48 protein-coding genes, 1 other RNA gene and 1 pseudogene (1 of these 50 running past the window's edge) are annotated in these 57,671 nt (G+C 58.9%); 13 read left to right on the forward strand and 37 right to left on the reverse strand.

The annotated features are described in order from the left end of the window. The first annotated feature begins 987 nt into the window (after positions 1 to 987). From PSUM_RS29575 to PSUM_RS29585, 3 genes are all read left to right on the forward strand, one after another. Complete coding sequence (locus tag PSUM_RS29575; protein ID WP_042955887.1) at positions 988 to 1,209, forward strand: hypothetical protein; 222 nt, start codon at positions 988 to 990, stop codon at positions 1,207 to 1,209. 250 nt (positions 1,210 to 1,459) lie between these two features. Continuing rightward, on the forward strand, positions 1,460 to 2,728 hold the full coding sequence (locus PSUM_RS29580) for an OprD family porin (protein ID WP_093935845.1): 1,269 nt from the start codon (positions 1,460 to 1,462) through the stop codon (positions 2,726 to 2,728). A 147-nt stretch (positions 2,729 to 2,875) separates the two neighbouring features. After that, entirely contained in the window at positions 2,876 to 4,369 is a 1,494-nt protein-coding gene (locus PSUM_RS29585; RefSeq protein ID WP_083349734.1) for a sensor domain-containing diguanylate cyclase, read from the forward strand. A gap of 77 nt (positions 4,370 to 4,446) precedes the next feature. Here PSUM_RS29585 and lpxC read toward each other — a convergent pair whose 3' ends face one another. From lpxC to rsmI, 18 genes are all read right to left on the reverse strand, one after another. Then, entirely contained in the window at positions 4,447 to 5,358 is a 912-nt protein-coding gene (gene lpxC / locus PSUM_RS29590) for a UDP-3-O-acyl-N-acetylglucosamine deacetylase (RefSeq protein ID WP_008060300.1), read from the reverse strand. 112 nt (positions 5,359 to 5,470) lie between these two features. Beyond that, positions 5,471 to 6,664 carry a cell division protein FtsZ gene (gene ftsZ, locus PSUM_RS29595; protein ID WP_020800853.1) on the reverse strand — a complete coding sequence of 398 codons (1,194 nt, stop codon included), beginning with the start codon at positions 6,662 to 6,664 and terminating at the stop codon, positions 5,471 to 5,473. A 78-nt stretch (positions 6,665 to 6,742) separates the two neighbouring features. Continuing rightward, entirely contained in the window at positions 6,743 to 8,002 is a 1,260-nt protein-coding gene (gene ftsA, locus PSUM_RS29600) for a cell division protein FtsA (RefSeq protein WP_033040311.1), read from the reverse strand. A 15-nt stretch (positions 8,003 to 8,017) separates the two neighbouring features. Continuing rightward, a complete protein-coding gene (locus tag PSUM_RS29605) occupies positions 8,018 to 8,884 on the reverse strand; it encodes a cell division protein FtsQ/DivIB (protein ID WP_033040309.1) in 867 nt (288 codons plus the stop codon). Positions 8,885 to 8,888: 4 nt separating this feature from the next. Beyond that, positions 8,889 to 9,854: a D-alanine--D-alanine ligase gene (locus tag PSUM_RS29610; protein ID WP_083349735.1), complete on the reverse strand. Its 966-nt coding sequence runs from the start codon at positions 9,852 to 9,854 to the stop codon at positions 8,889 to 8,891. Continuing rightward, positions 9,851 to 11,311 carry a UDP-N-acetylmuramate--L-alanine ligase gene (murC, locus tag PSUM_RS29615; protein ID WP_020800850.1) on the reverse strand — a complete coding sequence of 487 codons (1,461 nt, stop codon included), beginning with the start codon at positions 11,309 to 11,311 and terminating at the stop codon, positions 9,851 to 9,853. Before murC ends, PSUM_RS29610 begins: the two co-directional genes overlap by 4 nt. After that, a complete protein-coding gene (murG, locus tag PSUM_RS29620; RefSeq protein WP_020800849.1) occupies positions 11,304 to 12,374 on the reverse strand; it encodes an undecaprenyldiphospho-muramoylpentapeptide beta-N-acetylglucosaminyltransferase in 1,071 nt (356 codons plus the stop codon). Before murG ends, murC begins: the two co-directional genes overlap by 8 nt. Then, a complete protein-coding gene (gene ftsW, locus PSUM_RS29625) occupies positions 12,364 to 13,581 on the reverse strand; it encodes a putative lipid II flippase FtsW (RefSeq protein WP_020800848.1) in 1,218 nt (405 codons plus the stop codon). Before ftsW ends, murG begins: the two co-directional genes overlap by 11 nt. Beyond that, positions 13,578 to 14,924 (reverse strand): UDP-N-acetylmuramoyl-L-alanine--D-glutamate ligase, encoded by a 1,347-nt coding sequence (murD, locus tag PSUM_RS29630; RefSeq protein WP_083349736.1) that lies wholly within the window; start codon positions 14,922 to 14,924, stop codon positions 13,578 to 13,580. Before murD ends, ftsW begins: the two co-directional genes overlap by 4 nt. A 6-nt stretch (positions 14,925 to 14,930) precedes the next feature. After that, the gene (gene mraY, locus PSUM_RS29635; RefSeq protein WP_008016698.1) at positions 14,931 to 16,013 is read right to left on the reverse strand and encodes a phospho-N-acetylmuramoyl-pentapeptide-transferase; all 1,083 of its coding nucleotides are present in this window, start codon (positions 16,011 to 16,013) and stop codon (positions 14,931 to 14,933) included. Further along, positions 16,013 to 17,380, reverse strand: a complete 1,368-nt coding sequence (locus PSUM_RS29640) for a UDP-N-acetylmuramoyl-tripeptide--D-alanyl-D-alanine ligase (RefSeq protein WP_083349737.1) — start codon at positions 17,378 to 17,380, stop codon at positions 16,013 to 16,015. Before PSUM_RS29640 ends, mraY begins: the two co-directional genes overlap by 1 nt. After that, positions 17,373 to 18,836, reverse strand: coding sequence for a UDP-N-acetylmuramoyl-L-alanyl-D-glutamate--2,6-diaminopimelate ligase (locus PSUM_RS29645; RefSeq protein ID WP_020800845.1), 1,464 nt, complete (start codon positions 18,834 to 18,836; stop codon positions 17,373 to 17,375). Before PSUM_RS29645 ends, PSUM_RS29640 begins: the two co-directional genes overlap by 8 nt. Continuing rightward, complete coding sequence (locus tag PSUM_RS29650; RefSeq protein ID WP_173667183.1) at positions 18,836 to 20,575, reverse strand: peptidoglycan D,D-transpeptidase FtsI family protein; 1,740 nt, start codon at positions 20,573 to 20,575, stop codon at positions 18,836 to 18,838. Before PSUM_RS29650 ends, PSUM_RS29645 begins: the two co-directional genes overlap by 1 nt. Continuing rightward, positions 20,575 to 20,868 (reverse strand): cell division protein FtsL, encoded by a 294-nt coding sequence (ftsL, locus tag PSUM_RS29655; RefSeq protein WP_020800843.1) that lies wholly within the window; start codon positions 20,866 to 20,868, stop codon positions 20,575 to 20,577. Before ftsL ends, PSUM_RS29650 begins: the two co-directional genes overlap by 1 nt. Next, complete coding sequence (rsmH, locus tag PSUM_RS29660; RefSeq protein WP_008060265.1) at positions 20,865 to 21,812, reverse strand: 16S rRNA (cytosine(1402)-N(4))-methyltransferase RsmH; 948 nt, start codon at positions 21,810 to 21,812, stop codon at positions 20,865 to 20,867. Before rsmH ends, ftsL begins: the two co-directional genes overlap by 4 nt. Continuing rightward, the gene (gene mraZ, locus PSUM_RS29665; RefSeq protein WP_033040298.1) at positions 21,809 to 22,264 is read right to left on the reverse strand and encodes a division/cell wall cluster transcriptional repressor MraZ; all 456 of its coding nucleotides are present in this window, start codon (positions 22,262 to 22,264) and stop codon (positions 21,809 to 21,811) included. Before mraZ ends, rsmH begins: the two co-directional genes overlap by 4 nt. Before the next feature lie 356 nt (positions 22,265 to 22,620). Then, an RNA gene (rnpB, locus tag PSUM_RS29670) (RNase P RNA component class A) lies at positions 22,621 to 22,974 on the reverse strand. A gap of 74 nt (positions 22,975 to 23,048) precedes the next feature. Then, positions 23,049 to 23,921 carry a 16S rRNA (cytidine(1402)-2'-O)-methyltransferase gene (rsmI, locus tag PSUM_RS29675; protein ID WP_042955884.1) on the reverse strand — a complete coding sequence of 291 codons (873 nt, stop codon included), beginning with the start codon at positions 23,919 to 23,921 and terminating at the stop codon, positions 23,049 to 23,051. Between the two features lie 208 nt (positions 23,922 to 24,129). Here rsmI and PSUM_RS29680 point away from each other — a divergent pair, with 208 nt between their 5' ends. The 4 genes from PSUM_RS29680 to PSUM_RS29695 all read left to right on the forward strand — a co-directional run bounded on the left by PSUM_RS29680 (position 24,130) and on the right by PSUM_RS29695 (position 27,576). Further along, positions 24,130 to 25,941, forward strand: a complete 1,812-nt coding sequence (locus tag PSUM_RS29680; RefSeq protein WP_020800839.1) for a penicillin-binding protein activator — start codon at positions 24,130 to 24,132, stop codon at positions 25,939 to 25,941. Next, entirely contained in the window at positions 25,941 to 26,303 is a 363-nt protein-coding gene (locus PSUM_RS29685) for a YraN family protein (protein WP_020800838.1), read from the forward strand. Before PSUM_RS29680 ends, PSUM_RS29685 begins: the two co-directional genes overlap by 1 nt. 104 nt (positions 26,304 to 26,407) lie before the next feature. Continuing rightward, on the forward strand, positions 26,408 to 27,001 hold the full coding sequence (locus PSUM_RS29690) for a phosphoheptose isomerase (protein ID WP_007972584.1): 594 nt from the start codon (positions 26,408 to 26,410) through the stop codon (positions 26,999 to 27,001). Then, positions 26,998 to 27,576, forward strand: coding sequence for a BON domain-containing protein (locus tag PSUM_RS29695; protein ID WP_008147477.1), 579 nt, complete (start codon positions 26,998 to 27,000; stop codon positions 27,574 to 27,576). Before PSUM_RS29690 ends, PSUM_RS29695 begins: the two co-directional genes overlap by 4 nt. 149 nt (positions 27,577 to 27,725) lie before the next feature. On the opposite strand, the gene PSUM_RS29700 is transcribed toward PSUM_RS29695, so the two are convergent. The 7 genes from PSUM_RS29700 to rplM form a co-directional block, all read right to left on the reverse strand. Beyond that, the gene (locus PSUM_RS29700; RefSeq protein WP_007943725.1) at positions 27,726 to 28,139 is read right to left on the reverse strand and encodes a ClpXP protease specificity-enhancing factor; all 414 of its coding nucleotides are present in this window, start codon (positions 28,137 to 28,139) and stop codon (positions 27,726 to 27,728) included. 16 nt (positions 28,140 to 28,155) lie between these two features. Further along, on the reverse strand, positions 28,156 to 28,773 hold the full coding sequence (locus tag PSUM_RS29705) for a glutathione S-transferase N-terminal domain-containing protein (RefSeq protein ID WP_007972581.1): 618 nt from the start codon (positions 28,771 to 28,773) through the stop codon (positions 28,156 to 28,158). Positions 28,774 to 28,928: 155 nt separating this feature from the next. Next, the gene (locus tag PSUM_RS29710) at positions 28,929 to 29,711 is read right to left on the reverse strand and encodes a cytochrome c1 (RefSeq protein WP_020800905.1); all 783 of its coding nucleotides are present in this window, start codon (positions 29,709 to 29,711) and stop codon (positions 28,929 to 28,931) included. Next, positions 29,711 to 30,922 (reverse strand): cytochrome b, encoded by a 1,212-nt coding sequence (locus PSUM_RS29715; protein WP_007943720.1) that lies wholly within the window; start codon positions 30,920 to 30,922, stop codon positions 29,711 to 29,713. The genes PSUM_RS29710 and PSUM_RS29715 overlap by 1 nt, the downstream gene beginning before the upstream one ends. Then, the gene (gene petA, locus PSUM_RS29720; RefSeq protein ID WP_008060255.1) at positions 30,922 to 31,515 is read right to left on the reverse strand and encodes a ubiquinol-cytochrome c reductase iron-sulfur subunit; all 594 of its coding nucleotides are present in this window, start codon (positions 31,513 to 31,515) and stop codon (positions 30,922 to 30,924) included. Before petA ends, PSUM_RS29715 begins: the two co-directional genes overlap by 1 nt. 269 nt (positions 31,516 to 31,784) lie before the next feature. Next, on the reverse strand, positions 31,785 to 32,177 hold the full coding sequence (rpsI, locus tag PSUM_RS29725; protein ID WP_003228056.1) for a 30S ribosomal protein S9: 393 nt from the start codon (positions 32,175 to 32,177) through the stop codon (positions 31,785 to 31,787). A gap of 14 nt (positions 32,178 to 32,191) precedes the next feature. After that, positions 32,192 to 32,620, reverse strand: a complete 429-nt coding sequence (gene rplM, locus PSUM_RS29730) for a 50S ribosomal protein L13 (protein WP_003228062.1) — start codon at positions 32,618 to 32,620, stop codon at positions 32,192 to 32,194. Positions 32,621 to 32,866: 246 nt separating this feature from the next. Here rplM and PSUM_RS29735 point away from each other — a divergent pair, with 246 nt between their 5' ends. Beyond that, positions 32,867 to 33,907, forward strand: coding sequence for an NADP(H)-dependent aldo-keto reductase (locus tag PSUM_RS29735; RefSeq protein WP_083349739.1), 1,041 nt, complete (start codon positions 32,867 to 32,869; stop codon positions 33,905 to 33,907). Between the two features lie 130 nt (positions 33,908 to 34,037). On the opposite strand, the gene PSUM_RS29740 is transcribed toward PSUM_RS29735, so the two are convergent. After that, positions 34,038 to 35,174 carry an acyl-CoA dehydrogenase family protein gene (locus PSUM_RS29740; protein WP_033043287.1) on the reverse strand — a complete coding sequence of 379 codons (1,137 nt, stop codon included), beginning with the start codon at positions 35,172 to 35,174 and terminating at the stop codon, positions 34,038 to 34,040. A gap of 220 nt (positions 35,175 to 35,394) precedes the next feature. Here PSUM_RS29740 and PSUM_RS29745 point away from each other — a divergent pair, with 220 nt between their 5' ends. Next, positions 35,395 to 36,315, forward strand: a complete 921-nt coding sequence (locus PSUM_RS29745; RefSeq protein ID WP_173667184.1) for a GlxA family transcriptional regulator — start codon at positions 35,395 to 35,397, stop codon at positions 36,313 to 36,315. Between the two features lie 155 nt (positions 36,316 to 36,470). On the opposite strand, the gene zapE is transcribed toward PSUM_RS29745, so the two are convergent. The 3 genes from zapE to PSUM_RS29760 form a co-directional block, all read right to left on the reverse strand. Then, positions 36,471 to 37,565 carry a cell division protein ZapE gene (gene zapE / locus PSUM_RS29750; protein ID WP_020799783.1) on the reverse strand — a complete coding sequence of 365 codons (1,095 nt, stop codon included), beginning with the start codon at positions 37,563 to 37,565 and terminating at the stop codon, positions 36,471 to 36,473. Between the two features lie 90 nt (positions 37,566 to 37,655). Further along, positions 37,656 to 39,011: a tryptophan--tRNA ligase gene (locus PSUM_RS29755; protein WP_020799782.1), complete on the reverse strand. Its 1,356-nt coding sequence runs from the start codon at positions 39,009 to 39,011 to the stop codon at positions 37,656 to 37,658. Positions 39,012 to 39,035: 24 nt separating this feature from the next. Further along, entirely contained in the window at positions 39,036 to 39,665 is a 630-nt protein-coding gene (locus PSUM_RS29760; RefSeq protein WP_033045646.1) for an alpha/beta hydrolase, read from the reverse strand. 144 nt (positions 39,666 to 39,809) lie between these two features. On the opposite strand from PSUM_RS29760, the gene PSUM_RS29765 reads away from it, so the two are divergent. Beyond that, a complete protein-coding gene (locus tag PSUM_RS29765; protein WP_033045648.1) occupies positions 39,810 to 40,244 on the forward strand; it encodes a Z-ring associated ZapG family protein in 435 nt (144 codons plus the stop codon). Between the two features lie 241 nt (positions 40,245 to 40,485). Here PSUM_RS29765 and PSUM_RS29770 read toward each other — a convergent pair whose 3' ends face one another. Together PSUM_RS29770 and PSUM_RS29775 are read right to left on the reverse strand one after the other, a co-directional pair. After that, positions 40,486 to 41,190 carry a YiaD family glycine zipper/OmpA-like lipoprotein gene (locus PSUM_RS29770; RefSeq protein ID WP_033045649.1) on the reverse strand — a complete coding sequence of 235 codons (705 nt, stop codon included), beginning with the start codon at positions 41,188 to 41,190 and terminating at the stop codon, positions 40,486 to 40,488. A 104-nt stretch (positions 41,191 to 41,294) separates the two neighbouring features. Next, positions 41,295 to 41,939 (reverse strand): MBL fold metallo-hydrolase, encoded by a 645-nt coding sequence (locus PSUM_RS29775; RefSeq protein ID WP_020799778.1) that lies wholly within the window; start codon positions 41,937 to 41,939, stop codon positions 41,295 to 41,297. A gap of 386 nt (positions 41,940 to 42,325) precedes the next feature. On the opposite strand from PSUM_RS29775, the pseudogene PSUM_RS29780 reads away from it, so the two are divergent. Continuing rightward, a pseudogene (locus PSUM_RS29780) lies at positions 42,326 to 43,544 on the forward strand (IS3 family transposase). Between the two features lie 591 nt (positions 43,545 to 44,135). After that, entirely contained in the window at positions 44,136 to 47,279 is a 3,144-nt protein-coding gene (locus PSUM_RS29785) for a GNAT family N-acetyltransferase (protein ID WP_083349741.1), read from the forward strand. A 123-nt stretch (positions 47,280 to 47,402) separates the two neighbouring features. Here the strand turns inward: PSUM_RS29785 and PSUM_RS32405 are convergent, their stop codons facing one another. The 6 genes from PSUM_RS32405 to PSUM_RS29810 form a co-directional block, all read right to left on the reverse strand. Next, positions 47,403 to 47,528 (reverse strand): hypothetical protein, encoded by a 126-nt coding sequence (locus tag PSUM_RS32405; RefSeq protein WP_263863804.1) that lies wholly within the window; start codon positions 47,526 to 47,528, stop codon positions 47,403 to 47,405. A 231-nt stretch (positions 47,529 to 47,759) separates the two neighbouring features. Continuing rightward, positions 47,760 to 50,498 carry a winged helix-turn-helix domain-containing protein gene (locus tag PSUM_RS29790; protein ID WP_033045651.1) on the reverse strand — a complete coding sequence of 913 codons (2,739 nt, stop codon included), beginning with the start codon at positions 50,496 to 50,498 and terminating at the stop codon, positions 47,760 to 47,762. A gap of 304 nt (positions 50,499 to 50,802) precedes the next feature. Beyond that, positions 50,803 to 52,167, reverse strand: a complete 1,365-nt coding sequence (locus PSUM_RS29795) for a DUF1329 domain-containing protein (RefSeq protein ID WP_020799776.1) — start codon at positions 52,165 to 52,167, stop codon at positions 50,803 to 50,805. 26 nt (positions 52,168 to 52,193) lie between these two features. After that, on the reverse strand, positions 52,194 to 54,131 hold the full coding sequence (locus tag PSUM_RS29800) for a DUF1302 domain-containing protein (RefSeq protein WP_020799775.1): 1,938 nt from the start codon (positions 54,129 to 54,131) through the stop codon (positions 52,194 to 52,196). A 337-nt stretch (positions 54,132 to 54,468) separates the two neighbouring features. Then, positions 54,469 to 56,151, reverse strand: coding sequence for a fatty acid--CoA ligase (locus PSUM_RS29805; RefSeq protein WP_083349742.1), 1,683 nt, complete (start codon positions 56,149 to 56,151; stop codon positions 54,469 to 54,471). A gap of 152 nt (positions 56,152 to 56,303) precedes the next feature. Beyond that, complete coding sequence (locus tag PSUM_RS29810) at positions 56,304 to 56,933, reverse strand: LysE family translocator (RefSeq protein WP_020799773.1); 630 nt, start codon at positions 56,931 to 56,933, stop codon at positions 56,304 to 56,306. A 91-nt stretch (positions 56,934 to 57,024) separates the two neighbouring features. Between PSUM_RS29810 and PSUM_RS29815 the strand changes: the two genes are divergently transcribed. Then, a protein-coding gene (locus PSUM_RS29815; protein ID WP_020799772.1) for a 2-hydroxyacid dehydrogenase crosses the window boundary here: on the forward strand, positions 57,025 to 57,671 show its 5' portion. It continues 319 nt past the right edge of the window; 647 of the gene's 966 nt are visible here — the first part of the coding sequence; it begins with the start codon at positions 57,025 to 57,027; its stop codon lies beyond the right edge, outside the window.

Consider the following 57,671-nt stretch of genomic DNA (forward strand, 5'->3'; position numbering starts at 1 on the left):
TACTGGGACGGGTTGATGAACGAGACGCTAAGGATGGTTATCTGACGCTCAAAGTAATCAAAAATAAGTGATCAGGTGTTACCCATGTGCCTGAACTTTACTGTTACCTATGTGGTTGTTCCATTCTGCCCCACCACTCGGTGCCTCGCTAGGGCTCGGCATGCCCTCACTCCGGCATTGCTCCGTGGGTCGCCGCGATGGGCCATCCCTGGCCCAGCGCGGCTAAACCTGCGTCCTGCCGGTTTACCCACTGCGCAATGCCTGCGTTCGGCCATCGTGGTTTAACGGGGCGCCCACGATCAAAAACAAAAGCGAGGCGGCCTTAAAGCCGACCTGACTTCAAGTGAGCACGTACCCCTGTAGGAGCGATGCTTGCTCGCGATGGACGTCAACGATAACGCGCCCTGTCTGAAGGATCGCGTTGTCTGGACGCTCATCGCCAGCAGGCTGGCTCACACAGGGGATCGCGGACAAGCCTGCAATTAGGTCGGCTGTCAGGCCGCCTCGCTTTGGTTTTTAATTTGGTTTTTGATTTTCTTGCCCCATCGAGAGGCTTCGTTCCGGTTCTGCGCAGTGGGTAAACCGGCATGGATGCCGGTTTAGCCGCGCTGGGCCAAGGATGGCCCAGCGCGGCGACCCACGGAGCAGGACCGGAGCGAGGCACCGAACGCCAGGGGCAAGAGCCCTTGGTTACTTAGGGCCGGGCGGCGTTCCGTTTTTCCAAGTGACTCGCCGCAAGGGCGAAACCATAGGTGGCCGTTACCGCAGAATTGGATATGTACACCTGAAAGATTAGCTCCAGCTGTCAGGACGCCTTCGCCGGCAAACCTGGCTCCTACAAAAAATCTTTCCCGCGCGTTGTGTCGGAAGCTCGATCTTTGCTCTTTAGGTAACAGTCCTTTCATGAATCCGCTCTTTTTCCTTTCCCTCAAGCCCCTTATCTTTGCCCGCACCAAACAGCACTTGCCAAGCAAGAAGGTTTAAAAGATGTCCAACAGTATGGGTATTGCCAGCGCTTTCGTTCTGTCTTCTCTGTTCCTGTCTCCGTTCGCCATGGCCGAAGAGTCACAGGCCTTCGTCGCACAAAATACCGCCCGGGCGGCAGCCTACGAAGAGCACCAGATCGAGATGACCGCCAAAGCCCAGGAGGCCACCCAAGCCCCACAAGCGTCGAGCGTCCAGGCCAAGCAGGCTGAGAAAGACAGCTGATCGCCGCTCACCGCTCCAGTTTCCCTCGACACTTTTCAACGGCTCTTCCCATTGAAAAGTTGTCTTCAAAGCCGCTGCTGTCAGCGGCTTTTTTTCGTTGTGGTTTTTGCCACCCGCCGCGTCCTTTTTTCGCCAACAAGACACCTCTGCGACTGCAGGAAAAGTGCTGTTCCCCGCTGACCCAGGAGCTTTACCCCCCGTGCGTTTCCCACTCAGTTCACCTGCGCTGTTCGTTGCAATCGCTGCAACGATGACGGCCAATGCTCACGCCACCGACAATTCAGCTGCCCAAGGTTTCGCCGAAGACGCCAGCCTCACCCTCAACGCGCGCAACTACTACATGAACCGCAATCGCCAGCAGCAGGCCGATGACAATATTGAATGGGGCCAGGGTTTCCTGGGCATCTTCGAATCGGGCTTCACTGAAGGCAGCGTCGGGTTCGGCTTCGACGCACATGCCATGCTTGGGCTCAAGCTCGACGGTGGTGGCGGCACGGACAATTCGAGCATCCTGCCGGTCAGCGATGGCAACGGCAAGGCACCGGGCTCGTTCTCCACCGCAGGCGGCACCCTGAAAATGCGTGCCTTCGATACCGAATTGAAGGCCGGTGACCTGTTTCTCGCCAATCCGGTGATTGCCGGCGGTGAGACCCGCATGTTGCCGCAGACCTTTCGCGGGGTCAGCCTGACCAACCACAGCTTCGACGGCTGGCTGATAGAGGGTGGGCAAGCGAGCTTCACCAAGCCGTATAACCAAAGTGGCCATACCCGTATCGGCACGTCCTACGGCACCTTGGCCGAAGGTGACGAGAGCCGGCATCTCAACTGGGCAGGCGTGGCCTGGAGCGGTCTGCCCGGCTTGAGCAGCAGCCTGTATGCCGCCGAGCTCAAGGACATTTGGAACCAGTACTACTACGACCTCGATTACACCTATGCGCTCAACGAGGTGGTCAGCCTCAACCCAGGCCTGCACTTCTATCACACGCAAGACACCGGTGACGCGCTGCTCGGCCACATCGACAACAACACCTACAGCCTGCATTTCACCCTCGGCATCGGCAATCACAGCGTCACCACTGCTTACCAGCGAGTCAATGGCAACACCCCATTCGACTACATCAGCCAGGGCGATAGCGTCTTCCTCGACAACTCCCAGCAATACTCGGACTTCAACGGCCCCAACGAACGCTCATGGAAACTCAAGTACGCCTATGACTTTGTCGGACTCGGCCTGCCGGGACTGACCTCCGCGCTGTCCTACTCCCGAGGCAAGCTGGACCTGACCAAAGTCGATCCAGACAGCCCAGGGTACAGCGCTTGGTATAGCGCCGACGGCAAAAACGCCAGGCACTGGGAGCGCGACATCGAACTCAAGTACGTGGTCCAGGCTGGCCAGGCGAAAAACCTTGCCCTACGCCTGCAATGGGCAACGAACCGGGGTGGCAACGGTTATGGCGCACTGGATCAGGACACTGACGAATACCGGGTGATTTTCGACTACCCGCTCAATGTCTTCTAAGCTTCAGTAAACAAAAGGCCGGCACGTTTTGCTGGCCTTTTTTTATCCGGAGTGCGCAGGGAGGCGGTGGATATGACGGGTGTCCGGGACGCTGCCCGATTCTTGTAAAAGAATGTTCCCGACGCCTAGACAGCAGAAGCCAGAACCATGAGCGAGCGCAGCGCGACATTTCACCCCACAACCCCATCCACGCGTTCCGAGCGATTGGTGATTGTCGGCAGCGTCTTGATGGTGATTGCCATCCTCGGCATCGTGGCGTTCCTGCTGGTGCGTGAACGCGCCAATGCCGAACTGTCAGCCAGTCGCTCCGCGGCCAACATTGTGCAATTGATCGAAGCCGACGTCCTGCGCAACATCGAGCTCTATGACGTCTCCTTGCTCGGCTTGATCGCGGCCTCGCGTCGTGAAGACCTCATGCACGTTTCCCCGCAGATCCGTCACCTGGCCTTGTTCGATCGCGCCACCGCGGCACCGTACAAGGGTGACATCCTGTTGCTCGACCAGCAGGGCAACGTAGTCGCCGACTCGGCTTCGCGAGAACCGATGAAAGGTAACTTTGCCGACCGCGAGTACTTCCAGTCCCACGTGAACAACAGCGACCCGGGCATGTTCATCAGCCGTCCTTTTCGGTCCCGGTTGGCCAACAACGAATGGCGCATCAGCTTCAGCCGCCGGATCAGTGGCGCCCAGGGCGAGTTCCTTGGAGTCGCCGAAGCGGCCATGCGCCTGAGCTACTTCGAACAGCTGTTCAACAGCCTGAACATCGGTCCTGACAGCTCGATCAGCCTGATCAACAAGGATGGAATTCTCCTAGCCCAAGTCCCTCGCCTGGGCGAAGACCTGACCGGCTCGGACTTCAGCAGTCGCCCCAACTTCCAGCGCATCGTCAAGGAAGGCAACGGCAGCTTCAGCAGTGTCTCGAGTCGCTACCAGGATCAACGGCTCTACACCTTTTCCCAGGTTGGCAATCTGCCGCTGATTGTCATCGTGGCGCTGTCGGGCGCGGAAGTGTTTGCTTCCTGGCAACGCACGGCGCTGGTGGTCAGCCTGGCCACGATTGCCCTGTGTGCGTGCCTGCTGTGGCTGACCTGGTTGCTCTGCCGCGAACTGCGCCTGCGCCACCATGCCGAACTGGAACTGGCGCAACTGGCCGCCACCGACGCCTTGACCGGTCTGGCGAACCGCCGCACGCTGGACCAGACGTTGCGTCATGAGTGGTTTCGCGCCCAGCGTTCCGGCAAGCCATTGTCGCTGCTGATGATCGACGCCGATCACTTCAAGGCCTTCAACGATCGTCACGGCCATCAAGCCGGCGATGAGGCCTTGCGCGCAGTGGCCAATGTGTTGCGCACCCACGTAAGGCGGCCTGCCGACCTGGTCGCGCGCTACGGAGGCGAGGAGTTTTCGGTGGTCCTGCCGGAAACCGATATGGCGGGCGCGCAACAGATCGCCGAGCGCATTCGAGAGGCCGTCGAGCAGCTACCGCCGATCGACGGGACCGACTCGCCAATTACCGTGAGCATTGGCATCAGCACCTGGAACGCCTGCTCCGACATCAACCTGGAGGTGCTGATGTTCGCCGCGGACAAAGCGTTGTATCAAGCCAAGGAGACCGGGCGCAATCGGGTAGTAGCCTTGTAGTGGATGGCGATGAACATTCGCACACATAAAAAAAGGCCACCCGAAGGCAGCCTTTAAAAACTAGAGAGGTTTTTTACTTACACGGCCGCTACAGGGCGCATGTAAGAGATCGGTGCGGTGCTGGCGTCTTCGAACGTCACGACTTCCCAGGCATCTGTCTGCTCAATCAACTTGCGCAGCAGCTGGTTGTTCAGTGCGTGGCCGGACTTGAAGCCCTTGAACTCACCAATCAGGCTATTGCCCAGCAGGTAGAGGTCACCAATTGCATCGAGGATCTTGTGTTTCACGAATTCGTCTTCGTAGCGAAGGCCGTCTTCGTTCAATACACCATCAGCGTCGACCACAATAGCGTTTTCAACACTGCCGCCGAGTGCGAGGTTGTGCTTGCGCAGGTACTCGATGTCACTCATGAAACCAAAGGTACGGGCGCGGCTGACTTCTTTTACGAACGAAGTGCTGGAAAAATCCACGCTTGCACTTTGTGTGCGGTCACGGAAAACCGGGTGATCGAAATCGATCTCGAAACTCACCTTGAAACCTTCGAAAGGGACGAAAGTGGCGCGCTTGTCGCCGTCTTCCACAGTCACTTCACGCAGGATGCGGATGAACTTCTTGGCGGCGTCCTGCTCTTCCAGGCCAGCCGACTGAATCAGGAATACGAAAGGTCCAGCGCTGCCATCCATGATCGGGACTTCGGACGCGGAGAGCTCGACGTAGGCGTTATCGATGCCCAGGCCAGCCATGGCCGAGAGCAAGTGCTCCACCGTATCCACTTTGACGTCACCGTTGACCAGCGTGGTCGACATGGTGGTTTCGCCAACGTTTTCTGCGCGTGCAGGGATCTGCACCACGGGATCGAGGTCGGCACGACAAAACACAATGCCGGTGTCGATCGGCGCAGGCTTGAGGGTCAGGTATACCTTCTCCCCGGAGTGCAGACCTACACCTGTGGCACGGATAATATTTTTCAGTGTGCGTTGTTTAATCATGGCTTGGGCCGCTTCAGCGCAAATTGCGAACTGGTATCAACAAAGGCTGGCGATGATAGCAGACCACGCCTTTGCTGAACACCAATCACCTTCATAGCCCTGATACATTTCATCAATCGGCCTGACGACGCAGGAATGCCGGGATGTCCAGGTAGTCCAGATCATCTTGCGGATTCATCTTCGCGGCAGTCGCAGCACCGGCCTGGGCCTGGTTGCGCATGACGGTCGGACGGTCCAGGTCACGGTAGTTCACCGCTGGAGCGTCCTGACGAACAGGGGCCTGTTGTTGCGGCTGGGAAGCCATCGACGTGTGGACGGTATTGTCGATGATCTTCACCGGCTTCTCGATTTTAGCGCCCAAACCGGTCGCAACGACAGTCACGTGCAGCTCGTCGCGCATGTCTGGATCGATAACGGTACCGACCTTGACCATGGCGTGCTCGGAAGCGAAGGCTTCGATGATGCTACCCACGTCGGAGTACTCACCCAGGGACAGGTCAGGACCGGCGGTGATGTTCACCAGGATGCCGCGTGCACCTTGCAGGTTCACGTCTTCGAGCAACGGGTTGCGAATGGCCGCTTCGGTAGCCTCGCGTGCACGGTTCGGACCGCTGGCGCAGCCAGTGCCCATCATCGCCATGCCCATTTCGCTCATCACGGTACGTACGTCGGCAAAGTCGACGTTGATCATGCCCGGACGCTTGATGATGTCGGAGATACCGCGAACGGCACCGGCCAGTACATCGTCAGCCTTGGCGAAAGCCGACAAGAGGCTGGCGTCCTTACCGAGGATGGTCAGCAGCTTCTCGTTCGGAATGGTGATCAACGAGTCGACGCTTTCCGACAGCAGGCGGATGCCTTCATCGGCGATCTGCATGCGCTTGCGACCTTCGAACGGGAACGGACGAGTCACCACCGCAACGGTGAGAATCCCCATTTCCTTGGCCACTTCGGCAATGATTGGCGCAGCACCGGTACCGGTACCACCGCCCATGCCAGTGGTGATGAACACCATGTTGGTGCCCTGCAGGACTTCGGCAATGCGCTCACGATCTTCGAGAGCGGCCTGACGACCTACTTCAGGGTTGGCACCCGCGCCCAGGCCTTTGGTCACGCCGGTACCCAGTTGCAGGATGGTCCGCGCGCCAATGCTCTTGAGCGCCTGGGCATCAGTGTTGGCGCAGATGAACTCAACGCCTTCAATGTTGCTCTTGACCATGTGATTCACGGCGTTGCCACCGCCACCGCCGACACCGATAACTTTAATAACCGGGCTTGCGGGGATGTTGTCTACGAGTTCGAACATTTTCCCTCTCCTTTACGTTCTCTAGTTTTTTCGCCTACTGCCTGTATCTACAACGGTGTTGCGGTGCTGCGGTAAATCTTAGAAATTGCCCTGGACCCAGCTCTTGATGCGATCGAGCAAGGCACCTTTGGGTTCTTCGTTGCTGAAGCTGTCCCGGCTGCCGATACCCGAGAACGAGATGCCGTCGGATTGCTTCTGCAGGCCGTACATCAACAGGCCAACGCCCGTGGAATAGATCGGGTTGCGCACCACGTCATCCAGGCCCTTGACGCCGTGGGGCACGCCCAGGCGCACCGGCATGTGGAAGATTTCCTCGGCCAGTTCAGTGGCGCCTTCCATCTTCGCGGTACCGCCAGTCAGCACGATGCCGGCCGGGATCAGGTCTTCGTAGCCACTGCGACGCAGCTCAGCCTGGATCAGCGTGAACAGTTCGTCGTAACGCGGCTCGACCACTTCGGCCAGGGCCTGGCGGGACAGCTCGCGCGGCGGACGGTCGCCGACGCTCGGGACCTTGATGGTTTCACCGGCGCCCGCCAGTTTGGCCAGGGCGCAGGCGTAGCGGATCTTGATTTCTTCGGCGTACTGGGTCGGAGTGCGCAACGCCATCGCGATGTCGTTGGTCACCTGGTCGCCCGCAATCGGGATCACCGCGGTGTGACGGATCGCGCCTTCGGTGAAGATCGCGATGTCGGTGGTGCCGCCACCGATGTCCACCAGGCACACGCCCAGCTCTTTCTCGTCGTCGGTCAGCACGGAATAAGCCGAAGCGAGTTGCTCGAGGATGATGTCGTCGATTTCCAGGCCGCAGCGACGCACACATTTTTCAATGTTCTGTGCGGCGTTGACGGCGCAGGTGACCACGTGGACCTTGGCTTCCAGGCGCACACCGGACATGCCCAGTGGCTCGCGGACGCCTTCCTGGTTATCGATCACGTAATCCTGCGGCAAGGTGTGCAGCACCCGCTGGTCAGCCGGGATCGCCACGGCCTGGGCGGCGTCGAGTACGCGCTCAAGGTCGGCGGAGCTGACTTCGCGATCACGAATTGCCACGATGCCGTGGGAGTTCAGGCTGCGGATATGGTTGCCCGCCACGCCGACAAACGCCGAGTGGATACGGCAGCCAGCCATCAGCTGCGCTTCTTCGATGGCGCGCTGGATCGACTGCACGGTGGACTCGATGTTCACCACCACGCCTTTCTTCAGGCCTCGGGACGGATGGGTGCCGATCCCGACGATTTCCAGCGTGCCGTCGTCCGAGACCTCGCCGACCAGCGCCACCACCTTGGAGGTGCCGATATCGAGACCGACGATCATTTTGCCGCTTTGCACGTTTGCCATGGGGTCCTGCCTCTCTTAATTCTTCGCGACAGCGGGTTGGGCTGTCGTCGGCGCTACTGGTTCCCGCCAGCCAACAGCGAGGCCGTTGGCGTAGCGCAGATCGATGCGCGCAATGTTCGTAATCTGCTCTTTGAGCGTCTTGTCATAGATGGCAATGAAACGGCGCATCTTTTCCACCAGGTTGCCGCGTCCCAGCAGCAGTTCGATCCCGGGGCCGGCACTGCCAGGGCCGGTCGTCAGGAACCAGCTGCCTCGTTCACGCAACTCCAGGCGCGCAATCGAGAAGCCCAATGGCCTGAGCAACTGGCTCAGTACCTGATATTGCTGCATCACCTGCTGTTGGGCCCGCTGCGGACCAAACAACTGCGGCAAGTGTTCGTAGTTGGCCAACTCGCGCGGGGTGAACGCCTGCCCCTGGTTATTCAGCAGCGATTCGTCGCCCCAACGGGCCACCGGCAGTTGTTCTTCCAGGCGAATCACCACCTGATCCGGCCACACCCTGCGCACTTCGGCGTGGGCAATCCATGGCATCGTTTCAAGCTCGGTGCGCATGCTCTCAAGGTCGATGGTGAAGAAGCTCGCCGCAACGAACGGGGCGATTCGCTGCTGCACCGCTTGCTGGCTGATGTAGCTCAGGTCGCCCTGTACCGCGATCTTGGTGATCGGTCGATCGGCATACGGCAATAAACGCTGCGCGCCTTCATAAGTACCGAACCCCAACGCCACCAGCAGGACTGGCCAGAACAGCGCTTTGACAAAGCCAAAGTTGGCTTTCGGCAGGCGCGCGGACATCGGCTCTTTGGCCACCATTCGGCTGGCACCCCGCGGCACCGGCTTGCGACCGGGTGCGGTAGGCTGATGTCTCAACTGTGCGCCTTGCATGGTCTTAACCTCGCGGCTCTTGCTTGCCGAAGCTCTCGGCCAGAATGGCCAGAACCAGTTGCTGGAAATCCAGGCCGGCAGCACGGGCCGCCATCGGCACCAGGCTGTGATCGGTCATGCCCGGTGCCGTGTTGACTTCCAGGAACCAGAACTGCCCCTCGGCGTCCTGCATCACATCCGCCCTGCCCCAACCGGCGATACCCAAGGCTTCACAGGCTTTCGCCGTGAGGTCCATGAGTTCCTTTTCCTTGGCGCTGTCCAGGCCGCACGGAATACGGTACTGGGTATCGTTGGCGATGTACTTGGCGTCGTAGTCGTAGAAACTGTGCGTCGTGCCCAGGGCGATTGGAGGCAACACCTGGTCACGCAGGGTGGCGATGGTGAACTCCGGACCGTGAATCCATTGCTCGACCAACACTTGCGAATCGTAGGTACTGGCCGCTTTCCAGGCGTCGATCAATTCAGACGCGGAACTCACTTTGGCCATACCGATACTTGAACCTTCATGGGCCGGTTTGACGATCAAAGGGAAGCCCAGTTCCGTCGCCGCCGAAATACAATCGGCTTCGCTGCTCAGTACCGAGTGACGTGGCGTCGGAATCCCCAGGCTGTGCCAGACCTGCTTGGTGCGCAGCTTGTCCATGGCCAGCGCCGAGGCGAGGATGCCGCTGCCGGTGTAGGGAATCCCCAGGCACTCGAGCAGGCCCTGCATGCTGCCGTCTTCACCGCCACGGCCGTGGAGGATGATGAAGGCGCGGTCGATCTTTTCGTTCAGCAGACGCTGCAACAGGTCATCGCCGACGTCGAGGCCGAACGCGTCCACACCTGCACTGAGCAACGCATCGAGAACGGCGTTACCCGACTTCAGGGACACTTCGCGTTCGGCACTCTTGCCGCCGAACAGCACGGCGACGCGGCCGAAGTCTTTCGGCGCGACGGTGCTGGCGAGGTTGGCGTAGGCAGCAGTCATTTCAACTTCCCCTCCACCGATGCAACAACGGCACCGGCGAACAACTCACTTTTCAACAGTTTCGGTGCGAGACCGCCGATATCACCGGCGCCTTGGCACAGCAGGATGTCACCGGCACGCAACAGCGGCTTGACCAGCGGCGCGAGGTCGACACCGCGCTCGATGTAGATCGGGTCGAGCTGGCCGCGCTGGCGGATGCTGTTGCACAGCTTGCGGCTGTCGGCACCGGGGATCGGTTCTTCGCCGGCCGGATAGACTTCCATCAGCAGCAGGACGTTGGCGTCGGCCAGTACATTGACGAAGTCGTCGTACAGGTCGCGCGTACGGCTGTAACGGTGCGGCTGGTAGACCATCACCAGGCGACGCTCCGGCCAACCACCGCGCACGGCCTTGATCACCGCGGCGACTTCGGTCGGGTGGTGACCGTAGTCGTCCACCAGCATCACCTGGCCACCGTCCACCGGCAGTTCGCCGTAGACCTGGAAGCGTCGGCCAACGCCCTGGAACCCGGACAGGCCCTGGACGATGGCTTCATCGCTGACGCCTTCGTCGGTGGCGATGCAGATGGTTGCCAGGGCGTTCAATACGTTGTGGTTGCCCGGCATGTTCACCGACACATCCAGTGGTTCACGGTCAGGGCGCAGCACGGTGAAGAACGTCTGCATGCCTTGCTGGCGCACATTGATGGCGCGCACGTCGCAGTCTTCGCCGAAGCCGTAGGTAACGGTCGGACGCTTGACCTGCGGGAGGATTTCACGCACCACCGGATCGTCCAGGCACACCACCGCCAGGCCGTAGAAAGGCAGGTTATGCAGGAACTCGACGAAGGTTTTCTTCAGTTTGTTGAAGTCACCGTCGTAGGTCGCCATGTGGTCGGCGTCGATGTTGGTGACCACGGCCACCAGCGGCTGCAAGTGCAGGAAGCTGGCGTCACTTTCGTCGGCTTCGGCGATCAGGTAGCGGCTGGTGCCAAGCTGGGCATTGGTGCCAGCTGCATTCAGGCGGCCACCGATGACGAACGTCGGGTCCAGGCCGCCGGCGGCGAAGACCGAGGCGATCAGGCTGGTGGTGGTGGTCTTGCCGTGGGTACCGGCAACGGCGATGCCGTGGCGATAACGCATCAGCTCGGCCAGCATTTCCGCCCGAGGCACGACCGGGATGCGACGTTCCAGCGCGGTGGCGACTTCCGGGTTGGAGGTGTTCACGGCGCTGGACACCACCAGCACATCGGCGGCGGCAGCGTTCTCGGCGCGGTGACCAATGAAAATCTGCGCGCCGAAAGATTCCAGGCGCTCGGTGACGGGCGAAGCCTTGAGGTCGGAACCGGACACTTCGTAGCCCAGGTTCAGCAACACCTCGGCAATCCCGCACATGCCCACGCCGCCGATCCCGACGAAGTGGATGCGACGGATGCGGCGCATTTCCGGTTGCGGCATGGCTTTCTGATTCTCAACCATGGGCCACCTCCAGGCAGGTATCGACCACGTTACGGGTGGCATCGGGTTTGGCCAGGCGGCGGGCCGCAGTGGCCATATCGTTGAGTCGTTGTGGTTGCATCAGGACCTCTGTCAGGCGCGCGGCAAGATCCGCTGCACCGGTCGTTCTTTGCGGCATCAGGAAGGCTGCGCCTTCACGGGCCAAATAATCGGCGTTGCGGGTCTGGTGATCGTCGATCGCATGGGGCAACGGCACCAGCATCGAGGGCAGACCGGCGGCAGCCAGTTCACTGATGGTCAGCGCACCTGCGCGACATACCACCAGGTCGGCCCAGCCATAGGCTTGGGCCATGTCTTTGATGAACGGCTGCACTTGCGCCTCGACGCCAGCCGCGAGGTAGCGCTGCGCAGTCACTTCATCGTGGTTTTTGCCGGCCTGATGGAACACGTCCGGGCGCAGGTCGACGGGGACTTGCGACAGGGCTTCAGGCAGCAGCTTGTTCAACGGTTCTGCGCCCAGGCTTCCACCCAGGATCAGCAAACGCGCCTTGCGACCGGCCAGGGCTGGTCGCGGTGTTTCGAGGAACAGCTCGGTGCGCACCGGGTTACCGGTGGTCCGTCGGCTGCTCGACAGGGTAAAGGTGTCGGGGAACGCTTCACAGACCCGGGCGGCCAACGGCACGAGCAACCGATTGGCGGTACCGGCCACGGCGTTCTGTTCGTGAACGATCACCGGCACGCCGGCCAGTTTGGCTGCGACACCGCCGGGACCGGTCACATAACCACCAAAACCCACCACGCAAGCCGGTTGCAAACGACGAATGATCGCCCGCGCCTGCCACACCGACTTGAGCAACATGAACGGCGCCTTGAGCAGGGACAACTTGCCCTTGCCGCGCAAACCGCTGGCGTTGATCCGATGCAGTTCGATGCCGGCCGCCGGAACCAGTTCGTTCTCGATGCCGCGCGGCGTGCCCAGCCAGTGCACGGTGTAGCCGCGGGACTGGAATTCGCGGGCACAGGCCAAGGCCGGGAACACATGGCCCCCGGTGCCACCGGCCATGATCAATACGTTAGCGCCCATGGTTCGGCTCCTCGGCGAAGTCGCTCTCATGGAATTCCATCTCTTCGCTGCCCAGGTGGGTTCGACTCTCCCACTCGATGCGCAGCAACAAACCCAGACAGGCACAGCAGATCACCAACGAACTGCCGCCATAGCTGAGGAACGGCAGTGTCAGGCCCTTGGTCGGCAGCAGGCCGACGTTCACGCCGATGTTGATCAGGAACTGACCGATCCACAGGAACGACAGACCGTAGGCGACATAGGCGGCGAAGAACTGCTTGGCCTTCTCGGCCCACAAGCCGATGTACATGCCGCGAATACAGACGAAGACGAACAGCGCCACCGTGCACAAGGAACCCACGGCACCCAGCTCTTCGGCCAGGACCGAGAACACGAAGTCGGTGTGGGCTTCCGGCAGGTAGAACTGTTTCTGCACGCTGTTGCCCAGGCCGACGCCCAGCCACTCGCCGCGACCGAAAGCGATCAACGCCTGGGACAGCTGATAGCCGGCACCGAACTGGTCGGCCCATGGGTCGGCAAAGTTGGTCAGGCGCGCCATCCGATACGGCTGCATCTGGATCAGCAACACCACCGCCCCGACCGCCAGGACCACCATCAGGGAAAACCGGAACAGCCCGACACCACCGAGGAACAGCATCGCCGCCGCCGCACCCATCATCACGACGGTGGCACCGAAGTCCGGTTCCATCAGCAACAGGCCCGCCATCGGCAGCAACACGATGAATGGCTTGAAGAACCCCATCCAGCTCTCACGCACTTCTTTCTGGCGACGCACCAGGTAACCGGCGAGGTAGATCACCACGAACACCTTGGCGATCTCGGAAGGCTGGACGTTGAAAAAACTGAAGCCGATCCAGCGCATCGAACCATTCACCTCACGGCCGATGCCGGGAATGATCACCATCACCAGCAAGCCGAAGGCACCCAGCAGCATCAACCAGCCCAGGCGTTGCCAGGTGGCGATCGGGATCATCATGGTGACAATGCAGGCACCCAGGCCCAGCACCACGTAGATAAGGTGGCGAATCATGTAGTACAGGGCGCTGCCCGACTGGACCGCCGCCACTTCGGTGGAGGCCGATGCAATCATGACCAGCCCCAGGCCCAGCAGCGTCAGGCAACCGACGAGCATCGGAAAGTCGAGGTCGATACCGCGCCCGGTGATCAGTGGCGATGGGTACGGCTTGATGATGCCTCGAAGACTCATGCCAGTTCCTCCACGGCTTGGACGAATTGGTGACCACGATCTTCGTAGTTCTTGAACATGTCGAAACTGGCGCACGCCGGCGACAGCAGCACCACGTCGCCCGGTTGCGCAGTGGCGCGGCATTGCTCGACGGCTTCGACCAGGGAGCCCGCACGAATCAGCGGTACGGCATCGCCGATGGCCTGGCCGATCTTGTCGCTGTCGCGGCCCATGAGGATCACGGCGCGGCAGTTGGCCGCCACCGGATCACGCAGGTCCTTGAATTCGGCGCCCTTGCCATCGCCACCAGCGATCAGCACGACTTTGCCGTCGATGTCCGCGCCCAGGCCTTCGATGGCCGCCAGCGCGGCGCCGACATTGGTGGCTTTGGAATCGTTGTAATAGCCCACGCCATCCAGGTCACGGACCCATTGGCAACGATGCTCCAGCCCGGCGAAATTGCGCAGGGCCGACAGCATGGCGTCGAACGGCAAGCCGACGGCGTGGCCGAGTGCCAAGGCCGCCAGGGCGTTGGACTGGTTATGGGCGCCGCGAACTTTCAATTCGCGCACTGGCATCAGGTTCTGGAATTCAAAGGCCAGGTATTTCTCGCCGCCTTCTTCGCGGAGCCCGAAAGCCTTGAAGTCAGGCTTGTTCAGGCCGAAAGTCCAGCATGGCTGACCCTCGCCGATCAGTGGCCGGCTCAGGGCGTCCTGGCGGTTGACCACGAACTGCCTGGCACCGCGGAATATCCGGTGCTTGGCCAGGTGATAGGCCGGCAGGCCGCTGTAGCGGTCCATGTGGTCTTCGCTGATGTTGAGCACGGTCGCCACTTCGGCGTTGAGTTGATCGGTGGTTTCCAGTTGGAAACTCGACAGCTCCATCACGTACAACTCGATGTCGTCGCTGAGCAAATCCAGCGCTGGCGTACCCAGGTTGCCACCGACGGCCACACGCTTGCCCGCCGCAGCGGCCATCTCGCCGACCAGGGTGGTCACGGTGCTTTTCGCATTGGAACCGGTGATGGCCACGATCGGCGCCTTCGCGTTACGCGCGAACAGCTCGATGTCGCCGGACAATTTCACGCCACGGGCAGCGGCGGCCTGCAGGGCCGGGGTAGCCAGTGCCAGGCCGGGGCTCACGTAGAGCTCGTCGGCACGGCACAGGAACTCGACGTCCAACTCGCCACAACGCACTTCCACCTGCGGGTAGTCACGCTTGAGCGTGGCCAGTTCCGGTGGATTTTCCCGCGTATCGGCCACTGCAAACGCCACGCCCCGGTTCGCCAGGAAGCGAACCAGGGACATGCCGCTCTTGCCGAGGCCGACAACGATGCGGAAGTGGTCAGACGCGATCAGGGACACGAGTTTCTACCTCAATTTCAGGGTGGCAAGGCCAATCAGCACGAGAATCACGGTGATGATCCAGAAACGGACAATCACGCGTGGCTCGGGCCAGCCCTTGAGTTCAAAGTGGTGGTGAATCGGTGCCATGCGGAACACACGGCGACCGGTCAGCTTAAAGGAAGCAACCTGAATGACGACTGACAGGGTTTCCATCACGAACACGCCGCCCATGATGAACAAGACGATTTCCTGGCGAACGATTACCGCGATGGTGCCCAGGGCCGCGCCCAACGCCAATGCGCCGACGTCACCCATGAAGACTTGTGCCGGGTAGGTGTTGAACCACAGGAAGCCCAGGCCAGCGCCGATCAGCGCGCCGCAGAATACGATCAGCTCACCCGCGCCCGGTACATAAGGGATCAGCAGGTATTCGGCGAATTTCACGTTACCCGACAGGTAGCAGAAGATCCCCAGGCCGCCGCCGACCATCACGGTCGGCATGATCGCCAGGCCGTCGAGGCCGTCGGTCAGGTTGACCGCGTTGCTCGAACCCACGATCACGAAATAGGTCAGGACGATGAAGCCTGCGCCCAGCGGGATGCTGTAGTCCTTGAGCATCGGCAGGATCAGTGTGGTTTCCACCGGGGTGGCGGCAGTCATATAAAGGAAGATCGCCGCGCCCAGGCCGAACACCGACTGCCAGAAATACTTCCAGCGACTGGGCAAGCCACGGGAATTCTTTTCGATCACTTTGCGGTAGTCGTCGACCCAACCGATGGCACCGAACAACAGGGTCACCAACAGGACAACCCAGACATAACGGTTGGTCAGGTCGGCCCACAACAGGGTGCTGACACCAATCGACGATAGAATCAGCGCGCCACCCATGGTTGGGGTGCCGGATTTGGACAAGTGCGATTGCGGGCCGTCGTTGCGAACGGACTGGCCGATCTGACGGTTCTGCAGGGTGCGGATCATCCACGGGCCATAGCACAGCGACAAGACCAGCGCGGTCAGCACACCGAGTATCCCGCGCAGGGTCAGGTACTGGAAGACCGCGAAGCCTTTGTAGAACTGTTGCAGATACTCCGCTAGCAGCAGCAGCATTAATGTTTCTCCGGACTGGACCCGCACAAAGCGGCAACGATGTTTTCCATCGCAGCGCTGCGCGAGCCCTTGATCAAAATGGTGGTGTTTGTGTCTTGCTCGGCGCCCAGCGCCTTGATCAGTTCAGCCTGAGTGCTGAAGTGAAAGGCTTGGGGTCCGAAGGCGTTGACGGCGTGAACCATCATCGGTCCGACGGCGTACAGCGCAGAAACCTTGCCACGGGCGTACTCGCCCACATCGCGGTGCCCCTGCTCTGCCCAATCGCCCAACTCGCCGATATCCCCGAGCACCAGAACGGTGCGACCGGAAAAGCCGGCCAGTATATCAACGGCAGCGCACATGGAGGTGGGGTTCGCGTTATAAGTGTCATCAATCACGCGCATGCCATTGCTGGCCAGTTGCGCGACGGTACGACCCTTGACCGGTTGCACCGCACCGAGGCCGGTGGCGATGCCGAACAGCGACACACCCAGGGCGTGGGCGGCAGCCGCAGCGGCCATGGCATTGGCAACGTTATGGGTGCCGAGCAGGTTCAGTTGAACGCGCTCCTCACCTTCAGGACTGTGCAGGTTGAACGCCGGGCAACCACGCGCATCGGTAGCCAGGTCACTGGCGTAGAAATCGGCACTGACATTGCTCAGGGCGAAGGTCAGCACCTTGCGCTCGCCAGCGCGGGTCTTCCAGATGCCGAACGCCTTGTCGTCGAGATTGAGTACGGCGACGCCATTGGCATCGAGCCCATCAATGATCTCGCCCTTGGCTTCGACGATTTTTTCCGGCCCGCCGAATTCGCCGACATGGGCGGTTCCGGCATTGTTGAGGATGGCCACATGAGGTTTGGTCAGGCCCACGGTATAAGCAATTTCACCCAGACGCGAAGCACCGAGCTCGATCACGGCGGCGCTGTGTTCCGGTGCCAGTTCGAGCAGGGTCAACGGAGCGCCGAGGTCGTTGTTCAGGTTGCCGCGGGTTGCCAGCACCGGACCGCGAGTGCGCAGGATGCTCGCGAGCATTTCCTTGACCGTGGTCTTGCCACTGGAACCGGTGATGGCGGCGACTGGCTGGGTGAATGCCGCGCGATTGAGCGCGCCCAGTTGACCCAATGCCTGGCGGGTATCGCTCACCAGCAATTGCGGCAGCGTGCTGTCGGCGACTTCACGCTCGACCAAGGCTGCCACGGCACCTTTGGCTGCGACTTCATTGAGATAGTCATGGCCATCGAAGCGCGGACCGGCCAAGGCGATGAACAGCTGGCCCGGCTTGATTGCACGACTGTCAATGCTGACCCCGTCGAAGCTCGCATCAGCGGCGATCAACCGCCCATTCAGCGCGCCGGTGAGTTCGCTCAGTTTCAAGGCTTTAAGCATGGGCCACCTCCCACGCGGTCAAGGCGTGATCGGCCTCGACCAGATCGGAAAAGGCATGGCGCTCGCCATTGATTTCCTGATAGTCCTCATGACCTTTACCGGCCAGGACAATCACGTCATCGGCCGACGCACCCGCGATCAACTGCGCAATCGCCTGGCCACGGCCGGCAACGAAGGTCACTTTATCCACAGCGGTGAAGCCTGCACGGATGTCATCGAAAATCACCGATGGATCTTCGGTACGCGGGTTGTCGTCGGTGACCAGCACACCATCGGCCAGACGCTCGACCACTTCGGCCATCAGCGGACGCTTGCCGCGATCGCGATCGCCGCCACAGCCGAACAGGCACAGCAGCCGACCTTTGACGTGAGGACGCAGGGCCGTCAGGACTTTTTCCAGCGCATCCGGGGTGTGGGCGTAATCGACCACCACCAACGGCTGGGTACCACCGCCCAGGCGTTGCATGCGTCCGGCCGGGCCTTCAAGTTTCGGCAGCACCTTGAGGATTTCGTCCAGGGCGTAATCCAGACCGAGCAAGGCGCCAATCGCCGCCAGCACGTTGCTCAAGTTGAAACGACCCAGCAATGTACTGCGCAGGTGGTGTTCGCCCTGGGGCGTGACCAGCGTGGCACGCACGCCTTCGTCGTCGAACTGCGCCTGGCGGCAATAAAGATAAGCGCTGCTGTCGAGCAGGCTGTAGGTGATCAGCCGCGATTCGCGCTTGTCGGCGGCCAGTTGCCGGCCGAAGTCATCGTCGAGGTTGATTACCCGGCATTTCAGATCGTTCCAGGCAAACAGCCTGGCCTTGGCTTCGCCATAGGCCTGCATGGTGCCGTGGTAATCCAGGTGGTCGCGGGACAGGTTCGTCATCACGGCCACATCGAATGCCAGCGCGGTGACACGGCCCTGGTCCAGACCGTGGGACGAGACCTCCATGGCAACCGCCTTGGCCCCGGCTTTTTTCAGGTCGCCCAGGGTCGCTTGCACTGCAATCGGGTTGGGCGTGGTGTGCAGGCCGCTTTCCAGCGCGCCATGAAAACCACAGCCAAGGGTGCCGACAATGCCGCAGTGCTGGCCCAGAAGGTCCAGCGCCTGGGCCACCAGTTGGGTCACGCTGGTCTTTCCGTTGGTGCCGGTCACGCCCACCAGTTTCAGGTGATGGCTCGGCTCGCCATAAAAGCGTCCGGCGATGTCCGACAACTGCGCCGCCAGCCCCTTGACCGGAATCAGCGGCACGTCAGTGATTGGCAACACCGTGGCGCCTTCCACTTCATAAGCTACGGCCGACGCGCCGCGCGCAAGCGCATCGGCAATGTGCGCACGGCCATCGAACCTGCCGCCCGGCACCGCGAGGAACAAGTCACCGGCGCGTACGTTGCGGCTGTCGAGCGCCAATTCACGGATCAACAGATCGTGGCCGGCGTGGGGGAAAATCTTGTTCAGGCTCAGAGACATCAGCCGCGCCCTCCATTGGCTTTCAGTGGAACGACCGGCGCTGCGTTCGCTTGTTGGGTAGGTGGCAGGTTGTCCGGGGTGATGTTCATCAAACGCAGGGTGCCGGACATCACGCGGCTGAACACCGGCGCAGAGACCAGGCCACCGAAGTAACCAGCCTTGGTCGGCTCGTCGATCACCACCACGATGGCGTAGCGTGGATCGCTCATCGGGCCGAAACCGGCGAACAGCGAGCGGTAGGAGTTCTCGGCGTAGCCTTTGGTACCGACCGACGTTTTACGCGCGGTACCCGACTTGCCGCCCACGTGATAGGCCGGCACCTGTGCACGGAATACACCGCGCGGCGCTTCAATCACTTGCTGCAGCATGCCTTGCATGGTCTTCGCGACGGCTTCCGGGAGCACCTGGGTAGTCTGCGGCGCCTTGTCGGTCTTGATCAGTGTCAGTGGCGCCAGGCGACCGTTGTTGGCCAACGCCGAGAACGCGTGAACCAACTGGATCGCCGTCACGGAAACACCGTAGCCGTAGGACAGCGTGGCGGTTTCAGCCTTGCGCCACTCGCGGTAGTTCGGCAGGTTGCCGACACGCTCGCCCGGGAAGCCGAGGCCGGTATCCTGGCCCAGACCGACTTTCTGAGCGAGACGGAAAATCGTCTCGCCACCGATATCGAACGCGATCTTGCTCATGCCGACGTTACTGGAATTGATCAGGATGCCAGCCAGGTCGAGCACCGGCCCTTCGGACTTGGATACGTCCTTGATGGTGTACTTGCCGATCTGCAAGGAGCCCGGATACACCTCGACGGTATCGCTCGGTTTCCAGCGCCCGGTTTCGATCGCGGCGCTCATGGAGATCGCCTTCATGGTCGAACCCGGTTCGAACACGTCGATCATCGCGCGGTTACGCATCATCGCCGGTTGAAGGTTGCGGCGGTTGTTCGGGTTGTAGGTCGGCTGGTTGACCATGGCGAGGATTTCGCCGGTCTTCACGTCCATGATCACCAGGCTGCCGGCCTTGGCGCCGTTCTCGATGATCGCGTTGCGCAACTCGCGGTTGGCCAGGTACTGCAGGCGCAGGTCAATGGACAACGCCAAGGGCTTTCCGGCCTTGGCGTTTTTGGTAACCTGGACATCCTTGATCAACCGGCCGCGCCGGTCCTTGATCACCTGCCGTTTGCCGGGGACCCCGGCCAGCCATTCATCGTAGGCCAGCTCGACACCTTCGCGTCCGTGGTCATCAATGTCGGTAAAGCCGACCATATGGGCCGTGACCTCACCAGCCGGGTAGAAACGGCGGAACTCTTCGATCCCATAGACACCCGGCACTTTCAGGTCGAGTACGGCCTGGCCTTGCTCAGGCGTCAGCCCGCGCACCAGATAAATGAACTCCTTGTTGGCCTGTGCCTCTAGGCGCTCGGCCAGGGCCTTGGGGTCTTGCCCCAGCGCGGCAGCCAGTGCCGGCCATTTTTCCTTGGCCAGCTGCATTTCCTTGGCATTGGCCCACAGGGTGGTGACCGGCGTACTCACGGCCAAAGGTTCGCCATTTCGGTCGGTGATCAGGCCACGGTGAGCCGGGATCGGAATATGCCGAACGCTGCGCGCATCGCCCTGGCCTTTGAGAAAGGCACGGTCGACCACTTGCAGGTCAATGATGCGCCAGGCGATCGCCGCCACCATGACGCCGAGCAGACCCAGCACCAGGCGGAAGCGCCATGGAAAAAGAGCACCTTCGAGTTTCATCATGGCGCCACCATCTGCACTTCGGCGGCACCGGGAATGCGCATTTTCAGTTGTTCAGTGGCCAACACTTCGATACGGCTATGGGCGGTCCAGGTGCTTTGTTCGAGAATCAAGCGCCCCCATTCGGCCTGCGCCTTATCGCGCACGCTCAACTCGCTGTACAACGCGTTCAGCAACTGACGGTTCCAGTGTGCGCTGTAGGACACGCCTATGGCCGACACGAGCACGCCAACGAACAACAGCAGCATGAAAAAGCTTCCGCCGGGCAGTGGCTTGGCGAAAAGCTTGCTCACCGCAGCTTCTCCGCCACACGCATGACAGCACTGCGCGAACGTGGGTTGGCCTTCAGCTCGGCATCGGAGGCCGTCTGCGCTTTGCCATGGATCTTGATTTTCGGTTCGAAGGCGACGTGCCGAACCGGCAGGTTGCGTGGCAGGTTGTCGGCTTCGCCTTTAACCAGCTTGCGCATGAACAGCTTGACGATGCGATCTTCCAGCGAATGGAAGCTGATGACCACCAGGCGACCGCCCACTTCCAGGCTCTCCAGCGCCGCTTCAAGGCCGGCTTCCAGATCGCCCAGTTCGTTGTTGACGTGAATGCGCAGGCCCTGGAATGCACGGGTTGCCGGGTTCTTGCCCTTTTCCCAGGCAGGATTCGCCACTTTCAGGACTTCAGCCAGATCGGCAGTGCGCTCGAACGGCTTGATATCGCGACGTTCGGCGACGGCACGGGCCATGCGCCCGGAAAACCGCTCTTCGCCGTATTCCTTGAACACTCGGGCGATTTCTTCCACGGGCGCGGTGTTGACGAATTCGGCCGCGCTGATCCCGCGGGACGGGTCCATGCGCATGTCCAGCGGACCATCGTTGAGAAAACTGAAACCGCGCTCCGGGTCATCCAGCTGTGGCGAAGAGACGCCCAGGTCGAGCAATACACCGCTGACCTTGCCGTTCATGCCGCGCGCGGCGACTTCCGCACCCAGCTCGGCAAAGCTGCGCTGCACAACGACAAAGCGGCCGTCTTCGGCCGCTAGCGTCTGCCCGGTGGCAATCGCTTGAGGGTCTTTGTCGAACCCTAGCAACCGACCATCGGGACCGAGCCGGCTGAGGATCAACCGGCTGTGTCCGCCGCGTCCGAACGTGCCGTCCAGATAGCAGCCATCAGGACGTACGGCGAGAGCCTCGACGGCTTCGTCAAGCAGTACGGTGATGTGGTTAAAGCCGCTATCTATAGTCACAGGATCAATTCACGCAGTTCGTCAGGCATCGCGCCCGGTTCTTGAATAGCAGCCAGGTCAGCGGCAGCAACCGCATCCCAGGCATCCTCGTCCCACAATTGGAACTTGTTCAGTTGGCCTACCAGCATCGCGCGCTTATCCAACTTGGCATATTCACGAAGACGCGGCGGAACCAGAAAACGACCACTGCCATCGAGCTCGAGGTCGACGGCATTACCAATCAGTAAACGTTGCAGACGACGGTTCGCTTCATGAAGCGAAGGCAGTGCGCGCAGTTTGGTTTCAATAATTTCCCACTCATCGAGGGGGTAAACACACAAACACGGATCAACGGCATCAATTGTGACAATTAACTGCCCGGAACTTCGCGAAACCAGCTCGTCACGGTACCGGCTCGGCATGGCGAGACGGCCCTTTGCATCGAGACTGATAGCGTTGGCTCCGCGAAACACGTCAGCGTTTCTCCAAATTCTAGCGTTTCTAGCTCAAAAAACCCACTTCATGCCACTTTCCGCCACTTGCGCACACTATAGGAATGCGCCCACCGCACCGTCAAGGCGCGCCTTAAAGGAAAACCCTTACAGAACTGAGATTTAGGAGCATATAGAGGGGAGCAAGCAGGATCAGGCAGATGAAAACGCCCAATAACTTGAATCAGCACAAGGGGCTGCGCTCGGAAGTTAAAGTGATTTATTAAGAGTAAGATTTTTTTGGTATTACGAAAGTGATAATGCGGACGTTTGGGAAAGGAGGGTAATTGCCATCATCAGGCCCCTGCTCAATGAGTTAAGCAGAGGGGAGAAAAAAGGTGGAGAGTCGATCTGTAAGCCGGGTTCTGTCTTGAACAGTCATTCGTCTACGATGGCCATCACTGGACACCTTTAGCAACCTACCCGGTCCCAGCGCGGGCCACGCCTTGGGACCCTATTTGGTCTTGCTCCAAGTGGGGTTTACCTAGCCACGAACTGTTGCCAGACGTGCGGTGCGCTCTTACCGCACCTTTTCACCCTTACCGGCGCCGAAGCGCTTAGGCGGTTATTTTCTGTGGCACTTTCCGTAGGCTCACGCCTCCCAGGCATTACCTGGCACTTCGCCCTATGGAGCCCGGACTTTCCTCCCCCCCCTAATTTTCATAGAGGGCAGCGACTGTCCGATCGACTCTCCGCCGCGAAGGTTAACGGCAGAGCGACCGAAGAACAAGTGATAAACGCCTCCGGCCACGCCAGCGCGTCGGTTTTACTCGCCTTTCTGTTTATCCAGCGCGACCTGATAGAGAACATTCTTGCGCTCGCCGGTAATTTGCGCGGCCAACGCCGCTGCACGCTTGAGCGGCATCTCTTCAAGCAACAGATCGAGGATCCGCATCGCCTCACTGCTGACAGCGCCTTCTTCCTCGGGAGCCGTCCACCCCGCCACCAGCACCACGCACTCACCCCGCTGCTGATTACTGTCCGACTCGACGAACTCGCGTAATTGGGCGAGCGGCAAGCCCTTGAGCGTTTCGAACGTCTTGGTCAACTCCCGCGCCAGCAAAGCCGGGCGTTCGGCACCGAACACCTGTTCCATGTCCTGTAGGCATTCGAGGATACGGTGCGGCGCCTCATAGAAAATCAGCGTGCGCGATTCCTCCTTGATGAGCTCCAGGCGCGCACGACGCCCCACTGCCTTGGCCGGCAGGAAGCCTTCGAAGATGAAGCGGTCCGACGGCAAACCCGCCGCCGACAGCGCCGCAATCAACGCACAAGCCCCCGGCACCGGCACCACGTTGATACCCGCCGCACGCGCCTGACGAACCAGGTGATAGCCAGGATCGGAAATCAGCGGCGTGCCGGCATCGGAAATCAATGCGACATCGTCACCCGCGAGCAAGCGGGTAATAAAGCGGCTACCTTCATCACGCTCGTTATGCTCATGACAGGCAGCCAGGGGCGTGGGAATGCCGAAATGCTGCATCAGGCGCTGGGAGTGACGGGTGTCCTCGGCGGCAATCAAGGCGACCTCACGCAGAATCTTCAGCGCCCGGGCACTGATATCGTCCAGGTTGCCGATGGGCGTCGCCACCACATAGAGCGAGCCAGCAGCGGAATTCAAAGCACCTGGAGCAGTCAAAGCGCACACCTCATGATCGGTAAAACGGCCATTGTAACGCGTAGCGACGCTCGCGATACGGGCAAGCGACACCCGCTTTTGCGGCCTTTTGTGGCGCACAGCAACATTTACACCCGCTAAATTGGTCGATTCGCACGACCGACATCGCGCCCCGGCCAGTGCTTGGGTACAATTCCACGCTAATTTGATCGAGTATCAGGAACACTACATGATCGCTTGCCTGCGGCTGTTCTCTGCCCTATGCCTCGCTGCCTTGCTGGCGGCTTGCGCCAGCTCGCCCTCCTCCAGCCTTGGCGAACTTCCACGGACCCCGGATGCCAGCATCGAGCAACTGCTCGAAAAGGCCACCCAAAGCAAATCGCCGGAAGACGCGGCGCTGCTGCGCCTGAGCGCAGCCGACCTGGCCTATCGCCAGGGCAATGCCGGCCAGTCCGCGCAGATCCTGCAACAGGTCCCAGTGGAAACACTCAAGCCGGGCCAGCAGATCTTCGCCAACACCCTGGCGGCCGAACTGGCCATGACGCGCAACCAACCGAAAGCCGCGCTAACCGCCTTGAGCCATCCAAGCCTGCAGCGCCTCGGTGAAATGCCGGAAGAGCAACAGGTGCGCACCGGCACCGTTCGCGCCCGCGCCCTTGAAGCCGATGGCCAAACCCTCGCCGCCGCACGGGAACGCATCTTCATCGCCCCACTGCTCAGCGGTGAAGCCGCCAGCAAGAACCACGAGGCGATCTGGGTCTTGATCGCTTCGCTGCCGACCGACCAATTGCAGCCAACCACCACCGACGATCTTGGCGGCTGGATGGCCCTGGCGCTGGCAGTGAAATCTGCCGGCACCCTGGAGCAGCAGCAGGCGGCGATCGACAACTGGCGCGCCCAGAATCCGAAACACCCGGCCGCCAAACAGCTTCCACTGCCGCTGACCAACCTCAAGGACCTGGCCAGCCAGCCCCTGAGCAAGATCGCCCTGCTCCTGCCGCAGGACGGCCCGCTGGCATCGGTTGGCAAAGCATTGCGCGAAGGCTTCATGGCCGCCCACTACCAGGCACAACAAGCCGGGCAGAAACCGCCAGCCATCGAGTTCTATGACAGCTCGCGCCTGACCTCGCTCGACGAGTTCTATCGCAAGGCCCAGGCCGATGGCGTGCAACTGGTGGTAGGCCCGCTGGAAAAACCACTGGTCAAACAGCTCAGCGCCCGACCACAACTGCCTATCACCACGTTGGCGCTGAACTACAGCGAAGGCGCACAAGGACCCGCCCAGCTGTTCCAGTTCGGCCTGGCCGCTGAAGACGAAGCCCGCGAAGTATCGCGCCGCGCTCGCGCCGATGGCTTGCATCGCGCCGCCATCATGGTCCCCAAGGGCGAGTGGGGCGACCGCGTACTCAAGGCGTTCAGCCAGGACTGGCAAGCCAATGGTGGCAGCATCGTCGCCACCGAGCGTGTCGACCAGCCGGTACAACTGGCCCAGCAGATTGCCGACATGTTCCAGCTGCGCCAGAGTGAAGGTCGCGCCAAGAGCTTGCAATCCACTGTTGGCTCGCAGGTAGCCGCCCAGCCGTCGCGTCGCCAGGACATCGAGTTCATTTTCCTCGCCGCAACGCCCCAACAGGCGCAGCAGATCAAGCCGACCTTGAACTTCCAGTACGCGGGTGACGTTCCGGTCTACGCCACGTCCCACGTCTTCAGCGCCAGCGGTGACGTCAACCAGTACAACGACATGAATGGCGTGCGCTTTTGCGAAACCCCATGGCTGCTGGACGCCAATGACCCTCTGCGTCGCCAGGTCACCGCGCAATGGCCGCAAGCGGCCGGCAGCCTGGGTCGCCTGTACGCCATGGGCGTGGACGCCTATCGCCTGGCGCCACGCCTGGGCCAGCTCAAGGCCCTGCCGGACAGCCGTATCGAAGGTCAATCGGGCAGCCTGAGCATGACCCAGAACCAGCGAGTGGTGCGTGAGTTGCCATGGGCGGAGTTCGTCAATGGTCAGGTGCAACGCTTGCCGAACACCCCGCGCTGATGCCTGAAAGGTCTCGCCAGCAATGCGGTAAAGATGCCGAGCGCCATGCGCTCGAGCATCTTCAGCAACACGGCCTGCAGCTACTGGCGCAGAACTGGTTGTGTAAACGCGGCGAGCTTGATCTGGTCATGCTGGAGGGCGATACAGTAGTATTCGTTGAAGTTCGCTACAGAAAGAACACTCAATGGGGTGGCGCGCTCGATAGCATCGATGAGCGCAAACGGCAAAAACTGATTTTTGCCGCGCAGTATTTTCTCCAGCGAGAGTCGCGCTGGGCAAACTCCCCTTGCCGCTTCGACGTGGTTGCGATCGACAGCAACCTCGATCAGTTGAACTGGTTGCAAAATGCCTTCGACAGCTGATTGCCTACGCCCCGAACCGGACACTACCACTCAACACTTTTGCTCTTTGCTTTGCGGGCTGCACATTCACGTGCCGGACAGCCGCGCTCAATAAGGTCACACAGATGGACATGCAATCCCGAATTCGCCAGCTTTTTCAGGCCAGTATCGACACCAAGCAACAGGCGATGGAAGTACTTGCACCGCACATCGAGCAAGCCAGCCAAGTGATGGTCAACGCCTTGCTCAACGAGGGGAAGATGCTTTCCTGCGGCAATGGTGGTTCCGCTGGCGACGCCCAGCACTTTTCGTCCGAGCTGCTCAACCGCTTCGAGCGCGAACGCCCGAGCCTGCCAGCCATTGCGCTGACGACGGACAGCTCGACGATCACCTCGATCGCCAACGACTACAGCTACAACGAAATTTTCTCCAAACAGATCCGTGCTCTTGGCCAGCCGGGCGATGTGCTGCTGGCAATTTCCACCAGCGGCAACTCGGCAAACATAATTCAAGCGATCCAGGCCGCACATGATCGCGAAATGATTGTCGTAGCATTGACCGGTCGCGATGGCGGCGGCATGGCGTCGCTGCTTTTGCCTGAGGACGTAGAGATTCGCGTACCGGCCAACGTTACCGCACGTATCCAGGAAGTCCACCTGCTGGCGATCCACTGCCTTTGCGACTTGATCGACAGCCAACTGTTCGGGAGTGAAGAATGACCCCTAATCGCCTCGGCCTACTGGCCCTGACCCTGTGCCTCGGCATCAGCGGCTGCACCTCGGTGGTTAATGCCAGCCGTGAAGCGCCGATTGAAGATGATCGCGGCACCCGCACTTTCGGCAGCAAGATCGACGACTCATTGATCGACACCAAGGTCGGCGTCAACATCGCCAAGGCCGATCCGGCCCTGGACAACGATTCGCACATTGTCGTCACCAGCTTCAACGGCGTCGTGCTGCTCGCCGGGCAAACCCCGCGTGCCGACCTCAAGGCCAAGGCCGAACAGGCCGCTGCCGCCGTCCAGCGGGTGAAGACGGTCCACAACGAACTGCAGGTCCTGCCACCCTCCGGCTTCCTTGCCCGCCAGAACGACACCTGGCTGACCTCCAAGATCAAGACCCAGATGCTCACCGACCCGAACATCCCCGGCTCGCGCATCAAGGTTGTCACCGAGAACGGCATCGTTTACCTGCTGGGCTTGCTGACCAAGCAGGAAGCCGCCCAGGCGACGAACCTGGTGCAAGGGGTTTCCGGCGTGCAGAAGATTGTGAAGCTGTTTGAGTACATCGACTGACCCCGCTCCTGTAGGAGCTGCCGCAGGCTGCGATCTTTTGATCTTAAAAGACAAAATCAAAAGATCGCAGCCTCGTTTCACTCGACAGCTCCTACGCTTGAAGGTGGTGAAGTAATAAAAAAGGCGATCCTTTCGGATCGCCTTTTTTATTACTTCACCACCTTCAAACTTGGCCGCCCGCTGGGTCGCGGCGGCTCGCTGTCCGGAGGCGGAATATCATCATCCGGCTCGATCTCTTCCTCGTCCTCCATGGGCGACTCCAGATCGAACACCATGCCCTGGCCATTCTCCCGGGCGTAGATGCCCAGGATCGATGCGATAGGCACGTACAGGGTATGCGGCACCCCACCAAAGCGGCCTTCGAAGCTCACCGCCTCGTTGTCCATGTGCAAATGACGCACGGCCTGTGGCGAAACGTTCAGGACGATCTGGCCATCACTGGCAAAGCCTTGCGGCACCTGCACCGAGGGATACTCGGAATTAACCAGCATGTGCGGGGTACAATCGTTATCAACAATCCACTCGTAGAGCGCGCGGACCAGATAAGGTCGACTGGAGTTCATATCGGCTCCTTAAGCCTTAGCGCATGTCGCGTTCGACACCAGACAGACTCGCCTGGAAAGCCTCACGCGCAAACTGGCGCTCCATATAATCAAGCAGCGGCTTGGCTGGCCGCGGCAGTTCTATACCCAGAATCGGCAATCGCCAGAGTATTGGCAATAGGCAGCAATCCACCAGGCTTTGTTCCTCACTGAGGAAAAATGGCTTGTCGGCAAACAGCGGCGAAACGCCTGTCAGGCTCTCGCGCAACTCTTTACGCGCCACTGCACGCGCCGCTTCCTTGGTCCGCGAATCCAGGATCAGATCCACCAGACCACACCAGTCACGCTGAATACGATGAATCAGCAAACGACTGTTGGCGCGCGCCACCGGATAGACCGGCAACAGCGGCGGATGTGGGTAACGCTCATCCAGATATTCCATCACCACCGTAGATTCCCACAGCGCCAGGTCACGATCGACCAGCGTCGGCAAGCTGCCGTAAGGGTTCACTTCGATCAGTTTAGGCGGCTGGCGACCAGCCTCCACATAAATGATCTCGGCGCTTACACCTTTCTCTGCCAGTACGATTCGCACTCGGTGGGAATAGTGGTCGGCGGGGTCGGAGTAACAGGCCAACCGATTGGTCACGCCCATGGCGATCCTCCTCGCTTGTTGAAATGATCGGAAGCGGAAAAACGAGCGCGCCCAGAGGGCGCCTCCCGTAACGCAGTACCTGGCTCACCAGGCTCGTTACCCTTTCAGAGGCGCCCTTGGGCGCGCGCGATTAACAGCAATTGCTTGAAGCTTTATCAGTGCACATCTTTCCAGTATTCGCGCTTGAGCAAGTAAGCGAATACGAAGAAGAACGCCAGGTACAGCAATACGTACGTACCGATGCGCTGATGTTGCAGCTTAACCGGGTTAGCCGAGTAAGCCAGGAAGGTTACCAGATTCTTGACCTTCTCATCGAACTGCTCTTCGGTCAGGGCACCACTCTTCGGCACAATGGTCAGCTGATCGCACGCTTCATGAGTCAGCGCCGTACCGGTCAGCGGATCATATTGCTTCTTGCCGTCCTCGACGATCTGAACCTGTTTGCAACCGACAACCTGGCGACCCTGCAGGCCGACCAGCACGTTAGGCATGCCCACGTTCGGGAAGACCTTGTTGTTCACACCCCACGGGCGCGACGGATCTTCATAGAACGACTTCAGGTAGTTGTAGAGCCAGTCGGTACCACGCACACGAGCGACCAGAGTCAGGTCAGGCGGTGCCGCACCGAACCAGGCCTTGGCGTCAGCTGGCTGCATGCCGATGTTCATGTGATCGCCGATCTTGGCGCCGGTGAACACCAGCTTGTCGAGCATCAGCTCATGGGGGATGCCGAGGTCATCGGCAACACGCTCATAACGCTGGAACTTGGCGCTGTGGCAGCCCATGCAATAGTTGGCGAACGTACGTGCGCCATCCTGCATGGCAGCCTTGTCGGAAACGTCGATATCGACCTTTTCCAGCTCCGGGCCACTCGATGTCGATGCGAAAGACAGTACAGGCATCGCCGCAAGAATCAGTACAGCAAATAGTTTTTTCATCAGCCAGTCACCCTTTCCGGAACCGGTTTGGTCTTCTCGAGCCTGGTATAGAACGGCATCAGGATGAAGTAGGCGAAGTACAGGAAGGTACATACCTGCGACAGCAACGTACGGCCCGGAGTCGGCGCCAGGACACCCAGCACACCCAGGATCACGAACGAAATGCAGAACACCCAGAGCCAGATCTTGCTCAGCCAGCCCTTGTAGCGCATCGACTTGACCGGGCTACGGTCCAGCCACGGCAGGACGAACAGCACGGCGATGGCCGCACCCATGGCGATCACACCCAGGAGCTTGTCCGGAACCGCACGCAAGATCGCGTAGAACGGCGTGAAGTACCAGACCGGAGCGATGTGCTCTGGGGTCTTGAAGGCGTTCGCCACTTCAAAGTTCGGCTTCTCGAGGAAATAGCCGCCCATTTCCGGGAAGAAGAACACGATCGAACAGAAGATGAACAGGAACACCACCACGCCGACGATATCTTTCACGGTGTAGTACGGGTGGAAGGCAATGCCGTCCAGCGGTACGCCGTTTTCGTCTTTGTATTTCTTGATGTCCACGCCATCCGGGTTGTTCGAACCGACTTCGTGCAACGCCAGGACGTGCAGCACTACCAGACCGAGAATAACGATGGGCAGCGCCACCACATGCAAGGCGAAGAAGCGGTTCAGGGTGATGCCGGAAATCAGGTAGTCACCACGAATCCACTGGGTCAGGTCGTTGCCGATGACCGGGATCGCACCGAACAGCGAGATGATCACCTGGGCACCCCAGTAGGACATCTGACCCCACGGCAGCAGGTAACCCATGAAGGCTTCAGCCATCAGCGCCAGGTAGATCAGCATGCCGAAGACCCACACCAGCTCACGCGGCTTCTGGTACGAGCCGTAGAGCAAACCACGGAACATGTGCAGATAGACCACGATGAAGAACGCCGAGGCGCCGGTGGAGTGCAGCAGGCGCAGGATCGAGCCGTACTCGACGTCGCGCATGATGTACTCGACGGAAGCAAAGGCCTCTTCCGCCGACGGGGTGTAGCTCATGGTCAGCCAGACACCGGTGACGATCTGGTTGACCAGAACGAGCAGTGCCAGGGAGCCAAAGAAATAGAAGAAGTTGAAGTTCTTCGGGGCGTAGTACTTGCTGAGATGGTCTTCCCACATTTTGGTCGCGGGAAAGCGCGCATCAACCCAATCCATGAACTTGCTCATCACGCTTTCTCCGTATCGACGCCAACGACAATGATGTCATCGGTCTCATAGGAATGCGGGGGAACTGGCAGGTTCAAAGGCGCAGGTTGCGACTTGTAGACGCGGCCAGCCAGGTCGTAGTGGGAGCCGTGGCAAGGACAGAAATAGCCACCTACCCAGTCCTTGCCCAAGTCCGCGGGAGCGACTTCGGGACGGAAGGTCGGCGAGCAGCCCAGGTGCGTGCAGATGCCGATCAGCAGCAAAACTTCAGGCTTGATCGACCGCGTTTCGGGGTCGACATAGGTCGGTTGTGTCGAGTTCTTGGAGGTCGGGTCAGAAAGCTGGCCCTCGATCTTTTTCAGATTCCCCAGGATTTCCTCGGTACGGCGGACGATGAACACCGGCTGGCCGCGCCACTCAGCAATCATCTGCTGGCCTGGCTCGATCTTGCTGACATTCACCTTCACCGGTGCACCTGCGGCTTTCGCCTTGGCACTGGGAAACCATGACCCCACGAACGGGACCGCAGCCCCCACCGCTCCTGCAGCACCCACCACGGATGTGGCTGCTACCAAGAAGCGACGCCGGCCTGCATTCACGCCGTCATTGCTCATTCAGTCCTCTCCCATCAGCTTTGTGGCCTGTTAAATCAGGCATCTACTAAGTAAAACTCTGTACTTATAAAAATTTTGCCGAATGGTAATGAAAAGCCCCAATTCTGACAAGGTAATTACCCTGGGGCACCACTGCCAAGCCTTGTAGTATAGGGCCTCTGCTGATGTGGCAAGTTGTCACAGCGCAATTCTTCAAGAAAATTACACGCACAAAAAAACGCCCAGCTCCGTGAGGAAACTGGGCGTTCTTTTTTGAACGTGGAAGCGAATTAACGCTTCGAGTACTGCGGACGCTTACGCGCTTTACGCAGACCAACTTTCTTACGTTCAACTTCACGTGCATCGCGGGTTACGAAGCCGGCTTTACGCAGGGCGCTGCGCAGAGTCTCGTCGTAGTCCATCAGAGCGCGGGTGATGCCGTGGCGGATTGCGCCAGCTTGACCACTCACACCACCGCCGATCACGGTGACGTAGATGTCGAACTTCTCGACAGTCTCAGTCAATTCCAGCGGCTGACGAACTACCATGCGGGCAGTTTCGCGGCCGAAGAAATTATCCAGCGAACGATTGTTGATGGAGATGTTACCAGTACCCGGACGCAGGAAAACGCGTGCGGTTGCGGTCTTGCGACGGCCAGTGCCGTAATTTTGAGTCGCCGACATAATGAACTATTCCGTTAAATCTTCAGTTCTTGGGGCTGCTGAGCAGTATGAGGGTGTGCAGCGCCCGCATAGACTTTCAGCTTACGGTACATGTCGCGACCCAGCGGGTTCTTAGGCAGCATGCCTTTGACCGCGGTCTCGATCACGCGCTCAGGGGCCTTGGCGATCAGCTTTTCAAAGTTGATCGACTTGATGCCGCCCGGGAAACCGGAGTGGGAGTAGTACATTTTGTCAGTGGTTTTAGCGCCGGTAACACGGATCTGCTCGGCGTTGATTACGACGATGTAGTCGCCGGTGTCAACGTGAGGAGTGTACTCAGGCTTGTGCTTGCCACGCAGACGGCTCGCGATTTCGGTGGCCAGACGACCCAGGGTCTGACCAGCAGCGTCGACGACAAACCAGTCGCGCTTTACTGTTTCCGGTTTAGCAGTAAAAGTTTTCATTCTTTATAGCCTCAGGGGCCGCCCTGTAAATTAGACGGCGGATCTTACTGAATAGTGCGTACTTTGACAAGTCAAAGGCAGCCGGATACAGACGCTTTCGGGGGCTCGGGTCGGCGCGTCCGTTCAACGGCAAGATTCTTCGGCGGCGGCGCATCACTTCCACTGCAGAAAGAGGTGCGCAATTATGCAGATTGCGAAAAATAATTCAACCTGCTTTTATGATTGTTTTGCCCAAGGAGCTACCCGATGGAGTATCGCCAGCTAGGCCGAACCAACCTGAACGTGAGCGCAATCTGCCTCGGAACCATGACCTGGGGCGAGCAAAACAGCGAGGCAGACGCCTTCGCCCAGATCGAGCGAGCCAAGGACGCCGGGATCAACTTCATCGATACCGCTGAAATGTACCCGGTGCCGCCCAAGGCCGAAACCTATGCCAGCACCGAACGCTACATCGGCAATTACTTCAAGAGCCGTGGCGATCGCAGCGACTGGATCCTCGCCAGCAAGATCGCCGGCCCCGGCAATACCATCGACTACATCCGCGACAAGAACCTGCGCCACAATCGCCAGCACATCACCGAAGCCGTGGACGCCAGCCTCCAGCGCCTGCAAACCGATTATATCGACCTGTACCAGTTGCACTGGCCGGAGCGCAGCACCAACTTCTTCGGCCAATTGGGCTACAAGCACAAGATCGAAGCCAACCTGACCCCCCTTGAAGACACCCTCGAAGCGCTGGACGAACAGGTCAAGGCCGGCAAGATCCGCCATATCGGCCTGTCCAACGAAACGCCGTGGGGCACCATGCGCTTCCTGGCCCTGGCCGAAGCCCGTGGCTGGCCGCGCGCGGTGTCGATCCAGAACCCGTATAACCTGCTCAACCGCAGTTTCGAGGTCGGCCTGGCGGAAATCGCCATCCGCGAACAATGCGGCCTGCTCGCCTATTCGCCGCTGGCATTCGGTTTCCTGTCAGGCAAGTACGAAGGTGGGGCCCGCCCGCCAAAAGGTCGGCTGAGCCTCTACAGCCGCTTCAGTCGGTATTTCAACCCGCAGTCGGAAGCGGCCTGCAGCCGCTACGTTGCACTGGCCCGCGAGCACGGCCTGGACCCGGCGCAAATGGCCCTGGCATTCGTCACGCAACAGCCGTTCGTGACCAGCAACATCATTGGCGCCACGACACTGGAGCAACTGGACAGCAACATTGCCAGTTTTGATCTGAAGTTGTCGGATGAAGTGCTGGAAGGGATCGAGGCGATCCACAAGGATCATCCGAATCCCGCCCCTTGATTGATCAATAAATCGCCATCGCGGGCAAGCCCGCTCCCACAGTGAGCAGGGTGTTCACAAATGCTGTGTACAGCTCAAAACCTGTGGGAGCGGGCTTGCCCGCGATGGCGCCCTAGCAGTCGCCGCAAGATCAAAGCGACCGCGCAATAATCTCCTTCATGATTTCATTGGTCCCGGCATAGATCCGCTGCACCCGCGCATCCGCCCACGCCCGGGCGATCGGGTATTCCCACATGAACCCGTAACCGCCATGCAATTGCACGCACTCGTCGAGCACCTTGCACTGTAGGTCCGTGCCCCAATACTTCGCCATCGCCGCCGTCGGCACGTCGAGTTTGCCTTGCAGGTGCAACTCCAGGCAGCGGTCGACAAAGACCCGGCCGATCTGGATCTCGGTCGCCATCTCGGCAAGTTTGAAACGAGTGTTCTGGAAGTCGGCAATCGCCTGGCCGAAGGCTTTGCGCTCTCGGGTGTACTCCAGGGTCCATTGCAACGCCGCTTCAGCCGAAGCCAGCCCGCCGATGGCCACGGTGAGGCGCTCCTGCGGCAGTTCCTGCATCAGATAGGCGAACCCCATCCCGGCCTGGCCCAGCAGATTTTCCCTGGGCACTCGCACGTCCTGGAAAAACAGCTCCGAGGTGTCCTGGGCCTTCATTCCGACCTTTTCCAGACGCTTGCCCTTGTCGAAACCCGGCGTATCGGCTTCCACCAGAAACAGACTGGTGCCCTTCGCGCCCGCCTTGGGATCAGTCTTGGCCACGACGATCACCAGGTCGGCGAGGAAACCGTTGGTGATGAACGTCTTCGAGCCGTTGATTACATACTCGTCGCCGTCCAGCACGGCAGTGGTCTTCACGCCTTGCAAGTCGGAGCCCGCACCCGGCTCGGTCATCGCAATGGCACTGACCATCTCCCCGGAAACCAGTTTGGGCAGGTATTTGTGTTTCAACGTTTCACTGCCGTAATGCAGGATATAGGGCGCAACGATGTCCGAATGCAGGGAAAAACCGATACCGGTCAATCCGAGGCGCCCTATCTCTTCGATAACCACCGCGCTGTACAGAAAGTCCGCCCCCAACCCGCCGTACTGCTCCGGCAGATGCGAGCACAACATTCCCGCCTCCCCCGCCTTGTTCCAGAGTTGACGGTCGATATAGCCCTGTTTTTCCCATTGCCCATGGAACGGCACCGCTTCTTTCTCGAGGAACGTTCGCACACTGTCGCGAAAAAGTTCGTGCTCGGAGCTGAACAAGGTTCTCGGAATCATGCGGCACCTTATCTTTGTTTTTAAAGGAATGGACCTTCAGAGACTAAGCCTGGCGCCCGATACAGGACACTGGACACATCCGACAAAAAATAAGACGATCCAGCCGTCTGGTGACCACTTTCCCCTATAAGAATAAAGTTGAATTATGTCTAACCAAGCCTCCACGCCCTTGCGGCGCGTCAGCATCCTGGCCATTGACCGGGTTTTCGCTTCCACCCTCATGCAGGCCAAGGACTTCTTCCACCTCGCCAGCCTGCGTTACGGCAAACAACTGGGCCATGGCCTGACGCCAGCGTTCGAAACCCGACTGGTCAGCCCCGATGGCAAACCGGTCAACACCTTCAGCGACGTAGTGATCCCGGTGGACGGCGGCCTGGAAAATGCCGACATCATCGTCATTCCCGCGTTCTGGGACGATTTCGAAACCCTGAGCAGACGTCATCCCGAGGTCCTGTCCTGGCTGCGCCAGCAACATGCGCGCGGCGCTGTACTCTGTGGCGAGGCCACCGGCGTGTTCTGGCTCGCCGAAGCCGGCCTGCTCGATGGCAAGGAGGCGACCACCTACTGGCGCTTCTTCAATGCCTTTGCAGAACGCTTCCCGAAGGTGCAACTCAATCAGGACAAGCACCTCACCGACGCCGACAACCTGTATTGCGCGGGTGGCACTACCTCGGCATGCGACCTGTACGTCTACCTGATCGAGCGCTTCTGCGGCGCCAACGTCTCCCAGGCTGTAGCACGAGACATCCTCTATGAGGTGCAACGCAGCTACTCGCCGGGAAGAATCGGTTTCGGCGGGCAAAAGCTGCATCAGGACGTGATCATCCTGCAGATCCAGCACTGGCTCGAAGAACACTTCGCTGACAAATTCCGTTTCGAAGACGTCGCCCGCGAACATGGCATGAGCATCCGCAACTTCATGCGCCGCTTCCAGACCGCCACCGGCGACAAACCCCTGCATTACCTGCAGCGCCTGCGCATCGAAACCGCCAAAGGCTTGCTGTCCGGCAGCCGCAAGAGCATCAAGACCATCAGCTACGAAGTTGGTTACGACGATGCGAGCTTCTTCGCACGACTGTTCCGCCAACACACGGAGTTGTCGCCGAACCAGTATCGGCAGCAGTTCCAGCAAGCGGCCTGAACCTCAAGGCATTCGCAAAACACTGAGCTGCCGCAGGCTGCGATCTTTTGATTTTTAAGATCAAAAGATCGCAGCCTGCGGCAGCTCCTACAGGGGATTTTCAGCGCGTAAAAAAAGGCCTGCAAATGCAGGCCCTTTTTATTTTTCGAATCGTCCTACGGCTTGTGCGCCCGGGCCAGGAATTCGTGGGACTGCATTTCGAGCAAGCGACTCAGGGTTCGCTGGAACTCAAAGTTCAGGCGACCACCGGTGTAGAGGTCCTTGAGTTCGACTTCGGCAGAAATGATCAGCTTGACGTTGCGATCGTAGAATTCGTCGACCATGTTGATGAACCGTCGGGCGATGTCGTCGGTCGTGACGCTCATCTGCTCGACACCGCTGAGCAACACGGCGTGGAAGATCTTGCCCAGTTCGATGTAGTCGTTCTGGCTGCGCGGGCCGTCGCAGAGTTCGCGGAAGTCGAACCACGCCACGTCATCACAGGTGCGAAGGGCACGAATTTCGCGGTTCTCGATCATCAGCACGTCGTTTTCGATCGCTGCGGTGCATTCCGGCGTCAGCGCGCGGAAGCTCTTGCGCAGGCTTTCGTGGGAGGCTTCGTCGAGCGGGAAGTGGAACAGCTCCGCTTGTTCGAGGTGACGCAGGCGATAGTCGACGCCGCTGTCGACGTTGACGATCTCGGTGTTTTGCTTGATCAGCGCGATGGCCGGCAGGAAGCGCGCGCGTTGCAGCCCGTCCTTGTACAGGCCGTCCGGCACGATGTTCGACGTCGCGACCAGGGTGACACCGTTCTTGAACAGTTCTTCCATCAAGGTGCCGAGGATCATGGCGTCGGTGATGTCGGAGACGAAGAATTCATCGAAGCAGATCACCCGGGCTTCGGTGGCGAAGCGCTTGGCAATGATGGTCAGCGGGTTTTTCTCGCCGCCCAGGGTCTTCATCTCTTCGTGCACGCGCTTCATGAAGCGGTGGAAGTGAGTCCGGGACTTTTCCTTGAACGGCAGCGCTTCGAAGAAGGTGTCGACCAGGTAAGTCTTGCCGCGACCCACGCCGCCCCAGAAGTACAGGCCCTTGACCGGCGCCTGATCCTTCTTGCCAAACAGTTTGCCCAGCAGGCCCGGCTTGTTCTGCTCGGCCGCGACCAGATCGTCGTACAGGCGCTGCAGATGACGCACGGCAGTTTCCTGCGCGGCATCATGGAAGAATTCCGGGCGTTTCAGATCAGCTTGATATCGTTCTAGGGGCGTCATAATTCGTTAGCAAGGCAACAAAAACGGGCCGTCACTGTAGCGATGGCCCGTGGGAATGGCAATCAGCCCTTGGTCGGGCCGAGCCGTTGATTATTCCTGGACTGGCGTCAGGGCGATCCTCAAAGCCTCGATCGCCGCATCACGCGCGCCGCTGTCAGCGAACGCCGGGCTGTCACCCACGCACTGATCTTCAAGCCAGACGCTGAAGCCCAGGGCTTCGCTGCGCACGTCCAATGGCTGGCCCGACTGCAGCTGCTTGGTCACCTGCCCGGCGGTTTTACCGTCGGCGAAGTTGCGCGACAGCAACAGTTGCTCGCCATCGGCCGCCAGCAAACGGAAGCGGAAACTGCCGTCATCTTCACGGAAGCTGACAAAACGCGCAGCCTTCGCGGCTTTCTTCTTGGTGGTCGTTGCCACTTGAGCCTGGGCAACGAACGAACGCAGGCCTACCGCTTCGCGCAATTCGTTGAGGAAAGGAGTCGCGACTGTCCGCGCCTTTTTCGCCCCGTGCTGCAGGATGTCTTCAAGATCCGCCGGGCGCTCGATCAGTTGGTTGTAACGCTCGCGGGACTCGCCCAGCTCGCTGTCCAGCAGTTGGAACAGGCGGTTCTTCGCCTCGCCCCAACCCAGCCCCTGCAGCAGGTCGCTGCGGAATTCGTCAGCTTGCGCGGGGGTGGCGAACGCCTGGAACAAGGTGAACAGGTGCGAATTGTCCGGATCTTTTGCCTCACCCGGTGCACGGGAGTCGGTGACGATACGGGAAATCGCATCCTTCATTTCTTTGGCGCTGCTGAACAACGGAATGGTGTTGTCGTAGCTCTTGGACATCTTGCGGCCGTCCAGGCCCGGCAGCGTGGCCACGCTTTCCTCGATCAACGCCTCAGGCATGGTGAAGAATTCCTTGCCCTGGCCGAACAGGTGGTTGAAGCGCTGGCCGATGTCCCGGGCCATCTCCACGTGCTGGATCTGGTCGCGACCGACCGGCACCTTGTGCGCGTTGAACATCAGGATGTCCGCGGCCATCAGCACCGGGTAGCTGTACAGGCCCATGGTGATGCCGGCGTCCGGGTCTTCACCGGTCTCGATGTTCTTGTCCACCGAGGCCTTGTAGGCATGGGCGCGATTGAGCAGGCCCTTGGCGGCGACGCAGGTCAGCAGCCAGGTCAGCTCGGGGATTTCCGGAATGTCGGACTGACGGTAGAAGGTCACGCGGTCCACATCCAGGCCACCGGCCAGCCAGGTCGCGGCGATCTCCAGGCGCGAGCGCTGGATGCGCAGCGGGTCATCGCACTTGATCAGGGCGTGGTAGTCGGCCAGGAAATAGAACGAATCGGCATTGCTGTCACGGCTGGCAAGGATCGCCGGGCGGATGGCGCCTGCGTAGTTGCCCAGGTGCGGCGTGCCGGTGGTGGTGATGCCGGTGAGGATACGGGTACGAGTCGTCATGGGTAATCGCTTGTCAGACTGCAATCAATTCGAGAGACGCGGCAGGATCAGATCCTTGAGATCGGTCAGCTTGCCATGAAAAAAGTGTCCGCATTCTGCCACTTTCAGCAGCTCATGGGGACGTTCGAGCTTGTCGGACCATTGGTAAACCAGCTGCGGATCGATCACTTCGTCGGTTTCCGGCTGGATCAACGTCAATTCGCCCTGCTGCGGCAGTTGATCTTCAGCGCCCAGACGCATGACCGCCGGTGCGACCATGAAAAGATGCTTGAGCTTCTCGCCCTTGGCCTCGAGGCGCCCGCCGAGACTTGCTGCAACAAAGCCGCCGAAGGAAAAACCGAACAGGGTCAGCGGCAATTCCGGGTGTCGGGCCCGAAACCATTCGGCGACGGCCTGGGCATCGTCGACTTCGCCGGTGCCCATGTCGTGGGTGCCTTCGCTGGCACCGACGCCCCGATAGTTGAAGCGCAGGGTGATCAGTCCGGCGTCGCGCGCAGTGCGCTGCAACGTCGAGACCACTTTGTTGAGCATGGTGCCACCTTGCACCGGGTTCGGATGACAGATGAGCGCCAGGCCACGCGACTGCTCGTTGTCCAGGTACAGTGCTTCCAGTTGGCCGACAGGGCCATCAATCACTACAGGTGTTTCGCGCATAAGCAAGGAAGGAACTCCGTGACCTCGAATCGGGTCGACTCGTCTAGCAAATTGTCTGTGGCTGTCTATTGCGAGTGAATCGCGGTATACAGCGCAGGTTCGAGCCGTTAACGTAAAGCAAAGCCGTTTATAGAGGAAGGACTCGTGGAACACTCGCTCTTAGTTTGGTTGTTACCGACTCTTGCCCTGGTTGTGGGTGTCGCCATTGGGTTTCTGATCGCTCGCCTTGCGCCGAATGCCGCGCCTAGCAGCACGCAACGTCAGCTGGACGATATTCAGGAACGTTTCGACAATTATCAGAACGAAGTGGTGACCCACTTCAACAGCACAGCGACACTGGTCAAGAAACTGACTCAAAGCTATCAGGAAGTGCAGGATCATCTCGCCGAGGGTGCCAACCGCCTGGCCCTGGACGAACAGACTCGTCAACGCCTGCTGGCTTCCCTGCACGCCGATGCAACGCAGGCTCCACGGGAACGCCTGACGCCGCCGCGCAATCAGGAACCACCGCGCGACTACGCACCGAAAGCCCCGAACGCGCCGGGCATGCTCGATGAGCATTACGGCCTGAAGAAGTAATCAGGTTTCAGGTGTGAAAAAGCCCTCGGACATGTGAATGTTCGAGGGCTTTTTGTTGCTGAATGCCTCTTTGCCTGTGCCGGCCCCTTCGCGAGCAGGCTCGCTCCCACAGGAATATGCGCTTCAAATGTGGGAGCGAGCCTGCTCGCGATGGGGCCCGTTGTGGCAACACAAAAAAACCGCCCGGTCTGTTTAAGATCGGGCGGTTTTTATGCCTGGGGTTCAGTCAGGCGACGTTGCCTTATTGCTGAGCACCGTACTGCTGGCCTGGAATCGCCTTCAGGTTGACCTCTACCCGGCGATTCTGCGCCCGACCATTGGCATCGGCGTTGCTGGCGACCGGGTTATCCGGGCCGGCGCCGCGGGCGCTCAGGTTGGCGCCGCTCACGCCTTGCGAGGTCAGGTAGGTCGCCACGCTCTGGGCACGACGCTGGGACAGGTCCATGTTGTGCTGGCGGCTGCCGGTGCTGTCGGTGTAACCGACGATTTCGATCTGGTTCTGGTTGAACTCTTTCAGCGAGCCGGCCAGGTTGTTCAGCGGCTGGTAGAAGCTCGAAGCGATGTTCGCCGAATCGGTGGCGAACGTGATATTGCCCGGCATGATCAGCTTGATCTGATCACCCTCACGCTGCACTTCGACACCGGTGTTGGCCATGCTGGCACGCAGTTTTTTCTCCTGCTGGTCGGCGTAGTAGCCGTAACCCGCGGCGGAAGCACCCACTACAGCAGCACCAATGAGCGCGCCCTTGCCACGGTTGTCGTGGTTGATGGCAGCACCGGCCACTGCACCTGCCAGAGCCCCAAGGCCACCGTACTTGGCGGTTTTGCTCATGCCCGTGGAGCCGCTATCGGCCTGGCCCTGGTTGTCGTAGGGGTTGGGCGATGCGCAACCGGCCAACAAAGCCACGGCAGTAGCGACAATAATCAAACGAGGCGTGGTGAACATGTAGAGCTCCTACTTTTTTGCGTTCTGTGGTGCAACGGTTTCAAGCATCGAACCATTGCCGGCGTTGGATCATTTCCCGAGGTAAAAATTCCACTCGTTACAAATCAGGCGCGAACAAAAGGGTTCTCGCGCATTTCATCACCCAAGCGCGTATCCGGACCATGTCCGGCCACGACCGTCGCCTCTTCGTCGAGGGTATACAAGCGCTGCTTGATCGAACGCACGATGGTCGCCTGATCGCCGCCCCATAGATCCGTGCGCCCTACCCCGCGCCGGAACAAGGTATCCCCGGCGATCAGCAGCTTCGCGTCGGCGAACCAGAAGCTCATGGAGCCTGGGGTGTGACCCGGTGTGTGCAAAGCCACACCACAACCACACGCCAACTCTTCATCGTCTGCCAGCCAGCGGTCCGGTGACGGTACCGGCGTGTAGGGCACGCCGAACATCTGGCATTGCATCTCCAGGTTGTCCCAAAGAAATTGATCTTCCTTGTGCAGATGCAGGGTGGCGCCGGTTTTTTCCTTCAACTGGCCAGAGGCCAGGAAGTGATCGAGGTGCGCGTGGGTGTGAATGATACTGACCACCTTCAAGCCCAAAGCATCGAGCCGCGCGAGGATCAGTTCGTGATTGCCGCCCGGGTCGACCACGATGGCTTTTTTCGTGATCGGGTCGCCGATGATCGTGCAGTTGCACTGCAAGGGGCCGACAGGGAAGGTTTCGCGGATCAGCGCAGGTTTGGCAGCGTCCATGGGTGTTCCTGTAAGTTGATGGTGCTATTTTGGCATAGCGCGCTAAATAGATGGCGACGTTAGGTAGAAAGGCCCTCATCAGCTCTACGCTCAAATCAGACGTAAAGGGTGGCCTCAATTGACACGCACATTCAACACCCAGCAAGAAACAAAAACCTGAGCGGCCATGATTAAGCGTGAAATGAGTGACCGCATTCTGCTTCGACATGGTGAATTACCGCCACGCGCCTCGAAGCAGAATTCGCTCATTTGACAGCTGGCCATCATTTCTCACACGTTCACTATCACCTACAAAGAGTGGCGCATGAAATCCTTTGAACGAGACCCCATGAAAGACAGGACACCGTTTCCCTCTTACGATAAGGGATAGGCAAACGGTTATGTTTATGACTAATAACAACGACAAGAGTGGGGAGCTTTTGGGCCAGGAGCGGCGGCGCCGCTGGAGTCCAGAGCAAAAGCTGGCCATGGTTCGCGAGAGCCTTGAGCCAGGACAAAGTGTGTCGGTCGTCGCTCGGAGCAACGGCATCAATGCCAATCAGTTGTTCTTGGGGCGCAAGCTGTATCAGGACGGCAGCCTGTCGGCGGTCAGTGCTGGCGAAGCCGTGGTGCCTGCCTCCGAGCTAAGCGATGCGCTCAAGCAGATCCGTGAACTGCAACGGATGCTGGGCAAGAAAACGATGGAAGCGGAAATCCTCAAAGAGGCCGTGGAGATCGCCCGGTCGCGAAAATGGATTGCGCACTCACCCTTGTTGCCGGGGGACGACCAGTGAAGCTGGTCAGCGAATGTCTCGGTGTGGCGCGCTCGCAATTAACGTTTCGAATCAAGCAATCGGTATCGCCCAAAATACGGCGAAACAGACCTGTGAACGATGCTGAGTTGGTGGTGGAAATCCAACAGCAAGTCAGCGAGTTGCCCAGCTACGGCTACCGTCGTGTCTGGGGATTACTGCGCCGCGAACGTGAAACCCAGTCGCTGTCAGCGATCAACGTGAAGCAGGTTTACCGGGTGATGCGTGACCACAACCTTTTGCTTGAACGCCGGATCAAACAGCCCGGCGTGCCGCGTCGGCACGAAGACCGTATTGCAGTGGAAACCAGCGATACGCGTTGGTGCTCGGACGGCTTTGAGTTCCGTTGCGAGGACGGTGCCAAACTGAGCGTGACCTTCGCCCTCGATTGCTGTGATCGCGAAGCCATCGGCTGGGTCGCGAGCTCGACCGGGTACAGCGGCGATGATATCCGCGACTTGATGCTGAAAAGCGTGGAGAAGCGCTTTGGTGATCAACTGCCCCCTAAGCCGGTGCTATGGCTTGCGACAACGGCTCGGCGTACACCGCCGAACAGACATGCCTGTTTGCTCGACAGATCGGTTTGCAGCCGGTGACCATCCCAGTTCGCAGCCCGCAGAGCAACGGCATGGCCGAGAGCTTTGTGAAGATACTCAAACGTGATTATCTGGCGCACATGCCCAAGCCGGATCGAGAAACGGCGCTGCGTAACCTGGCAATTGCCTTCGAGCATTACAACGAGCAGCATCCGCACAGCGCCTTGAAATATCGTTCACCGAGGGAGTTCAGGTGCTTAGCGGGAACATCAATTTAACGGGGAGTTGGTGTCCGGTTTGGTAGGGGCAAGTCCATCCTTGAGCGGCCCATTCGAACTGCCCCCGCCAATCAAGCGTCGATGACGCCTGCTTCAGAAGAGTGTGCGGACGTATGGAACCCGAACTCGAGAAACCAGTTCAGTGAAAACTGCCAATCAGGAAGCACCCGCGGCGAGTTTGCTTAAGCATGCCGGCAGACTCCGCATCAGCGAAGAACATCTGTGTCATTGGAGCTCAACAGTCATGTTCGTGTCAGGCGGGTATTTCACCAGATTTTGAAGTCTTTTTCAGAGTGTCTCTTATAGGGTCGATCTCAAGTGCGGGAAAAGTCAATTGATGAGTGATCTGTGTCGTGGCTCTACATCCAAAACCCGGACAATTTGATTCTTTTTTATGAGCGCACCGAGTTTTATAGCGCTAGATTAGCAGCCAATCGGTTTATCAAACCGCCAACACCTAACACTCAGAAGCAAGCGACTGGAATGAAAAATTTGTCGCTGCCCCCCGAGAATTGCAAGAATTTAAAAACTGCGCGCACACTATCTCTCGTATAAAAATACCGAACTCAATTCACGATAGAAATAAATTACATGATCCGATCGCCAGCTTCTTCAACCCCGCCGAGTCCAAACATTAATTGCGCAGAAACTGATTCATCCAGCTCGCAAACAACTCAGCTATCTCAACATTTAGTCAGCGTAGATAATATAGCTAAAGAGCTCAATCTAGGCATAGAAAGTAACCCGCCTAATCACTCGAAAAAAAGCCAAAAGGGTGACGACCGCGATGACTATAAAAAAACAAATCCCTCCTCGAACAGAACCTCGTCAAACACACAACTAACACTAAATGACTTACGAACGAGCAGTTCAATACATAAAGTACCCCACGACGAGGCAAAAAAATTACTCCATGCCCTCAGGGAGGACATCATCAACAACTGGAATCAAAAAAAAATACGAGGGAATGATCAGGACTATATTAATGACGAGCAAGAAAATTTAATCACGCGAATAGATAATACTCGCGCCGTGATAGGCCAAATGAATATATCTCTCCAGAAAAAAGTAGATATTGACTTTTATGTGGCTTTTCAAGCAGGTTATCCCGCGGGTTTGATGGCGCTTAAGAACGAGAACAACCGCGCATCTGTTTCTATCGAGTATATGTTTACACTTCCAGGATCTTGCGGCCTTGGAAGAATGTTTATTGAGCAGGCAGTTGAAGCATCCATGTCTCTCGGGGGACATGGCAACGTACATGTTGAAGCCAAGCCTGAAGCGACCGGATTCTATAAATCCTTAGGGTTTACACAAGATCCTTCAGACCCCATTGAAACCGCAATGGTATTACATTCCAAATCGAGGGAAAATCTAAACGTTGACACTCAGGAGGGAGTACGTAGCGCGAATTCAGTCAGTCGTGGTGCTCGGTCACGCCTCCCAAACCCAGCGTCACAAAACGCGCAGATAAAGGTCGAATTAATCGAAGTTAAAAATCCAAAACATCAATCACCAGCATCTCCCGATAAAATTTTCTCTTTAAGTAAGGATAATTCTGGCAATTACGGCTTTTTATCAGCCCAGGGGACGCAAATGACGAGTACCGATACGCCACCTGCAAATGGGCAATTCGTATACATCATCCATCCTGAAGATCCAGATTGTATCCGCGTCGGCGCTCAGATGTTATTTACCACGGAGGATAGGCAGCGCTTTGTTATTGATGGGCACACTGCGATTTCACATCGCGATCCTGTCTTATATGCGGGAACCTTGATACTTCAAGATGGTCAACTCCTTTACTGGACCAATCACAGCGGTCATTATGAACCTGGCGAAGAGGCTCGCTTCACTAAATTATCCGCTAAAGCCAAGGAACTTTTACCAGAGAGCCTCTTTAAAAACTATAAGGAACTTCCAGATGAAGAAAAAAGGGAACTCCTGGCACTAGGCGGGTACGCAGATCTCGAGTTCTCTTCAAGTAGCGAAGATGAGGAAACAACCACCCTCAAAATAGATTCTGATAATACAGACAATCAATCACTTATCGTAGCAAGCAGTTCTTCGCGGCCAAACATTGCTGGATCCCTTCTATCAAAGGCTGGAGACGTAGAGCATTCAACAAAAGTCAGGAGTGCGCTTGATAGCTATTATGCAAGTCAATTCAAGGTTGATGGAGAATTCTCCACCACTATTCAGAAAATTGAAAAGCTTGATCAACAGGTTCGCGTCGATCCACCCAAATGGTTTTCTACATTAGAAAATGGCGATATATTCAAGAGAAAAACGTGGAACCATTACGCCAGACTTTTGCTTGCAATTTCGCCAAACAACCCAAATGAATTGATAAGGGCAGCAGCGCCTGCAGTTGTTGCTCCATTCGATTTTGCCATTCGTGCTACTCTGCAAGCCTTGAAAGAAGGAAAACTATCTTCCAAAGAGGCCATTGAGTTAATATATAAGCCTGATGCCGGTTATGCATCCCCTGCTAGCGTAGTAGCCCCTTACCGCGCTTTACCCCAAGTAAAAGAATTAGCAGACCAACTCTTCGTTGATGTGCCAGTACAAATTCTAAATGGGGCACAGCCATCGGAGAAAGAAATAATACAAGATTTTTTTGTACAAACACTTAATGAACGTCAGCCGGGCGCCCCCAGCCTGGCGCGACAACTTTATGAAGCACCCTTCTATGGTTCGCCCAAGGAATCTGACAATCTCAAGCTTAAGATGGAGCAGGAAATTGGCTTACATTTATCTAAACCTCTTTTTAAAGCGCTCAAAGCAGAAATCAAGAAAACCGCTGGCTCGTCTACAACTAAAACCTCATCCATAACAACACAGAACGAATCATTATCGAGCGAGCCTGTGGCATTCACCTCGTCATTCAATCAGAGCGCACAGGACATAGTAAGTAAATTTCGTGAGTTTTCAGATAAACAACACCGAATTTCAGCTGCAATGAAAGAAGCAGATATCGACCACCAGAAAAAAGAGCTGGAGCAGAAACTCAAAAAGTGGCAGGACAAGCTTCACACTCACGAATTGAGCGAATATTCAAACAATGTGACAGAGGCTTATAACAAATCGCGAACTGCTAACGTTCAAGCGGAGGCTCGTAGCAATTGGGACGTCATCAATGCTTCAAACATTGATCACCAACACCAACGTTCAGAACAACACCGTAAAGCATCGATTGAAACTTCCAATTTATCATTTGCAATCGCCAGTTCAAAGGCTTATCAAGAAGCGACCACATACAACTTACGCAAGACATTCGAAATAGAACAAATCCGACGCAGCATGCAAACAAGTTCGCCTTGCACTGATAACAACACTGGAGAACTCCCAAACGATACTGCCTTGGACACCAACAGCCTAAGGAGTGCCGGTAGCAGTTGGTCTCTTCAATCCAATATGAACTCGGGTTCTGCAGAGTCACTGGGAACATACCCAAATTACAGCATACCTGAATTGCCGCCTGCCCATACTGGTAGCACTCAAAGTATCCGGCCTGACGATAGCTACGAGCAAGAGAAAGAATATAGAAATTTTAGAATGAATAAATTGCAAGAAGAAAAGCAGCAAATAGAAACACAAGAGAAAGAGGTAGCGCAATATCGCAAAGAGATTGATCAGGCCCAACAAGCGAAAGAAGAACGTATAGCGAAGGGGCAAAACGCAAAACTTAAGGTAATGGGGCTGGATGATTATCGATCGATGAACCCCCTGTAAAGACCGTGGTGTCTTAGAACCAAAAAACCTCCCACATTGGATTGTCAGAGACCATAGGATTTATGCTCACGATTTTCCAGTGTAGGAGGGCCTCGCTCGCGAAGGCGGCCTCACAGTCGCCACTTATCCAAAGACGAAGAAAAGCCCGCAGTGTGCACGGATTTTCATCGGCACGATTTCAAACTGTTCGCTGATTTCTTGGCCATCGGCGTGTTTGCGGCAACCGTAGACGCAAGTCAGTTCATGCATGGGCAGTTCGTAGCGTGGCAGACACTTCCTACTGGCATGCGCCCCTAGCGTATCAGTTGTTTCGGGGGGTTAATCACTCCAGAGACTACAACTTGCCTCCACCGAAAAGCGCTACCTCATCAGCTATCACCGGCCATACCATGGACAAATCCGTCAACCTGGACCATGACAATGGACGCACATTGGTATTCTGATATACCAGCATTTCCTCACGAGAAAATCCGCTAGGTGCTACACCAACACCCCCAATTCCTTCGCCCGCGCCACCGCCTGCGTGCGCCGCTCTACCCCCAGCTTGCTGTTGATATGGCTGGCATGGGTTTTCACCGTATGCAGCGAAATGAACAGCTGGTCGCTGATTTCCTGATTCGAGCAGCCTTGGGCGATCAGGCGCAGGACGGCCATTTCCCGGGTGCTGAGTTGTTCTGACGCGGGGATGGGCTCCAGCGTCGGGCGAGAGGTCATGGCTGGAAGTTTGTCTGCAAGTTCCTGGGTAACCGGGGTCGGCGCACAGAGTTGAAGCTGCCCACGCAGCCAGTCCGGATGCTCGGCCAATAGCTTTTCAAAGGGTTGCAATACGCCGCCGGCTGCGGCGTCCAATGCCTGGACCAGCGCCTTGCGGGCTTCGGGTTCGCGCCCGCTGGCCAGCAACAGCGAAACTTTTTGCGTCAGCGCCATTGCACTGAGCATCTGCCGACCGGTTTGCTGACCATGTTCGAGCAGCGCGTTCAATCGCCCTTCGGCCAGCATCGGCTGGTTCTGGATGACCTCCAGCAACGCTTGCTGCAGTTCGATGTGCAGCGGCAGTTGCGGATGGAACTCCGGTGGCGCGGCGGGTTGCTCGCCGTTGTAGGTCTGCCCCAAGCGCGCCAGCCAGGCTTGCGCCAGGTCGGTACGCCCCTGGGCCAGCCAGAGTTCGCATTTGACCAGGGTAATCATTGCCAGGTAGTAGATCGGCGGCACGTCCCAGATGTGCATCAGCCGCTCGGCTTCGGCGAGCTCGGCAAAGGCCTTGGCGAACTCACCGCTGTTGCCTTCAAGCCGGGCGATCACGCAATGGCCGATCAGCACGCTGATATCACGACAGGCGCGGGCTTCACCTAAACCGGCCTGCAAGCGTAGCCGCGCCGCTTGAGGTTGCAGGCGCAAGGCCAACAGGAAGCCCTCATACAACGTCAGTCGGGCACGTACGGCAAAGAGCCGCTGCGCCGGTAGCCCCTGCAAGCGTTGCAGCCCTTGGCGGACTTCATCCAGTGCTCGCAGTATTTCGCCCCGCGCCTGCAACACACGAGCGCGGTCGTAGTGGGCCAGCGCCTCGAACAGCGGATTGCCAACCCGTTGCGCCAGTTCCAGGGAGTCACGGTTCAACGCCCTGGCACGCCACATGTCGCCATCGGCAATCGCCAGGTTGGACAGGGTCGAAAGGCACATCAATCGCTGGCCATAGCGCTTGCACGGAAGACTCTCCAGCGCTTCGGTGCAGTAACGTAGGGTCAGCTCGCGGTTACCGCGCCCGCGCGCGATGATCCCGCTCAGGGCCAGCCATTGCGCCAGCATCGACTTCTGCGCCGTGGCCGACGGCGCTGGCAGGAAGCGGCTCAGGTGGCTGGCCAGTTCCTCGGCAGCGTCCAGCTGGCAGGCCAGGCCCAACGCCCAGCTGTAGAGCACGATCAGTCGAGGCGTGCTGATCAGCAGGCTATCGGGCAAGTCCATTTTCCAGCGCAGCAACATGCCGACGTTCTGTTCGGCCAGCAGTTGTTCTTCGGAAAGGTTTTGCACCAGGTTGGCCGCAACGTCCAGGTGCCCGGCTCGCAACGCTTGCTCGACCGCTTCATCGAGCAGTCCCTGGGCGTTGAACCAGCGACAGGCACGCAGGTGCAGGCTGGCGGCCGGCACCATCGATTGCGCGCCCGGCCGTGTGCGCAGCAGGTCGGAAAACAGATGGTGATAGCGAAACCAGTGACCGTGTTCGTCCAGCGGCACCAGGAACACTTGGTGGGCAGCCAGGAAGCGCAGGATTTCGGCGCTGTCATGGGCGTCGCGAATGGCGTCGCACAGTTCGCTGCAAAAACGTTCCTGGTGGGCGGTGTCGTAGAGAAAGGCTTGCACCTCAGTGGGCAGGAAATCGATCACCTCCTCGAGCAGGTAATCGCGAATCAACCCTTCCCCGCCGTGCAGTGCCCGAGGCAATGCCCCCTGATTGCCTGCCTCGGAGGCGGCCAGCAACCAGAAGCGCAACCCGGCAACCCAGCCTTCGCTGCGCTGGATCAGGTTTTCCAGCGCCTCGCCACGCAACGAACTGCTGTGCCGATCGAGCAGGCTCAAGGCTTCATCGTGGGTCAGGCGCAAATCCTGCTCATGCAACTCCAGCAGTTGGCGCGACAGGCGCAACCGCGCCAGGTGCCAGTCCGGACGCTGTCGACTGGTGACCATCACCAGCAAGCCATCGGGAAGGTGGTTGAGGAAAAACTGCAGGCAGCGATCGAGCACCGGCCCCTGGGCCAGGTGATAGTCATCGAGCACCAGCAACAGGGGGCTCGCCGTCGATAGATGCACGGCCAGCTCGTCGAGCAGCCCGTCCAGCCATTCTTCGAAGGCGAACGGCTGATGACGCTGGCGCATCTTCAATAATCCGAGGGACTGCCTGCCCAGTTGCGGAAAAAAATCCTGCAGGCCTTCGAGCAACCGCTCGAGGAACCGGCCCGGGTCGTTGTCACGCGGACTCAGACCCAGCCAGAGACTTTGCCAGTGCGGCGGCAGTGCCTGACAGAACTCCACCGCCAACGAACTCTTGCCGAACCCGGCCGGTGCACTGACCAGCAGCAACCTGCCACCGAGACCGGCGCTCAGGCGCTCGCACAAGCGTGGACGCAGCACATGGCCGTCCGGCAATGGCGGCCTGAAAAAGCGCCCGTCCAGCGCGGCGACAGCGACGCTTGCAGGACCTGGTGGTGGGGACAGATCAGTCATGGCCGGCTCTTGTTAGTGTTGCGGGTGGCGGCGTTGCAGATGTCCGCAGACTAGCGGTAAACGAGGACGGAATGAAGGTTATTGCTACAAATGGCTACAAAAAGTCTACACACACTGTAGGAGCGAGCCTGCTCCGGGCGGCGTTCCGACGATGGTCGTGAACGATAGCGCGTGAAGTCTGGCACCACGCGGTGCTCTCTGGTTTTTCGCGAGCATGCTCGCTCCTACAGTGAAAACGCAAAAAAAAACGCCCCGAACCAGTCGGGGCGTTTTTCCGGAGGATGCGGCCTCAGGTCATTGCACGTTAGCGAACACCATCCTGGCGCAATGCCGCCGGGGTGAAGTCGCTGGTGGTGGCAGTGAAGCCGAAGTCATACGCCGACTTCTCTTCGTTCTTCATGCCCAGTGCCAGGTAACGACCCGATTGCAGGTCGTACAGAGCCTCCAGGGTGTACCACGGCACCTGGACGTTGTAATAGTTCTGGGCATGAGCTTCCGCCACGCGCCAGAGTTGATTACGACCGTCGTAGTGGTCGATCACAGCCGCCTGCCAGGTGTCTTCATCGATGTAGAAGTCACGCTTGGCGTAGATGTGGCGCTGACCTTCCTTCAAGGTTGCCACCACATGCCATACCCGGCGCAGCTCGTAGCGAGCCAGGTCCTGGTTGATGTGGCCGGCCTTGATGATGTCGCTGTACTTGAGCTTCGGATCATCGAGCTTGTAGGCGTCGGAAGCGATGTACATCTCTTTCTTGCCTTCGAGCTTCCAGTCGTAACGATCCGGCGCGCCGTTGTACATGTCCAGGTTGTCGGAGGTACGCAGGCCGTCTGCCGCGGTACCCGGTCCGTCATAGGACACTTGTGGCGCACGACGCACGCGACGTTGACCGGCGTTGTAGACCCATGCCGAACGCGGTTCCGCCACTTGGTCGAGGGTCTCGTGCACCAGCAGCACACCACCGGCCAGACGTGCCGGCGCGGTCACTTTCTGCTTGAAGTAGAACAGGATGTTGCCCGGGTTCGCCGGATCGTAGTCCTTCATCTTGTCACGGAATACGAACTGGTCCTGGAAGTACACCAGGCTGAACGAACCGTTCGGCTGTGGCGTGGCTTGGGTGACCAGTCGGGTTACGCTGCCGCCGCGATAACGGGTGATGTGGTTCCAGATGACTTCCACGCCGCTTTTCGGAATCGGGAACGGTATCGCGGTTTCAAAGTTTTTCAGCCCGTTACCGCCTGATACCAGCTCGGTGGTGGTGGCGTTCTTCTTGATGGAGGCGAACACCTCATCCGGCACGGTGGCACCGCGATGGGACGGGTAAACCGGCATCTTGTAGGTTTCAGGGTAGCGTTTGAACATCGCGTACTGGCCCGGAGCGAGCTTGGCCTTGTACTGGTCGACGTTCTGCGCGGTGATGGTAAACAGCGGTTTTTCGCTGGCGTACGGATCGGACAGGAAACCCTTGCTGTCGACGCTGCCGGCATTTTTCGGCATCGGTTTCCAGGCCGGGATCGAACCGTCGGCATTGCCCGCCATTTCGGCGCCCATCGGGGTCAGGCTCTTGCCCAGCTTGTCCGCTTCTGCCGCCGGGACCGCTGCCATTACGCTGGTCGCCAGCAACGACAGTCCCAGGACACCGGCGTGGAACAGACTCTTGGTTATTTTCATGTGTGTACTCGTCCTGAAAATAGTGCTTAGAAGTTCACGCCAAAGCTGAGCGCAACGAAGTCGCGGTCATCCACGGTGGTGTACTTGCCGTCGAAGAAGTTGGTGTACGCCAGGCTTGCGGTGTAGGTGTTCTGGTACTCGGCATCGACACCCAGGCTGACCGCCTTGCGACCTTCCTCGAAGTTGCCGCCTGGGCCAGGGGAGTAACCTTCCACGTCGTGGGACCAGGCCACGTTCGGCTTGAGGTTCACACCGGCGAATACGTCGTTGTATTCCCAGATGGCGCGACCGCGATAGCCCCAGGAGTTGGCAGTAGTGAAGCCGTCGTTTTCGCAGTAGCGACTGACGTTGTTTTGCGGTCCGCCTGCCAGCGTGCCGCTGTTCAAAGTTACGCACTGGTTGTTCGGCAATGGACCAGGGCCGTAGCTCGGGTCACGGCCGTAACGTGCCTTGGAGTTGCTTTCCAGGCCGCCGACGTGGGTCCAGCCGACTTCACCCACCAGGGTCAGACGCTCGGCGCCCATCACCTGGTCGAAGAAGTGGGTCAAGGTCGTTTGCAGCTGGGTCACTTCCTTGCGGCGATAACCTTGCTGGTCCTGCCCTGGCGTGCCCTGAAGTACGGAAACGTTAGGGTTCAGCGGCGTCAGGCCCGAGAACAGGATGTCGGTGGTGTTGAGTTGGACCGGCGCATTCGGCCGGTAGCTGACTTCACCACTCCACGCGGTGCCGCTAGGCAGTGTGGTGGAGAAGCTCAGGCCATACAGTCGGATATCTTCAGGGTATTCAACGTAGTAACTGGAGTTGCCCGCCACCACCAACGGCAGCAAAGTCGGCGCCAGGCCCGCCGCCACACCCAGTGGTAGGCCGGAGCCCACCAGCCCGCCTACCAGGCCAGCACCACTGTAAGCGCTCGCCGGTGCGCCATGACCACTGAAAATCGGCGCACGGCTGTGGTAGTTCATGAAGTAGGCACCGAACTCGGTGTCCAGTGGATCGAACATGTACTTGAAGGACACGCCGAACTGGCCGCTGTCACGGGCATCGCGATCCGGGCCACGACGAACGATCACGCCTTCGTCCGGGTTACCCCAGGTCACGCCCCTGGCGCCGAGGGTATTGATGGCAGCGTTACGCGCCCCGGCCGGCAGCCCCGCCGCCGCCAGCGCATTGTTGAGCCCGTTCTGGGTACGCAGTACCGCCAGGTTGTTATCGCAACCATCGGCGATCACGTCCGGCTGAGAGAAAAACGTGCCGCAGTTGTCGACGACAGTCTGGTCCCATTCGATCTGGTAGAAGGCTTCGGTCGAGAGATTTTCGGTGAGGCTCTGGGACACGTAGAACATGTTGACCGGGATCAGGCCTTCCTTGATCTCGGCACCGGGACGACGGAATGCGGACACATCGATCGGGTTGATCGAGTTGATACCGCTGCCGATGAAGGTACTTTCACCCCAGCTCACCACTTGCTTGCCCAGGCGTACGGAACCCGGCTGATCGGCAATGGCGTAGTTGTGATAGACGAAGGCATCGAGGATTTGACCGCCAGCGGACTTGGCGCCTTCCTTGCGATTGTCGTCGCTGATGTCCTTGAACGGACGGCTTTCGTCCTTGAGTTCAAAGTCGTACCAGTATTTGCCACGGACAAAAATGCCGGTGTCGCCATACTTCAGCTCAAGGTCATGGATGCCCTTGAAGATTTTCGAGAAGGTTTCACCGCTCTTGAAGTTCAGGTGGCCGTCATCGGAAGTCTGGGACAGGCCACGACCGCCGTTGTTGACGCCGATGAGGTTTTTGTTGGCGCTTTCAGTAGACCAACTCGCGCCGATCGACAGGGAAGAGTCGAACTGACCTTCGATTTCACCGATGTTGAAACTGACGCCGAATGCAGGCCCGGCGAGCGTAGAGGCAAGGCTGACGGCCAACGGCAATTTCGCCCGGCGCCAGAACTGGTTTACTGATGTCATCGACGCTTCTCCATGTGCATTTTATTGTTATGGCAAATAGCACTTCTAAAAACGCTTGGATAACAGGGAGCCACGGCTTCCCAAAGTCATTCCAAAGTTGCATCGCCCCGGTTTGTGCGTTTGCTCCGTTCTTAAAAATCCTTGAGCGGACTATAGCCAGCAGGTAGTAGTGCTTGATCCCTCTAAAGTGTGATTTGCGCCTGCCAGGCACTCTGGACCAGTCCTTTGCCATGCCGACACCCGTCGGCCCGGCAAGAATGGCTGAAAATACGAATTTGACAAGCCAAGCGCTTGCTTGGTGGGGCTGGCGTGCCCTTTTGGGCACGCCAAGGGACGCTTAAAGCGTCGAGAGGAAGGTGCTGTTGTTGGCCTGCCACTCGGTGATGTCGACGCGAATTCGCTTCTTGTCGAGCTTACCGACACTGGTCTTGGGAATTTCAGTAACAATGGCGATCTGGCTTGGAATGGCCCACTTGCTCAGGTGCCCCAGTTCCACGAACGGCTTGAGATGCTCCTTGAGTTCCCGGGCTCCAATGGTATGGCCCTCGCGCAGCACCAGCAAGGCAAACGGCCGCTCGCCCCACTGCGGATCGGCAATCCCCACCACTGCTACTTCGCGTACCGCCGTATGGCGACTGATCAGGTCTTCGAGGTCGAGGGAGGAGATCCACTCGCCGCCGGTCTTGATCACGTCCTTGATCCGGTCGCGGATATCGATCACGCCCATGCTGTCCAGGGTCGCCACGTCCCCGGTGTGCAGCCAGCCACCGGCCCAGAGCTCGGCCCCCTTTTGTGGTTCGTTGAAATAACCCTCGGTAAGCCACGGTGCGCGCAACACCAGTTCACCTTGGGTTTCACCATCGGCGGGCAGGAAATTGCCTTCGGTGTCGATGATTGCCGCCTCCACCAACGGCCCTGGCACACCGGCCTTGATCCGATAGGTGGTGCGTTCGTCCTCGGAGCCGGCCATCAATTCGTCATTGAGGTGAGCGCACGATACCAGTGGGCCGGTTTCCGACATGCCGTAGGCAGCGGTCAATTGAATGCCCTTGGCCTTGGCCGCGTCGTACAACGCATGATTGAGCGCACTGCCACCGATGACGATTTTCCAGCCTCCGAAGTCGGTGTCCTGGGCAGCCTTGGCATTGAGGACCATTTGCAGGATGGTCGGCACGCAATGCGAGAAGGAGACCTTTTCCTTGCGCCACAACTCCACCAGGTACTCCGGATCGTAGCGTCCCGGATACACCTGCTTGAGCCCGAGCATGGTCGCCACATAGGGCAGGCCCCAGGCATGTACGTGGAACATCGGCGTGATGGGCATGTACACGTCGTTGGTGCCCAGCAGGCGCACGCTGTCGATCGACCCCATGATCGTCGACACGCCCATGGTGTGCAGCACCAACTGCCGATGGGTGAAGTACACGCCCTTGGGGTTGCCGGTGGTGCCCGTGGTGTAGAACGTGGTCGCCACCGAGTTTTCGTCGAAGTCCTGGAAGTCGTAGTGCGGGCTTGCCGCTGCCAGCAATTGCTCGTACTCACCGACGAGGTTTGGCAAGTCGGCCGTCTTTTCCGGGAGGTCGGTCAGGAGCAGGGTTTTCTCGACCGTGGTCAGGTGCCCGGCGATCGCGTTGTACAGTCCCACGAACTCGCTGTTGACCAGGACAAAGCGGTCGACGGCGTGATTCATGGTGTAGAGGATCTGTTCCGGTGACAGGCGCACGTTGATGGTGTGGATCACCGCGCCGATCATCGGAATGGCGAACATGCATTCCAGGTATCGGTGGCTGTCCCAATCCATCACCGCCACGGTATCCCCGGGCTTGACCCCGGCAGCCGTCAGCACGTTGGCCAGCCGTGCGACCCGTTCGATCAGGGTCGGATAGCTGTAGCGCAACTGGTCGCGGTAGACGATCTCACGGGTTTTCTCATAACGCGCACCGGACATCAGCAGCCGTTTGATCAGCAGCGGATACTGGTAAGCGCCTTCGGCTGGGGGGATAACGCGAGTCTGCAACATAAGAATCCCTTTTCTGACTACTCGGTCGTGGCTGTAGAGTGAGCACTGTAGTGCCCCTGATCGCCAGCCAAATCAGCCAAAGGAATGATTTGCAGAGCCGTACGAATACCGGCATTGCGCCATCATTTGCCGGTAAACGTGGACCGTTACGCTCAGTGCATCTCGGTCAACGCGAGTTTCACGCCAATGGCGATCAACACCGCGCCCATGGTCCGGTCGAACCAATGCCCCATGCGGGCGAAACCGGCGCGCACGCGCTGCTGGCTGAACAACATGGCCACCAGGCAAAACCAGATCGCCGTTGCCACCGCCAGGTAAACCCCGTAACCGGCCTGCACGGCCAGCGGCGTATGCGGGTTGATTACTACGGTGAACAGCGACAGGAAAAACAGCGTGGCTTTCGGGTTCAGGCCGTTGGTCACGAACCCGGAAGTGAAGGCGCCACGCGCGGTGCGCTCGCCGGCTTCCTTGTGCAGGTCGTCTGTCACGGCCTTGGCCGGTTGCGCCCGCAGCGCCTTGAAGCCGATGTACAGCAGATAAGCGGCGGCGGCCCATTTCAAGGCGTTGAACAGGACGATCGACTGCGACACGATCAGGCCGATGCCCAGCAGCGAGTAGCCGACATGGAGAAAAATCGCCGAACCGACCCCAAGCGCCGTCCAGGTGCCGGCGCGACGACCATGGGTCACGCTTTCCCGTACCACCACGGCAAAGTCCGGGCCGGGGCTGGCCACGGCCAGCAGGTGAATCAGCGCAACGGTCAAGAACTCGGTCCAGTACATGAGGGCTCCTTCAGGCCAAGCGTAACTATTTATTTCATCTGGTAGGCTCGGCAGATTACGCCTTCAGTTCATTGCACAAAAGGTACAGTTGATGACGAACATTCACCGCGCTGTTTTCCTCGACCACCCGTCCCTGGACTTGGGCGATCTCGACCTCAGCCCCCTGCGCGAATGCTTTAGCGAACTGCAGCTGTTCGCCCAGACCCTGCCCGACCAAGTGATCGAACACCTCAAGGGCGCCACCGTCGCCATCACCAACAAGATCCGGATCGACGCGGCCGCCATCGCGGCCAGCCCCGAACTCAAACTGATCCTGATCAGCGCCACCGGCACCAACAACGTCGACCTCGAGGCCGCCCGTGCCCACGGAATAACCGTGTGCAACTGCCAGGGTTACGGCACGCCATCGGTGGCACAACACACGATCATGCTGCTGCTCAACCTGGCAACGCGCCTGGCCGATTACCAGAAAGCCGTCGGTGAAGGGCGCTGGCAACAAGCCAAACAGTTCTGCCTGCTGGATTACCCGATCGTTGAGCTGCAAGGCAAAACCCTCGGCTTGCTCGGTCACGGCGAATTGGGCGGCGCGGTCGCGCGCCTGGCCGAAGCGTTTGGCATGCGCGTACTGCTGGGCCAGATTCCGGGTCGCCCTGCCCGGCCAGACCGCTTGCCGCTGGAACAGCTGCTGCCGCAAATCGATGCGCTGACCCTGCACTGTCCGCTCAACGAACACACCCG

This window comes from Pseudomonas umsongensis (assembly GCF_002236105.1).
Taxonomy (GTDB): domain Bacteria; phylum Pseudomonadota; class Gammaproteobacteria; order Pseudomonadales; family Pseudomonadaceae; genus Aquipseudomonas; species Aquipseudomonas umsongensis.

Excerpts from the sequence above, each read along its gene's own strand:
- PSUM_RS29575 (WP_042955887.1), top strand. The coding sequence starts at position 988 with ATGTCCAACAGTATGGGTATTGCCAGCGCTTTCGTTCTGTCTTCTCTG.
- PSUM_RS29580 (WP_093935845.1), top strand. The coding sequence starts at position 1,460 with ATGACGGCCAATGCTCACGCCACCGACAATTCAGCTGCCCAAGGTTTC.
- PSUM_RS29585 (WP_083349734.1), top strand. The coding sequence starts at position 2,876 with ATGAGCGAGCGCAGCGCGACATTTCACCCCACAACCCCATCCACGCGT.
- lpxC (WP_008060300.1), bottom strand. The coding sequence starts at position 5,358 with ATGATTAAACAACGCACACTGAAAAATATTATCCGTGCCACAGGTGTA.
- ftsZ (WP_020800853.1), bottom strand. The coding sequence starts at position 6,664 with ATGTTCGAACTCGTAGACAACATCCCCGCAAGCCCGGTTATTAAAGTT.
- ftsA (WP_033040311.1), bottom strand. The coding sequence starts at position 8,002 with ATGGCAAACGTGCAAAGCGGCAAAATGATCGTCGGTCTCGATATCGGC.
- PSUM_RS29605 (WP_033040309.1), bottom strand. The coding sequence starts at position 8,884 with ATGCAAGGCGCACAGTTGAGACATCAGCCTACCGCACCCGGTCGCAAG.
- PSUM_RS29610 (WP_083349735.1), bottom strand. The coding sequence starts at position 9,854 with ATGACTGCTGCCTACGCCAACCTCGCCAGCACCGTCGCGCCGAAAGAC.
- murC (WP_020800850.1), bottom strand. The coding sequence starts at position 11,311 with ATGGTTGAGAATCAGAAAGCCATGCCGCAACCGGAAATGCGCCGCATC.
- murG (WP_020800849.1), bottom strand. The coding sequence starts at position 12,374 with ATGGGCGCTAACGTATTGATCATGGCCGGTGGCACCGGGGGCCATGTG.
- ftsW (WP_020800848.1), bottom strand. The coding sequence starts at position 13,581 with ATGAGTCTTCGAGGCATCATCAAGCCGTACCCATCGCCACTGATCACC.
- mraY (WP_008016698.1), bottom strand. The coding sequence starts at position 16,013 with ATGCTGCTGCTGCTAGCGGAGTATCTGCAACAGTTCTACAAAGGCTTC.
- PSUM_RS29640 (WP_083349737.1), bottom strand. The coding sequence starts at position 17,380 with ATGCTTAAAGCCTTGAAACTGAGCGAACTCACCGGCGCGCTGAATGGG.
- PSUM_RS29645 (WP_020800845.1), bottom strand. The coding sequence starts at position 18,836 with ATGTCTCTGAGCCTGAACAAGATTTTCCCCCACGCCGGCCACGATCTG.
- PSUM_RS29650 (WP_173667183.1), bottom strand. The coding sequence starts at position 20,575 with ATGAAACTCGAAGGTGCTCTTTTTCCATGGCGCTTCCGCCTGGTGCTG.
- PSUM_RS29680 (WP_020800839.1), top strand. The coding sequence starts at position 24,130 with ATGATCGCTTGCCTGCGGCTGTTCTCTGCCCTATGCCTCGCTGCCTTG.
- PSUM_RS29685 (WP_020800838.1), top strand. The coding sequence starts at position 25,941 with ATGCCTGAAAGGTCTCGCCAGCAATGCGGTAAAGATGCCGAGCGCCAT.
- PSUM_RS29690 (WP_007972584.1), top strand. The coding sequence starts at position 26,408 with ATGGACATGCAATCCCGAATTCGCCAGCTTTTTCAGGCCAGTATCGAC.
- PSUM_RS29695 (WP_008147477.1), top strand. The coding sequence starts at position 26,998 with ATGACCCCTAATCGCCTCGGCCTACTGGCCCTGACCCTGTGCCTCGGC.
- PSUM_RS29700 (WP_007943725.1), bottom strand. The coding sequence starts at position 28,139 with ATGAACTCCAGTCGACCTTATCTGGTCCGCGCGCTCTACGAGTGGATT.
- PSUM_RS29705 (WP_007972581.1), bottom strand. The coding sequence starts at position 28,773 with ATGGGCGTGACCAATCGGTTGGCCTGTTACTCCGACCCCGCCGACCAC.
- PSUM_RS29710 (WP_020800905.1), bottom strand. The coding sequence starts at position 29,711 with ATGAAAAAACTATTTGCTGTACTGATTCTTGCGGCGATGCCTGTACTG.
- PSUM_RS29715 (WP_007943720.1), bottom strand. The coding sequence starts at position 30,922 with ATGAGCAAGTTCATGGATTGGGTTGATGCGCGCTTTCCCGCGACCAAA.
- petA (WP_008060255.1), bottom strand. The coding sequence starts at position 31,515 with ATGAGCAATGACGGCGTGAATGCAGGCCGGCGTCGCTTCTTGGTAGCA.
- rpsI (WP_003228056.1), bottom strand. The coding sequence starts at position 32,177 with ATGTCGGCGACTCAAAATTACGGCACTGGCCGTCGCAAGACCGCAACC.
- rplM (WP_003228062.1), bottom strand. The coding sequence starts at position 32,620 with ATGAAAACTTTTACTGCTAAACCGGAAACAGTAAAGCGCGACTGGTTT.
- PSUM_RS29735 (WP_083349739.1), top strand. The coding sequence starts at position 32,867 with ATGGAGTATCGCCAGCTAGGCCGAACCAACCTGAACGTGAGCGCAATC.
- PSUM_RS29740 (WP_033043287.1), bottom strand. The coding sequence starts at position 35,174 with ATGATTCCGAGAACCTTGTTCAGCTCCGAGCACGAACTTTTTCGCGAC.
- PSUM_RS29745 (WP_173667184.1), top strand. The coding sequence starts at position 35,395 with ATGCAGGCCAAGGACTTCTTCCACCTCGCCAGCCTGCGTTACGGCAAA.
- zapE (WP_020799783.1), bottom strand. The coding sequence starts at position 37,565 with ATGACGCCCCTAGAACGATATCAAGCTGATCTGAAACGCCCGGAATTC.
- PSUM_RS29755 (WP_020799782.1), bottom strand. The coding sequence starts at position 39,011 with ATGACGACTCGTACCCGTATCCTCACCGGCATCACCACCACCGGCACG.
- PSUM_RS29760 (WP_033045646.1), bottom strand. The coding sequence starts at position 39,665 with ATGCGCGAAACACCTGTAGTGATTGATGGCCCTGTCGGCCAACTGGAA.
- PSUM_RS29770 (WP_033045649.1), bottom strand. The coding sequence starts at position 41,190 with ATGTTCACCACGCCTCGTTTGATTATTGTCGCTACTGCCGTGGCTTTG.
- PSUM_RS29775 (WP_020799778.1), bottom strand. The coding sequence starts at position 41,939 with ATGGACGCTGCCAAACCTGCGCTGATCCGCGAAACCTTCCCTGTCGGC.
- PSUM_RS29785 (WP_083349741.1), top strand. The coding sequence starts at position 44,136 with ATGATCCGATCGCCAGCTTCTTCAACCCCGCCGAGTCCAAACATTAAT.
- PSUM_RS32405 (WP_263863804.1), bottom strand. The coding sequence starts at position 47,528 with ATGCATGAACTGACTTGCGTCTACGGTTGCCGCAAACACGCCGATGGC.
- PSUM_RS29790 (WP_033045651.1), bottom strand. The coding sequence starts at position 50,498 with ATGACTGATCTGTCCCCACCACCAGGTCCTGCAAGCGTCGCTGTCGCC.
- PSUM_RS29795 (WP_020799776.1), bottom strand. The coding sequence starts at position 52,167 with ATGAAAATAACCAAGAGTCTGTTCCACGCCGGTGTCCTGGGACTGTCG.
- PSUM_RS29800 (WP_020799775.1), bottom strand. The coding sequence starts at position 54,131 with ATGACATCAGTAAACCAGTTCTGGCGCCGGGCGAAATTGCCGTTGGCC.
- PSUM_RS29805 (WP_083349742.1), bottom strand. The coding sequence starts at position 56,151 with ATGTTGCAGACTCGCGTTATCCCCCCAGCCGAAGGCGCTTACCAGTAT.
- PSUM_RS29810 (WP_020799773.1), bottom strand. The coding sequence starts at position 56,933 with ATGTACTGGACCGAGTTCTTGACCGTTGCGCTGATTCACCTGCTGGCC.